The organism is Pseudomonas sp. FSL L8-0168, assembly GCF_037976155.1.
GTDB classification, from domain to species: Bacteria; Pseudomonadota; Gammaproteobacteria; order Pseudomonadales; family Pseudomonadaceae; genus Aquipseudomonas; species Aquipseudomonas paracarnis.
Genome location: NZ_CP150262.1, coordinates 5,657,918 through 5,714,751 on the forward strand (window position 1 = coordinate 5,657,918; position 56,834 = coordinate 5,714,751).

51 protein-coding genes and 2 tRNA genes (2 of these 53 running past the window's edge) are annotated in these 56,834 nt (G+C 59.9%); 20 read left to right on the forward strand and 33 right to left on the reverse strand.

Annotated features, from left to right (window positions below; all coding sequences use genetic code 11):
- Positions 1-350, reverse strand: partial view of an EAL domain-containing protein gene (locus MHH62_RS25950; RefSeq protein ID WP_103451982.1) — the 5' end (the start) only. 430 nt of this gene lie to the left of the window's left edge; the window shows 350 of its 780 coding nt (coding positions 1-350); it begins with the start codon at positions 348-350; its stop codon lies off the left edge, out of view.
- 116 nt (positions 351-466) lie between these two features.
- On the opposite strand from MHH62_RS25950, the gene MHH62_RS25955 reads away from it, so the two are divergent.
- The gene (locus MHH62_RS25955; RefSeq protein ID WP_003236026.1) at positions 467-874 is read left to right on the forward strand and encodes a S4 domain-containing protein; all 408 of its coding nucleotides are present in this window, start codon (positions 467-469) and stop codon (positions 872-874) included.
- A gap of 136 nt (positions 875-1,010) precedes the next feature.
- Here the strand turns inward: MHH62_RS25955 and MHH62_RS25960 are convergent, their stop codons facing one another.
- The gene (locus MHH62_RS25960; RefSeq protein WP_014716475.1) at positions 1,011-1,814 is read right to left on the reverse strand and encodes a phosphatase PAP2 family protein; all 804 of its coding nucleotides are present in this window, start codon (positions 1,812-1,814) and stop codon (positions 1,011-1,013) included.
- Between the two features lie 124 nt (positions 1,815-1,938).
- Between MHH62_RS25960 and hslO the strand changes: the two genes are divergently transcribed.
- Both hslO and MHH62_RS25970 read left to right on the forward strand, forming a co-directional pair.
- The gene (gene hslO / locus MHH62_RS25965; protein WP_020302421.1) at positions 1,939-2,841 is read left to right on the forward strand and encodes an Hsp33 family molecular chaperone HslO; all 903 of its coding nucleotides are present in this window, start codon (positions 1,939-1,941) and stop codon (positions 2,839-2,841) included.
- 179 nt (positions 2,842-3,020) lie between these two features.
- A complete protein-coding gene (locus MHH62_RS25970; RefSeq protein ID WP_005783824.1) occupies positions 3,021-4,562 on the forward strand; it encodes a phosphoenolpyruvate carboxykinase in 1,542 nt (513 codons plus the stop codon).
- Positions 4,563-4,621: 59 nt separating this feature from the next.
- Here MHH62_RS25970 and MHH62_RS25975 read toward each other — a convergent pair whose 3' ends face one another.
- The 4 genes from MHH62_RS25975 to MHH62_RS25990 all read right to left on the reverse strand — a co-directional run bounded on the left by MHH62_RS25975 (position 4,622) and on the right by MHH62_RS25990 (position 7,496).
- Positions 4,622-5,473, reverse strand: a complete 852-nt coding sequence (locus MHH62_RS25975; protein WP_019819862.1) for an EamA family transporter — start codon at positions 5,471-5,473, stop codon at positions 4,622-4,624.
- 172 nt (positions 5,474-5,645) lie between these two features.
- Positions 5,646-6,002, reverse strand: coding sequence for a DUF1493 family protein (locus MHH62_RS25980; protein WP_339232136.1), 357 nt, complete (start codon positions 6,000-6,002; stop codon positions 5,646-5,648).
- A 724-nt stretch (positions 6,003-6,726) separates the two neighbouring features.
- On the reverse strand, positions 6,727-7,326 hold the full coding sequence (locus MHH62_RS25985; protein WP_339232138.1) for a putative adenosine monophosphate-protein transferase Fic: 600 nt from the start codon (positions 7,324-7,326) through the stop codon (positions 6,727-6,729).
- Positions 7,326-7,496, reverse strand: a complete 171-nt coding sequence (locus tag MHH62_RS25990) for a YhfG family protein (protein WP_020302417.1) — start codon at positions 7,494-7,496, stop codon at positions 7,326-7,328. The genes MHH62_RS25985 and MHH62_RS25990 overlap by 1 nt, the downstream gene beginning before the upstream one ends.
- Positions 7,497-7,671: 175 nt before the next feature.
- On the opposite strand from MHH62_RS25990, the gene MHH62_RS25995 reads away from it, so the two are divergent.
- The 3 genes from MHH62_RS25995 (at position 7,672) to MHH62_RS26005 (ending at position 11,453) form a co-directional block, all read left to right on the forward strand.
- The gene (locus tag MHH62_RS25995; protein ID WP_339232139.1) at positions 7,672-8,847 is read left to right on the forward strand and encodes a tetratricopeptide repeat protein; all 1,176 of its coding nucleotides are present in this window, start codon (positions 7,672-7,674) and stop codon (positions 8,845-8,847) included.
- 224 nt (positions 8,848-9,071) lie between these two features.
- Positions 9,072-11,009, forward strand: a complete 1,938-nt coding sequence (locus MHH62_RS26000; protein WP_014716481.1) for a RecQ family ATP-dependent DNA helicase — start codon at positions 9,072-9,074, stop codon at positions 11,007-11,009.
- 12 nt (positions 11,010-11,021) lie between these two features.
- A complete protein-coding gene (locus MHH62_RS26005) occupies positions 11,022-11,453 on the forward strand; it encodes a thioesterase family protein (protein WP_032901795.1) in 432 nt (143 codons plus the stop codon).
- A gap of 147 nt (positions 11,454-11,600) precedes the next feature.
- On the opposite strand, the gene MHH62_RS26010 is transcribed toward MHH62_RS26005, so the two are convergent.
- From MHH62_RS26010 to fdhD, 3 genes are all read right to left on the reverse strand, one after another.
- Positions 11,601-12,083 (reverse strand): YMGG-like glycine zipper-containing protein, encoded by a 483-nt coding sequence (locus MHH62_RS26010; RefSeq protein ID WP_014716482.1) that lies wholly within the window; start codon positions 12,081-12,083, stop codon positions 11,601-11,603.
- A 349-nt stretch (positions 12,084-12,432) separates the two neighbouring features.
- The gene (locus tag MHH62_RS26015) at positions 12,433-14,781 is read right to left on the reverse strand and encodes an FdhF/YdeP family oxidoreductase (protein WP_014716483.1); all 2,349 of its coding nucleotides are present in this window, start codon (positions 14,779-14,781) and stop codon (positions 12,433-12,435) included.
- Entirely contained in the window at positions 14,778-15,617 is an 840-nt protein-coding gene (gene fdhD / locus MHH62_RS26020; RefSeq protein ID WP_003187702.1) for a formate dehydrogenase accessory sulfurtransferase FdhD, read from the reverse strand. The genes MHH62_RS26015 and fdhD overlap by 4 nt, the downstream gene beginning before the upstream one ends.
- Before the next feature lie 242 nt (positions 15,618-15,859).
- On the opposite strand from fdhD, the gene lysM reads away from it, so the two are divergent.
- Positions 15,860-16,300, forward strand: a complete 441-nt coding sequence (gene lysM / locus MHH62_RS26025) for a peptidoglycan-binding protein LysM (protein WP_003187704.1) — start codon at positions 15,860-15,862, stop codon at positions 16,298-16,300.
- Positions 16,301-16,347: 47 nt separating this feature from the next.
- On the opposite strand, the gene yrfG is transcribed toward lysM, so the two are convergent.
- Positions 16,348-17,010: a GMP/IMP nucleotidase gene (gene yrfG / locus MHH62_RS26030; protein ID WP_014716484.1), complete on the reverse strand. Its 663-nt coding sequence runs from the start codon at positions 17,008-17,010 to the stop codon at positions 16,348-16,350.
- Positions 17,011-17,097: 87 nt separating this feature from the next.
- Between yrfG and nudE the strand changes: the two genes are divergently transcribed.
- A complete protein-coding gene (gene nudE / locus MHH62_RS26035) occupies positions 17,098-17,664 on the forward strand; it encodes an ADP compounds hydrolase NudE (RefSeq protein ID WP_014716485.1) in 567 nt (188 codons plus the stop codon).
- On the forward strand, positions 17,661-18,497 hold the full coding sequence (gene cysQ / locus MHH62_RS26040; RefSeq protein ID WP_014716486.1) for a 3'(2'),5'-bisphosphate nucleotidase CysQ: 837 nt from the start codon (positions 17,661-17,663) through the stop codon (positions 18,495-18,497). The genes nudE and cysQ overlap by 4 nt, the downstream gene beginning before the upstream one ends.
- A 127-nt stretch (positions 18,498-18,624) precedes the next feature.
- Here cysQ and MHH62_RS26045 read toward each other — a convergent pair whose 3' ends face one another.
- Genes MHH62_RS26045 through rfbB form a run of 7 tightly spaced genes read right to left on the reverse strand, consistent with a single transcriptional unit; the run spans position 18,625 to position 25,706 of the window.
- The gene (locus MHH62_RS26045) at positions 18,625-19,080 is read right to left on the reverse strand and encodes a YiiD C-terminal domain-containing protein (RefSeq protein WP_103451983.1); all 456 of its coding nucleotides are present in this window, start codon (positions 19,078-19,080) and stop codon (positions 18,625-18,627) included.
- A 26-nt stretch (positions 19,081-19,106) separates the two neighbouring features.
- Positions 19,107-20,492 carry a sigma-54 dependent transcriptional regulator gene (locus tag MHH62_RS26050; RefSeq protein WP_020302411.1) on the reverse strand — a complete coding sequence of 462 codons (1,386 nt, stop codon included), beginning with the start codon at positions 20,490-20,492 and terminating at the stop codon, positions 19,107-19,109.
- The gene (locus MHH62_RS26055; RefSeq protein ID WP_032901796.1) at positions 20,489-22,297 is read right to left on the reverse strand and encodes an ATP-binding protein; all 1,809 of its coding nucleotides are present in this window, start codon (positions 22,295-22,297) and stop codon (positions 20,489-20,491) included. The genes MHH62_RS26050 and MHH62_RS26055 overlap by 4 nt, the downstream gene beginning before the upstream one ends.
- Positions 22,298-22,331: 34 nt before the next feature.
- Positions 22,332-23,213 carry a dTDP-4-dehydrorhamnose reductase gene (gene rfbD / locus MHH62_RS26060; RefSeq protein ID WP_014716490.1) on the reverse strand — a complete coding sequence of 294 codons (882 nt, stop codon included), beginning with the start codon at positions 23,211-23,213 and terminating at the stop codon, positions 22,332-22,334.
- Positions 23,210-23,755 (reverse strand): dTDP-4-dehydrorhamnose 3,5-epimerase, encoded by a 546-nt coding sequence (gene rfbC, locus MHH62_RS26065; RefSeq protein ID WP_103451978.1) that lies wholly within the window; start codon positions 23,753-23,755, stop codon positions 23,210-23,212. Before rfbC ends, rfbD begins: the two co-directional genes overlap by 4 nt.
- Positions 23,752-24,627, reverse strand: coding sequence for a glucose-1-phosphate thymidylyltransferase RfbA (gene rfbA, locus MHH62_RS26070; RefSeq protein ID WP_014716492.1), 876 nt, complete (start codon positions 24,625-24,627; stop codon positions 23,752-23,754). Before rfbA ends, rfbC begins: the two co-directional genes overlap by 4 nt.
- The gene (gene rfbB / locus MHH62_RS26075; RefSeq protein WP_020302409.1) at positions 24,624-25,706 is read right to left on the reverse strand and encodes a dTDP-glucose 4,6-dehydratase; all 1,083 of its coding nucleotides are present in this window, start codon (positions 25,704-25,706) and stop codon (positions 24,624-24,626) included. The genes rfbA and rfbB overlap by 4 nt, the downstream gene beginning before the upstream one ends.
- A 151-nt stretch (positions 25,707-25,857) precedes the next feature.
- Between rfbB and MHH62_RS26080 the strand changes: the two genes are divergently transcribed.
- The 3 genes from MHH62_RS26080 (at position 25,858) to MHH62_RS26090 (ending at position 30,446) form a co-directional block, all read left to right on the forward strand.
- Positions 25,858-28,767: an aminotransferase gene (locus MHH62_RS26080; RefSeq protein WP_336826717.1), complete on the forward strand. Its 2,910-nt coding sequence runs from the start codon at positions 25,858-25,860 to the stop codon at positions 28,765-28,767.
- Between the two features lie 121 nt (positions 28,768-28,888).
- Entirely contained in the window at positions 28,889-29,995 is a 1,107-nt protein-coding gene (gene aguA / locus MHH62_RS26085; RefSeq protein ID WP_060767901.1) for an agmatine deiminase, read from the forward strand.
- 235 nt (positions 29,996-30,230) lie between these two features.
- Positions 30,231-30,446 (forward strand): hypothetical protein, encoded by a 216-nt coding sequence (locus MHH62_RS26090; protein ID WP_014716496.1) that lies wholly within the window; start codon positions 30,231-30,233, stop codon positions 30,444-30,446.
- Between the two features lie 317 nt (positions 30,447-30,763).
- Here MHH62_RS26090 and MHH62_RS26095 read toward each other — a convergent pair whose 3' ends face one another.
- On the reverse strand, positions 30,764-32,839 hold the full coding sequence (locus tag MHH62_RS26095) for a TonB-dependent siderophore receptor (protein WP_339232141.1): 2,076 nt from the start codon (positions 32,837-32,839) through the stop codon (positions 30,764-30,766).
- Between the two features lie 408 nt (positions 32,840-33,247).
- Here MHH62_RS26095 and MHH62_RS26100 point away from each other — a divergent pair, with 408 nt between their 5' ends.
- Complete coding sequence (locus MHH62_RS26100; RefSeq protein WP_014716498.1) at positions 33,248-34,564, forward strand: OprD family porin; 1,317 nt, start codon at positions 33,248-33,250, stop codon at positions 34,562-34,564.
- Between the two features lie 80 nt (positions 34,565-34,644).
- On the opposite strand, the gene MHH62_RS26105 is transcribed toward MHH62_RS26100, so the two are convergent.
- From MHH62_RS26105 to MHH62_RS26145, 9 genes are all read right to left on the reverse strand, one after another.
- Positions 34,645-36,222 (reverse strand): M48 family metallopeptidase, encoded by a 1,578-nt coding sequence (locus tag MHH62_RS26105; RefSeq protein WP_032901798.1) that lies wholly within the window; start codon positions 36,220-36,222, stop codon positions 34,645-34,647.
- Between the two features lie 13 nt (positions 36,223-36,235).
- Positions 36,236-36,601: a hypothetical protein gene (locus MHH62_RS26110; RefSeq protein WP_014716500.1), complete on the reverse strand. Its 366-nt coding sequence runs from the start codon at positions 36,599-36,601 to the stop codon at positions 36,236-36,238.
- A 37-nt stretch (positions 36,602-36,638) separates the two neighbouring features.
- Positions 36,639-37,982: a CHASE2 domain-containing protein gene (locus MHH62_RS26115; RefSeq protein ID WP_191948809.1), complete on the reverse strand. Its 1,344-nt coding sequence runs from the start codon at positions 37,980-37,982 to the stop codon at positions 36,639-36,641.
- A 412-nt stretch (positions 37,983-38,394) separates the two neighbouring features.
- Positions 38,395-38,470 (reverse strand) — tRNA-Thr (locus MHH62_RS26120).
- Between the two features lie 501 nt (positions 38,471-38,971).
- A complete protein-coding gene (locus MHH62_RS26125; protein WP_339232142.1) occupies positions 38,972-40,159 on the reverse strand; it encodes a methyltransferase in 1,188 nt (395 codons plus the stop codon).
- Positions 40,140-40,829 carry an ABC transporter permease gene (locus MHH62_RS26130; protein WP_032803763.1) on the reverse strand — a complete coding sequence of 230 codons (690 nt, stop codon included), beginning with the start codon at positions 40,827-40,829 and terminating at the stop codon, positions 40,140-40,142. Before MHH62_RS26130 ends, MHH62_RS26125 begins: the two co-directional genes overlap by 20 nt.
- A gap of 38 nt (positions 40,830-40,867) precedes the next feature.
- Positions 40,868-41,563 carry an ABC transporter permease gene (locus MHH62_RS26135; RefSeq protein WP_005783890.1) on the reverse strand — a complete coding sequence of 232 codons (696 nt, stop codon included), beginning with the start codon at positions 41,561-41,563 and terminating at the stop codon, positions 40,868-40,870.
- Between the two features lie 74 nt (positions 41,564-41,637).
- Positions 41,638-42,390, reverse strand: coding sequence for an ABC transporter substrate-binding protein (locus MHH62_RS26140; protein WP_014716503.1), 753 nt, complete (start codon positions 42,388-42,390; stop codon positions 41,638-41,640).
- Positions 42,391-42,403: 13 nt separating this feature from the next.
- Positions 42,404-43,177, reverse strand: a complete 774-nt coding sequence (locus tag MHH62_RS26145) for an ABC transporter ATP-binding protein (protein ID WP_010213906.1) — start codon at positions 43,175-43,177, stop codon at positions 42,404-42,406.
- Positions 43,178-43,732: 555 nt separating this feature from the next.
- Between MHH62_RS26145 and gabP the strand changes: the two genes are divergently transcribed.
- The gene (gene gabP, locus MHH62_RS26150; RefSeq protein WP_020302403.1) at positions 43,733-45,124 is read left to right on the forward strand and encodes a GABA permease; all 1,392 of its coding nucleotides are present in this window, start codon (positions 43,733-43,735) and stop codon (positions 45,122-45,124) included.
- Positions 45,125-45,435: 311 nt separating this feature from the next.
- Here gabP and MHH62_RS26155 read toward each other — a convergent pair whose 3' ends face one another.
- Entirely contained in the window at positions 45,436-45,849 is a 414-nt protein-coding gene (locus MHH62_RS26155; RefSeq protein ID WP_014716505.1) for a hypothetical protein, read from the reverse strand.
- Positions 45,850-46,007: 158 nt separating this feature from the next.
- On the opposite strand from MHH62_RS26155, the gene MHH62_RS26160 reads away from it, so the two are divergent.
- Both MHH62_RS26160 and MHH62_RS26165 read left to right on the forward strand, forming a co-directional pair.
- The gene (locus MHH62_RS26160) at positions 46,008-46,973 is read left to right on the forward strand and encodes an arsenic resistance protein (protein WP_339232143.1); all 966 of its coding nucleotides are present in this window, start codon (positions 46,008-46,010) and stop codon (positions 46,971-46,973) included.
- Between the two features lie 87 nt (positions 46,974-47,060).
- Positions 47,061-48,668: a hypothetical protein gene (locus tag MHH62_RS26165; protein WP_339232144.1), complete on the forward strand. Its 1,608-nt coding sequence runs from the start codon at positions 47,061-47,063 to the stop codon at positions 48,666-48,668.
- Between the two features lie 36 nt (positions 48,669-48,704).
- On the opposite strand, the gene MHH62_RS26170 is transcribed toward MHH62_RS26165, so the two are convergent.
- The 5 genes from MHH62_RS26170 to MHH62_RS26190 form a co-directional block, all read right to left on the reverse strand.
- Complete coding sequence (locus MHH62_RS26170) at positions 48,705-49,376, reverse strand: hypothetical protein (protein WP_198833677.1); 672 nt, start codon at positions 49,374-49,376, stop codon at positions 48,705-48,707.
- 172 nt (positions 49,377-49,548) lie between these two features.
- Positions 49,549-49,624, reverse strand: a tRNA-Phe gene (locus MHH62_RS26175).
- Between the two features lie 103 nt (positions 49,625-49,727).
- Positions 49,728-50,000, reverse strand: coding sequence for an oxidative damage protection protein (locus tag MHH62_RS26180; RefSeq protein WP_014716509.1), 273 nt, complete (start codon positions 49,998-50,000; stop codon positions 49,728-49,730).
- Positions 49,997-51,064, reverse strand: a complete 1,068-nt coding sequence (gene mutY / locus MHH62_RS26185) for an A/G-specific adenine glycosylase (protein ID WP_020302399.1) — start codon at positions 51,062-51,064, stop codon at positions 49,997-49,999. Before mutY ends, MHH62_RS26180 begins: the two co-directional genes overlap by 4 nt.
- Positions 51,061-53,277, reverse strand: a complete 2,217-nt coding sequence (locus MHH62_RS26190; RefSeq protein WP_339232146.1) for an AsmA family protein — start codon at positions 53,275-53,277, stop codon at positions 51,061-51,063. The genes mutY and MHH62_RS26190 overlap by 4 nt, the downstream gene beginning before the upstream one ends.
- 326 nt (positions 53,278-53,603) lie before the next feature.
- On the opposite strand from MHH62_RS26190, the gene MHH62_RS26195 reads away from it, so the two are divergent.
- From MHH62_RS26195 to MHH62_RS26210, 4 genes are all read left to right on the forward strand, one after another.
- A complete protein-coding gene (locus MHH62_RS26195) occupies positions 53,604-55,265 on the forward strand; it encodes an OFA family MFS transporter (protein WP_032894033.1) in 1,662 nt (553 codons plus the stop codon).
- A 292-nt stretch (positions 55,266-55,557) separates the two neighbouring features.
- Entirely contained in the window at positions 55,558-56,154 is a 597-nt protein-coding gene (gene hisB / locus MHH62_RS26200) for an imidazoleglycerol-phosphate dehydratase HisB (protein WP_003187781.1), read from the forward strand.
- Positions 56,154-56,792, forward strand: coding sequence for an imidazole glycerol phosphate synthase subunit HisH (gene hisH / locus MHH62_RS26205; RefSeq protein WP_014716513.1), 639 nt, complete (start codon positions 56,154-56,156; stop codon positions 56,790-56,792). The genes hisB and hisH overlap by 1 nt, the downstream gene beginning before the upstream one ends.
- Positions 56,792-56,834, forward strand: partial view of a DUF2164 domain-containing protein gene (locus tag MHH62_RS26210; RefSeq protein ID WP_014716514.1) — the 5' end (the start) only. The gene runs 215 nt beyond the window's last position; the window shows 43 of its 258 coding nt (coding positions 1-43); its start codon is at positions 56,792-56,794; its stop codon lies off the right edge, out of view. Before hisH ends, MHH62_RS26210 begins: the two co-directional genes overlap by 1 nt.

A 56,834-nucleotide genomic window follows, 5' to 3' on the forward strand; every position in this document is an offset into this window, starting at 1 on the left:
GCGGCCTCCAGAGTGCTGCGGATACACAGTTCCGGGCGATATACCGCATTGGGCATGAAGTTGATGGAAAGGTGAGTCTGCATGCCCAGGGCCGCGGCACCGGCGATGGCCTTGGTCCGGCAACGCTGGTCGAAGCGGTAGCGATTGGTTGCGTTGACCTGAGCCAGCACCGACAGCGCGCCTTCTCCCAGGGGACCGCGCACCAAGGCTTCGTTGGCGAAGATCGAATGGTCACGCAGGTCTACGATAGGCTGGTAGGCGAACGCAAAATCGAACCCCAGAGGCTCGCTTTGCTGGCAACCCACGCACCGCTGGTTGGGCGAGGTGAGTGAAAGGGGAAAGTCGGTCACGGCGTATCCTCGCGAAAACAGGGTGCTACCTGGCGTATCTTAGGTGAGCCTTGGGGTTTATGCGTCGAAGGGTTTCAACGGTAAAGTTGCGACATTTTTCAGAGCGAGGAATTCAAGTGGCTCAAAAGCAGGAAGAGGAAGAGAAGGTCCGGCTGGACAAGTGGTTGTGGGCAGCGCGGTTCTATAAGACCCGCGCTCTGGCCAAGGCCGCTATCGAGAGCGGCAAGGTGCATCATCGCGGCGAGCGCTGCAAACCGGGCAAGGAGCCGCGCGTCGGCGACGAGTTTCAGATTCGTACAGGGTTTGATGAAAAAACCATCGTGGTGCAGGCACTTTCCATCGTACGCCGCGGCGCGCCTGAAGCGCAGGCACTGTATGCCGAGACCGAAGCCAGCATCGCCAAGCGCGAAAACGCTGCAGCCATGCGCAAAGCAGGTGCTTCAGGCCTGACCACTGACGGCAAACCGAGCAAGAAGCAGCGCCGCGATCTATTCAAATTTCGCGGCAGCGGCAATGACGATTGATTGCACGAGTCGCCCATGCACACTCGATCAAATGTGGGAGCGGGCTTGCCCGCGAATACGGTGGGTCAGGCACAGATGCATTGATTGACACCCCGCATTCGCGAGCAAGCCCGCTCCCACTTTTAGCCCTGGGGGGTTACGGAGTTGTGCGCATGACACTCAACCGCCCAATAACGGGCAACTTGCTCAGTAGCCCGAAAAGCGGCGCCGTCATCCGCAACAAAGCGCCCGACACCTTCGCCGCGAACGGCGTGTAATACCCCCAGCCCAACGCCAACAGCGCCAGCAGTACGCCACCGATGTAGTCGTCCTGTCCCCAGTGCGCGCCCGCGACCAGCCGCGGCATCATGAACAGCAGCGCCAGGCCCCAGATCACCAGCACCTGGCCGATGCGCCGGGCGAACACGTTCATGAACATCGCCCAGATCAATAGCACCGAAGCATGGTCGCCGGGGAAGCTCTGGCTCGAGCGGTCCTTCAATTCCCAGGTTTTCTCCAGCCCTGGGAAAAAGTCGCTCATTTGAATCGCGCCGCTGATGACCATCGACGGGCTACTGTGCTGCCAGCCCATGTGCGCCGCGAGTTTGGAGAACAGCATGCGGACAAACAGCAACAGCAGCAGAATGCCGAGGAAGCCAAAAAACGCCTGGCGCACCTGCACGGCCTTGAACACCCAGTCGCCGCGAATCAGCAGTGCCAGCAAAATCACGCCGACCACTGCATCAAACGGCCGCAGGCTGGCCACGGCCCATATATGCAACCAGGTCGAGTTCGTGGCCAATGGGCCATTGAGCAGATGAAACAGCCACTCGTCGAAAATCACACAGAGCATCTGGCCCGTGGGCCACAGCCAAAAACACAGCAGCCCGATAGCGAGTAGATTGCAAAGAGCCCATCGCCGGAGGTTCCAGTTGGCTTGGAACAAACCCGGATTGTTCATAAACTGTCCCTCATCGCTCTATTCAGCTCCTTGAATTCAGGAGAAGTCGCACCAAGATGGTGCTAAAGCGTTTAATTTTATAAACCTTGTAATCATTTTGTCATCACTTCAGATACCCAGACCTATGACTGATCTACCGGATACCGACTTCACCCAACGCTTCATCTTCGATGAGAGCGATGCCCGCGGCGAGATGGTTTCGTTGGAGCTCAGCTATGCCGAAGTCCTTGCCAAACACGCCTATCCGGAGCCGGTCGCGCAATTGCTCGGCGAGTTGATGGCCGCTGCGGCGCTGCTGGTGGGCACCATGAAGTTCGACGGTTTGCTGATCTTGCAGGCTCGTTCCGAAGGGCCAGTGCCCATGTTGATGATCGAGTGCTCGAGCGAGCGCGAGATCCGTGGTCTGGCCCGTTACGAGCCTGACCAGATTGCCGCAGATGCCACCTTGGCCGACCTGATGCCCAATGGCGTCCTGGCACTGACTGTCGACCCGACCGAGGGCCAGCGGTACCAGGGTATTGTCGACCTCGACGGTCAGACCCTGTCGGAATGCTTCACCAACTACTTCGTTATGTCCCAGCAAGTGGGCACCAAGTTCTGGCTTAACGCCGACGGCAAGCGCGCCCGTGGTTTGCTGGTGCAACAACTGCCGGCCGATCGCATCAAGGATGAGGATGATCGTGCCGAAAGCTGGCGGCATATCATCGCCTTGGCCGACACCTTGAAGGCCGAAGAACTGCTGGGCCTGGACAACGAAACCATCCTGCACCGCCTCTACCACGAAGAGGCCGTGCGCCTGTTCGACGCACAGGGCCTGCATTTTCGCTGCAGTTGCTCGCGCGAGCGTTCCGGTAACGCGCTGGTCAGCCTGGGCCTGGAAGATGCGCAAAACCTGGTGGTGGAACATGGCGGCCATATCGAGATCGACTGCCAGTTCTGCAACCAGCGCTACCTGTTCGATGCGGCTGATGTAGCGCAATTGTTCGCTGGAGCAGGCATCGACACCCCTTCCGACACCCGCCACTAAAACGTTTAAGCACAGGTAAATCACCTGACAAACGCCGGATTAGAGGTGTTCTGACGGGAGGGCCCTACTCTTTTTGGGCTTTTCTGGCATAATCCGGCCCACTTTTTTCGCGGTAGTAGTGCGCAACTTTCTACTACAAAACGTTTGGAGCACTCGGCCATAGGCCGACGGGGAACCTCATGACGCAAGCCAATAACGCCGTATACACCGATCTGAGTGTTGACGATCTGGTCAAAGAAGCCCTGCAGCGCGGTGAAGGCGTGCTTGCCGATACTGGCGCGCTGGTCGTAGAAACCGGTCACCGCACCGGTCGTTCGCCGGTTGACCGTTTCATCGTTGAAGAGCCTTCCACCCAGGACGCCATCGCCTGGGGCCCGATCAACCGCAAGTTCCCGGCCGACAAGTTCGATGCCCTGTGGGCTCGCGTCGAGGCGTTCAATAACGCGCAAGAGCATTTCGTTTCCCATGTTCACGTAGGGGCTGCAGAAGACCACTACCTGGCCGTGAAAATGACCACCCAGACTGCCTGGCAGAACCTGTTCGGTCGTTGCCTGTTCATCAACCCGGCCCAGTACAACCCGGCCGGTCGTGAAGAGTGGCAAGTGCTCAACGTGGCTAACTTCGAGTGCGTGCCAGAGCGTGACGGCACTAACTCCGACGGTTGCGTGATCCTCAACTTCGCCCAGAAAAAAGTACTGATTGCCGGCATGCGTTACGCCGGTGAAATGAAAAAAGCCATGTTCTCGGTGCAGAACTTCCTGCTGCCGGCTGCCGACGTGCTGCCGATGCACTGCGCCGCCAACATTGGCGAAGCAGGCGATGTGACCCTGTTCTTCGGCCTGTCCGGCACTGGCAAGACCACCCTGTCTGCCGACGAAAGCCGTTACCTGATCGGTGACGACGAGCACGGCTGGGGCGAAGGCGTGGTGTTCAACATCGAAGGCGGTTGCTATGCCAAGTGCATCGACTTGTCCGAGAAGAACGAGCCGGTTATCTGGAAAGCCATCAAGCATGGCGCGGTGCTGGAAAACGTCGTGATCGACGAGGCCAAGCACGCCGACTACGCCGATGTCAGCCTGACCCAGAACAGCCGTGCCGCCTACCCGCTGGAGCACGTTGCCAAGCGTTCCGAGAAGAACCTGGGCGGCGAGCCAAACGCGGTGATCTTCCTGACTTGCGACCTGACTGGCGTACTGCCGCCTGTGTCGATCCTCAGCGAAGAACAGGCGGCCTACCACTTCCTGTCCGGCTACACCGCTTTGGTGGGTTCGACCGAAATGGGTTCGGGCAGCGGCATCAAGTCGACCTTCTCCACCTGCTTCGGCGCGCCGTTCTTCCCACGTCCGGCTGGCGAATACGCAGAGCTTCTGATCAAGCGCATCCGTGGTTTCGGCTCCAAGGTCTACCTGGTCAACACCGGCTGGACCGGCGGCGGCTACGGCGTTGGTAAACGCTTCAACATCCCGACCACTCGCGGCGTGATTGCAGCGATCCAGAGCGGCGCGTTGATCGGTGCGCAAACCGAACACCTGGACACCATCAACCTCGACGTGCCATTGGCCGTACCGGGCGTTGAAACCGGCCTGTTGAACCCGCGCAACACCTGGGCTGACAAGGCTGCCTACGACGAAGCGGCGAAGGCGCTGGCGGGTCTGTTCATCGAGAACTTCAAGAAGTTTGAAGTGAGCGATGCGATCAAGGCGGCGGGTCCTAAGTTGTAAGATTCGTCGGTTGTAAAAAAGCCGCCTCTTAAGTAGGCGGCTTTTTTATGTGCGAACGATTAGTCGGCCATGTGCAGTACCACTGCACCGACCAGCACCAGTACGACGCCTGCCACCTGCACCGCTGACAACCGCTCCTTGAAAAATACAAACCCCAGGATCGCCGCGATCCCTCCAGAGAGTGTACTGATCACCGTCACCACCGACACCGAGCCGGCCATTGCGCCCCACGAAAACGCCGAGAAACCGCCGAGGTTCATCAAGCTCGCTCCGGTCAACGTCGCGCAGTTTTTCAGTGGCGGGATCTTCAGGCCATCCTTGATCTTCAGCACCATTACCACCAGCACGCACAGGCCTACCAGGTAACCCAGCCACAACATGGTGATTGGCCCCAGCGCTGGCAGTGTGTAGCGGCCTTGCAGCCAGAAACTGGTGCCGTACAAGGTTGCGGCGAACATGGCGTAGGCAATGGACAGGCGCGGGTTGTTGTGAGGCGTACCGTTGTCCTTGTGAACGCTGGACAGCACAACGCCGATCACGCACAGGGCGATGCAGCCCAGTTGTATCAGGCTGATGTGTTCACCGCTGGCCCAGGAGAGCAGGGTGGTCACCACTCCATAGGACGTCACCAGCGGCGCGACGATGGCTGCTTTGCCCAAGGCAAAGGCTTTGGACAGCGCAAGGGCGCCGGACACCGTCAGCAGAGCGGCGGCGACGCCCAGGAGCCAAACGCTTAACGGTGCATCAAGGGATTTGAAAAGGAAGGCCGGGAAAATGACCAGCAGGAAGGTCATGATCAAAAAACCGAGAGCTTGGCCGAAATACACCGCGCGTTTAACGCCAACGGCGCGGGCGTTGAGGCCCACCAGAAAGTCCGTGCCACCCCAGAGCAGAGCGGCCAGCAGGCCCATTGTCACGTCCATGTAAGGTCCTTGTTATTTATACGGCTCGTCAGATGAGCGCATATCCACTGTGGGAGCGGGCTTGCCCGCGAATGCAATGTATCAGTAACGCAAATATTGGCTGACACGCCGTATTCGCGAGCAAGCCCGCTCCCCCATTTTGTGCTCAGTGTTGCTCAGATCAGCTCAGGTTTTCCAGCGTCTGCGTGTCCCAGCGGTGGGTCTTGATCGCCAGGTAGAGCATGCCGATGGTCAACGGGATCGTGTCACCACGGCCTTTGGCGCGACGCTTCAGGAACACGTCGAACACCGGCGGCTGGAAGTAACGATAAGCGTCGTAGTCGCCCAGGTCGACACCAAAATCCTGCTCCAGCGCCTCCATGAATTGCTTGGCCTCAGCACCATCGCACCCGAGGTCGAAGTTCAGTGAGGTGTGCAAGCCAATGGTCTTGTGTTTTGGCAAGCCGATTTCTTCATGCAGCAATTGCAGGAGCTGCTGCATGACGGGACCTTCGGGGAAGTTGGGAGACAGGTTCATGGTGGGACCAATCATCAAAGGGTGAGTGTTGTTTACCCTGCAATAGATATTCGGGGTGCTCAGCAACCCGATGCCTGTCACAAAGGCGACTATCGGCAGACTTTCAAGCTGTGCCCCTATGATCCAAGACGTGGCATACAACAGAAGTATTGGACCGGTTATCAATAGGCAGAGCCCGAGCCATTTTCTGAGTAGGGGCAACCTTATTGTTCTATCAATTACAGCGGCCAGTATTAAGAAGAGCAGCAAATTGATCCACTGAATGTACTCGTTCATCGCACCAGCCACGCTGGCAATCCCGGTTTGCCAGTACCAAGGCGAATCATCGTGAAGGTGATGCCATAGTGGCTGATGTGTTGAGTCCTTTCGATGGTCACAAAATTATGCCGAGCGCGTTGGGAGAGGGGGCTAGTGTCGTCCAGGCAAAGGGCTTTTCTGTAGAGGGGCAAGACACTGTTTGAAGCAGTTTGGGAAACGGACGACGCGCCGTTTTTTGGTTTCTTACAATGCCTTCCTGCATTTATGACGTGATACCGATTTTGCTGGCTGAACCGAGCAAATGTGGGCGCCGGGTTTGCCCTAAGGCTTTTTGTAGGAGCGAGCTTGCTCCTACAGGTTTAGCTGCGGGGTGGCTGTTCGGTCGCTGAATTGGCAGCGACGAGCCGAACCTTAAAAGTGAGTTTTTTTTCGAGCCAAACAGATGGTTTAGGCGTTCGAAGTTCGATCAGGCACTGAGAGGCCTACCGATACACCGCTCAAAAATCGCTTCCAATCCCCGATAGTCACACGCCACCGCATCAATATTCGCGAGTATCCAGGCCGCATGTTTTACCAACCACCAATTCACCGAAAACCCCGCATTCACGATGATCTGTTCAAACAGGATCCGCTGCGCCCGTCCATTTCCCTCGCGGAAGGGATGAATGACATTCAGGTCGCCATAAGCTTCAGCTATTTGACGCACAAGGTCAGCCTGACTCGCACCGACATACCAATTGGCGTCTTGCATATGCCGGACGATTTTTGCCGCTTCCGGTGGAATACGCTCCGGGGTGCAAAACAGCGTGTCGCCTTTCTGGATGTTGACGCTGCGCAGTTCGCCGGCCCAGTCATAAATGTCACCGAACAGGATGCGGTGAATGTGTTGCAGGCGATCAAGGTCGTAGGGCGGCGGAAAGAGTGGAAGGTTGGCTACGGCGATTTCGGATAATTCCCGCTCGGCCTGGTGCAGGCGTTCTTCATCGAGCAAATCGAGGCGGTTGCGCAGAGTACTGCTACCGGGGTAGCAGTATGGGTCCTGGCCCACCCCGTATTTGTCGAGCATCAGCTAGAGGTGTTGCGGTACTTGGCAAGGACGGCTTCGCGTGTCGGCAGGGGTTTTTCGACGTCGGTCGGTTGGGTATCGAACCCTTCCAGGCGCAGGCTGGCCAAGTAATTGGAACGCCGGATCTTGTGATAGTGATCCTGTTTTTGCTCAAACGTCAGTTCGCTCATCGCTGCGTCCTCTTGGAAAGCAAGGCTTGATTGTAGCGCAATGCGTAGCTCGGTAGGCGGGATAAAACGCCCGTCACAACTTGTATAAAAAATCTGCCTGCGAGCTCAATTCAGCGTATGTTTCACCGCAAAATCTTGCAGGGCGATTCCGCCCACTACTTAAAGGGAGTTAAGCATGGGTTTGCTTCGTGTCGCCTCGGCGATATCTTTGTGTGCGGTGGCGTTTTCTGCCCAGGCCGAGCAGTTGCCGATTGAAGTGCTCAGCGCGGTGGTCAAGGACCAGAAAATCGCCGATGCCGAAGTGCTGCTGCAACGTAATGGCGCGCAGAACGTGGTGGGCCGTACCAACGCACAAGGCCAGGTAACGCTGACCAGCGAGGCGGCTGATGATGCCAGCAACCTGCTGATCATCAAGAAGCCTGGCTATTCCAACCTGGTGGTGAAGTGCCCGTGCAAAGGCATGACCTATGCCGTCAGCCCGGTGATGGAAAATCTCGACGGCCTGCGTGTGGTGTTGACCTGGGGCAAGGCTCCACGTGACCTCGACTCCCATATGATCTTCCCCGGCAATAACATCTTCTTCAACAATAAAAAGGGCACCGACGCCGAACTGGACGTGGATGACACCGACAGCTATGGCCCGGAAACCATCACCCTGCAGAAAAAGCATTACGGCGAAAGCTACGTCTATGCCGTGCACGACTATTCCAACAGCGGCTCTCCCACTTCCAGCGAATTGTCCAACAGTGAGGCCAAGGTGTTCGTGTACATGGGGCAATCCCTGGTACGCACTTACTATGTGCCGCAGAACCGCACGGGCAACCTGTGGACAGTGTTCCGCATGACCGGCAGTGGCGACTTCCAGGACATCAACACCTTCACCGGCGTGAGAGTTGGCGCCGAAGATGTACTCAACGAGGTCAAGCCTTTGCTGGACGACAGCGTGGCCGTCACCGCCGTGACAGTGAGCTCGTCGGTACAGGCCGATGCGAAGAAGCTGAACCTCAAGGGCGAAGCGGCCTACCAGGGCGGTAACCTGGACCAGGCCATCGACTTCTTCCGTCAAGCCATCGAGCTGGATAACAGCTTCGGCAAGGCTTACGGCAACCTTGGCCTGGCGTATCAGAAAGCCGGCAATACTGCGGAGTCGATCTGGGCCAACCGCAAGGCTATCGCCCTGGCGACCGGTACCAATGCCGCGACCGTGCGTGCCGGTGCCTACTACAACATTGCACGCATCTATGAAGCGGCCGGCCAGTTCCCGGATGCGTTGCGTCATTACCAGTTGGCCAAGGAGCAAAAGGCCAACCCGGTGTATGACACGGCGATCGAGCGGGTGCAGAACCGCTGATTCAGCTGTAGCTCGGTTGTGAAATGTGGGGGAGGGCTTGCCAGCTCCCACATTTGTATCTGCTGCTTCCTGTTACGTTCTCAGAAAAGTCCCACTTCGGCCCTGAGCCATCCCTCCCCCTGTGTATCATCCTGTCTCTTTTTTCCTTGCGACCTTTCTCGATTCGCTGGGATTCCCGGGCTATGTTTTTGAGCCAACTCAGCGGTCAATGGAGTGACAGCCTTATGCACGACACCCTCCAGCAGGTCTTTGGTTACCCACACTTTCGCTTGGGCCAGGAAGAGACGGTCAGCGCCGTGCTGGCTGGGCGATCTGCCGCCGCCATTTTCCCTACGGGCTCGGGCAAATCCTTGTGTTACCAGTTGTCGGCCGTGTTGCTGCCGCACCTGACGTTGGTGGTGTCGCCTTTGCTGGCGTTGATGCAGGACCAATTGGGTTTCCTGCAGCGCCATGGCATTTCGGCGGGCAGTATCGACTCGGCCCAGAGCCGTGATGAGGCCAATGATGTAATGGCCCGTGCGCGGTCGGGGGAGCTCAAAATTCTGATGATTTCCGTGGAGCGTTTGAAGAACGAGCGTTTCCGTAATTTCCTGAACAGCGTGCAGATCTCGTTGCTGGTGGTAGACGAGGCGCACTGTATCTCCGAATGGGGCCACAACTTCCGCCCGGATTATTTGAAGCTGCCGGACTACCAGCGCCAGTTCAACATCCCTCAGGCGCTGTTGCTGACGGCCACGGCCACGCCCAAGGTGATCGCTGACATGCAGGCCAAGTTCGCCATTGCTGCCGAAGATGTAGTGACCACGGGCTTCTATCGGCCCAACCTCAACCTGCTGGTGGAACCCGTCAGCGGCCATGACAAACGCCGCAGGCTGGTGGAGTGGATGAAAGCGCGGGCCAACCAGCCGAGTATCGTCTACGTCACCTTGCAGAAAACCGCCGAGCAGATTGCCGAGCATCTGAACCGCCACGGTATTCAGGCCGAGGCTTATCACGCGGGGCTGCCCCATGAAAAACGCGAAGGTATCCAGCAGCGTTTCATGGGCGGGCGTTCCAATTGCATTGTCGCAACTATCGCGTTTGGCATGGGCATCGACAAGAGTGACATCCGCAATGTCGTGCACTTCGACCTGCCCAAGTCCATCGAGAACTACAGCCAGGAAATCGGCCGCGCAGGGCGTGACGGGCAGCCGTCGGATTGCCTGGTGTTGGCCAACCGCGACAGCCTCAATGTGCTGGAAAACTTCGTGTACGGTGATACGCCGGAGCAGGACGGCATTTTTCGCGTATTGGAGGAGTTGCAGTCCGCGCGTAGTGAAGGGCAGTGGGAGTTCCTGCTCAGGTCGCTGTCGGACCACAGCAATATTCGCGAGCTGCCGCTCAAGACGCTCCTGGTGCAGTTGGAGCTCAAGGGCGTGATCGCGCCGCGCTATGCGTTTTATGCGGAATACCGTTTCAAATACCTGATCGAACCCGAAGCCTTGCTGGCGCGTTTTTCCGGCGAGCGGCAGCAGTTTGTCGCGGCGATCATCCAGGTGTGCAAGCGCGCTAAAACGTGGGCGACGGTCGATTTCGATGCGCTTTATCAACAGCACAATGCCGAGCGTAGCCGGGTGGTGAAGGCACTGGATTATTTTCAGGAGCAGGGCCTGATCGAGCTCGAAAGCAAGCAGATGACTGAGGTCTACAGTTTGCTCGACACCCATTTCGACCCGCACGCGTTAAGCGCCGAGTTATACACAGGCTTCAAGCAGCATGAGGTGACGGAGGTCGCGCGGATTCACGCCATGCTCGACCTGTTCGCCACCGACCACTGCCTGGGGCAGCGTCTGGCGCACTACTTTGGTGATGATAATGCACCCCAGCGTTGCGGGCATTGTTCGGTATGCCACGGCCAGGTCGCCCATCTGCCGGCGCCGCCGAGCCTGCCGCCGCTTGTGGATAAAAACTTCATGGGGCTGTGCGGTGATTTTATCCACAGGCATCATGAGCACACGGGGCACTTGCCGAATGCGGAGCGTTTGACGCGTTTCCTTGGCGGTATCAGCGTACCGTTGTTTACCAAGTTGAAGGCGCGGGGCATTCCCGGTTTTGCTGCGCTGGAAGACTACCCCTACGCCGAGGTGCGCGACTGGGCCCATGCTCAATTGGATCAACTTTGATGAGACTTGCCGATGCCTGACTCAACGCCTGTGCGCGACGACTACCGCCACTTCCAACCGATCACCACGCGTTGGCACGACAACGATGCCTACGGCCATGTGAATAACGTCACCTACTACAGCTTCTTCGACACAGCCGTTAATACCTACCTGATCGAACAGGGCGGGCTGGATATTCATGACGGTGAGGTGGTGGGGTTTGTGGTGAGTTCGGCCTGCGATTACTTCGCCTCGATCGTTTTTCCCGAGCGCATTGAAATCGGCCTGCGGGTAGGCAAGCTGGGCAATAGTTCGGTGCAGTATGAGCTGGCAGTATTCAAGGCGGGCGAGCAGGAGGCGTGTGCGGCGGGGCGCTTTGTCCATGTGTTTGTGGACCGAGCCTCGAACCAGCCAGTGCCGATTCCGGGAATGTTGCGCGAAGCGATGCAGCGGCTGCTGGTTTGACGCACCTATAAGCAAAGCATCCCAAATGTAGGAGCCGGGCTTGCCCGCGATGGCGCAGTATCAGGCAGTACGTCTAAAACCTGATTCACTGCTATCGCGGGCAAGCCCGGCTCCCACATCGGATGTGTTCGTCAGAGCGCGGGTTTATCAGTCGCGATAACGATGCTTGTTCTTGCGATGCCCATAGGCATGGCCGCGACCTGGGTGGCCATCGCGGTAGTAGCGACGATCGTCACGGTCGCGATCGCGGTAATGGCGGTTGTCGCGATCACTTTCGTTACCCATGTAGTTGCCTAGCGCGCCGCCCGCGCCACCGCCGGCCGCGGAGCCGATCAGTGCGCCGGTGCTGCCGCCGACGCTGCGGCCCACGACGTTACCGCCGGCTGCGCCCAATGCGCCACCAATGGCGGCTTCGCCACGGCTGCGTTTGTCGGCGCCGACTGCACTACCGCCTGCGCCGCCGAGGGCCGCGCCGATGGTCGAACCGGTGTTGCCGCCCAGCTGCTGGCCGACAACGGAACCTAGAACCCCACCCAATGCGCCGCCTACACCGGCTTCGGTGGTGCCGCCTGCCATGGCTGCGCCACTGACCAGGCCAAGGGACAACAAGAGAATCGAGGAGAACTTCATTCAGGGAAACCTCAAGGGATGACGGCGCGATCCTGAGGTTGTATCGAGGCGCTGACAATCGAAATCCGACCGGCGGCAGAGGTTGTATACAATTTGCTAAGTTACTGTTTTGTATGGGGAACTTAAGTCGTTTTTACGGGTCTTTAGCTACTTCGGAACGGCCGCTTTTATGCAAAAGCGGCCTTTTTTTGTGCCTGCCGAATGTGTGGTGCTTGTGCTGGCCTCTTCGCGGGCAAGCCCGCTCCCACATCAGATCGGTCCACACAGTCTCAATGGTGAACCCATCCCAGTGTGGGAGCGGGCTTGCCCGCGAAAGCGTTAGTTCAAGCAACACATATCTCGGATCGAGTCAGGCCGAGCGCGCCATGATCAACCCACTGTCACTCGCCGCTTCCAAGCGAATCGCAACAAACTTGGACGTTGGCGTATGGCTACCGTCGCCAGTGCTTTCCAACGGCACCAACGGGTTCACTTCGGGGTAGTAAGCCGCCGCCTGCCCCGCCGGAATATCAAATGCCAGCAACGTAAAGCCCTTCACGCGGCGCTCACGACCGTCTTCCCACAGCGACACGATGTCTGCCTTCTGCCCCGGCTTGAAGCCCAGGCGGATGATGTCGGCTTCGTTGACGAACAGCACGTCACGTTGGCCTTTGACCCCGCGATAACGGTCGTCCAGGCCGTAGATGGTGGTGTTGTACTGATCATGGGAGCGCATTGACTGCATGATCAGGTCCGGCACTCGGCCCGTGGCGTGGGTGCGCTCATGGATCAGGTCTTTGGGCAAGATGTTGGGGCGGAAGTTGGCGCGACCTGAGGGGGTGTTCCAGCGGCGTGCGCCGGCGGAGTTGCCCAGATAGAAGCCGCCTGGATGTTTGATCTTTTCGTTGAAGTCCTTGAAGCCTGGGATGGTGTCGGCGATCAGGTCGCGGATGCGCCCGTAGTCGGCCACTAGCCAGTTCCAATCCACGGGCTTGCTGCCCAGGGTGGCGGCAGCAATGCCCGCCAGGATCGCCGGCTCGGACTTCATCAGTTTCGACAGCGGTTGCAGTTGGCCGTTGGAGCCGTGGACCATGCTGAACGAGTCTTCCACCGTCACCGCTTGCGGGCCGTCGGCCTGGATGTCTATGTCGGTGCGGCCCAGGCACGGCAAGATCAACGCATCTTTACCGTGCATCAGGTGGCTGCGGTTGAGCTTGGTGCTGATCTGCACGGTCAGGTCGCAATTTCGCAGCGCTTCAAAGGTGCGCGTGCTGTCTGGCGTGGCTTGGGCAAAGTTGCCGCCCAGGCCGATAAAGACTTTGGAGCGGCCTTCAAGCATGGCGTGAATTGCTTCCACCACGTTATGGCCATTGTCGCGCGGCACCTGGAACTGGAAACGACGCTCCAGCGCGTCCAGAAACGCCACCGGTGGGCGTTCGTTGATGCCCATGGTGCGGTCGCCCTGTACGTTACTGTGGCCACGCACCGGGCACAGCCCGGCACCTGGGCGGCCGATATTGCCGCGCAGCAGCATCAGGTTGGCGATTTCCTGGATAGTCGGCACCGAGTGGCGGTGCTGGGTAATCCCCATCGCCCAGCACATGATTACATTCTTGCCTTTGGCGTACATGCGTGCCGCTTGCTCGATCTCCACCAGGGTCAGGCCGGACTGCTCGACGATCTCCTCCCACGAGGTGTCGTCGATCTGACCCAGGTATTCCAGGACGTTGGCAGTGTGCTCGTTGAGGAAGTCGTGGTCGAACACCGCTTCCTTGCCTTCGGCCAGGGCTTGGCGTTCCCACAGCAGCAGGAACTTGGCCATGCCACGCAAGATAGCCATATCGCCACCCAGCGCCGGGCGGAAGTAGGCGGTGTTGGTCGGCTTGTCGCCGTTGGTGAGCATTTCCAGCGGATGTTGCGGGTGCTGGAAGCGCTCCAGGCCGCGCTCTTTCAGCGGGTTGATACACACCACCTGAGCGCCGCGTTTCACCGCTTCGCGTAGCGGCTCGAGCATGCGTGGGTGGTTGGTGCCGGGGTTCTGGCCCCAGACGAAAATGGCATCGGCATGTTCGAAGTCATCAAAGGTCACAGTGCCTTTGCCCACGCCGACACTCTGCGCCAGGGCTACGCCGCTGGCTTCGTGGCACATGTTCGAGCAGTCCGGGAAGTTGTTGGTGCCAAAGGCGCGTACGAACAACTGGTACAGGTAGGCGGCTTCGTTGCTGGCGCGGCCCGAGGTGTAGAACTCGGCCATGTTCGGGCTGGGCAGCGCGTTGAGGTGCTTGCCGATCAGGTCGAACGCGGCATCCCAACTGATGGGCAGGTAGCGATCGGTCTCGGCGTCATAGCGCATTGGCTCCGTCAGGCGGCCCTGGTACTCCAGCCAGTAGTCGCTTTGCTCCAGCAACGCCGTGACGCTGTGCTTGGCGAAGAAGGCCGCATCGACGCGGCGCTTGGTGGCTTCCCAGTTGACCGCCTTGGCGCCGTTTTCGCAGAACTTGACCATGCCGCTTTCCGGCGAGTCGCCCCAGGCGCAGCCCGGGCAGTCGAAGCCGCCGTTCTGATTGGTCTTGAGCATCATGCGCAGGTTTTTCAGGGCGTTGTCACTGGTCAGCCAGGCTTGCGCCACACTGATCAGAGCGCCCCAGCCACCGGCTGGGCCTTTATAGGGCTTGTAGCGTGGGGTTGGGGTCTGGTCGGCTTGGTGGTGAAGGCTCATGGCTGGTGCTCCATCGCAGGGCTATAGACCCGTGGCGCGCTTTTTTGCGGCAGGTGGATGAGGTTGAGGTTGTGCCGGCGCGCCCATTGCAAGGCCAGGCCGGTAGGCGACGACAGGCTGACCAGGGTCTGGATGCCCGCGCGCAAGACTTTCTGAATCAATTCGAGGCTGCAGCGGCTGGTAACAATCGCCAGGCCGCCGTCGGTCGGAATCTTTTGGCGGATCAACGCACCAATCAACTTATCCAGGGCGTTATGCCGGCCGATGTCTTCGCGACCCATCAGCAATTCACCCTGGCTGTTCATAAATACCGCCGCATGCACGGCGCCGCTGTGCTGGCCCAGGGGTTGGAATGCGCTGATACGCTGGCGCAGGCCGTCGAGCCACTGCGCCGGCGGCAAGGGCGCGCCGGGCAGTACCTGAAGGTCGGGCAATGCTTGTTCTACCGCTTCCACGCCACATAGACCGCAGCCGCTGGTGCCTGCCAATTGGCGGCGTTGCTGCTTGAGGTTCCAGAACGCACGGCTGGAAACCTGTACCTGAGCGTACTGGGCTGCGCCTGAACCGCTGATTTTCAGGTCATAAATGTCGTTAACGTCGGTGATAATGCCGCTGCCGAGGCTGAAACCTACAATGAAGTCTTCCAGGTCCGTAGGCGTCACCAGCATCACCGCCTGGCTGATATCGTTGTAGGCAATCGCCAACGCCACTTCTTCGGCCAGCGCAGTGCTGGCGACTTCCGTGTGTTCAAGATTGCAATAGTGATAGCTCTGGCTAGCGACGGGCGCGGTCGATTCGAGAGCGGGCGCCGCGCAGTGAGGGCGCTTGGCGTTCATGGGGCAGTACCACCGGCGGATTGATCAGTGTTTAGACTAGGCGCGACAAAGGGTCACGTCTAATCGCCAGTATTGATCTATTGATAGAGGGCGTCGATCAAGGTTCACCGGCGTTTGCGTCGGGCTTATTCCAGGCAGGGGTGAGTTGGATACTTTTGAGTCTTTAGCCAGTCTGGAACCCAAGTCGGCAGGACTGGTCTAGTCTTGGGCATCTGGAAATTAAATCCCAAGGAGAGCGCACCATGAGTATTTTTAGCTTTATCAAAGAAGCCGGCGAAAAGATTGTCGACCTGTTGACGCCGGGTAATGCGAACGCGAGTGAGCAGTTGAAGGAGCATGTGAGCAAGGTGGGCCTGGGTAATCCAAACGTGCAGACCACGGTGGATGGCGACAAGGTCACGGTGACCGGTGAAGTGGCCACGCAGGAAGAGAAAGAGAAGATCCTGTTGGCGCTGGGTAACATTGCCGGCGTGGCAAGTGTGGATGACCAGATCACTGTTACTGGCCCTGCGGTTACCGCTGCTCGCTTCGTCGTAGTGAAAAAGGGCGATACCCTCAGCGCGATTTCCCTGGCGGTGTACGGTAATGCCAACCAGTACAACAAGATTTTCGAGGCTAACAAGCCGCTGCTGTCGCACCCGGACAAGATCTACCCCGGCCAGACACTGCGCATCCCTGAGTAATACGCAGGGCAAAATGTGGGAAGGGGCGTGCTCCCTCCCACACTTGATCAAAGTCCGGCAATGAGATCTCGATAATCCCCCACTGCTAAAAATTCTGCGGTGTCCTTTGGTCCTTTCTTGCTATCAGGCTCTTTCACTGCCAGCAAATGACCGACCCCGAAATCCCGGGCGCTGCGCAGGATCGGCAAAGTGTCATCTATAAACAGGCTACGGGCCGGGTCAAAGTGGATATCCGCTTGCAAGGCTTGCCAGAATTGCGGGTTTTCCTTGGGAAAACCGTAGTCGTGAGAGCTGATCAATCGCTCGAAATACGGCGCCAGTTCAATGCGTTCCAACTTCAATGACAGCGAATCACGATGAGCGTTGGTGATCATGATCACGCGCTTGCCGGCCTGTTTGATCGCCGCCAGGAACGTATCGGCATCCGGACGCAGGGCGATCAGGTGGGCGGTTTCCAGCTTGAGTTCGCGCACCGGGATCTTGAGCTCGGCGCTCCAGAAATCCAGGCAATACCATTGCAACTGTCCGGCGTTACGCTCAAACAGCGGTTGCAGCTCCATCTCCGCCATGGCCTGGCTCACACCGTGCAGTTCGGCGTAGCGCTGGGGCAGGTGCTCCATCCAGAAGTGGTTATCGTAATGCAGGTCGAGCAGGGTGCCGTCCATGTCCAGCAGGACGGTGTCGATGGCGTGCCAGGGCAGAGAGGGCATGGTGGGGTCTCATGTAAGTAAAAATATCCGACACAGACAATCGGAAAAGCCACGGTATAGTAACCCGATCACGCCAAGGAGCCGTTTATGCGCCAGAAACCCACTGTCCTCGCCCGCGAAATAGTCGCCAGTAGCCGTTTGTTCCGCGTGGAGGAAGTGCAATTGCGCTTTTCCAATGGCGTTGAGCGGACCTATGAGCGTCTTGTCGGGCGTGGCACGGGCTATGGCGCCGTGATGATTGTGGCGATGATCGATGAAGATCATGCAGTGCTGGTGGAAGAATACTGCGGCGGCACTGACGAATATGAATTGTCGTTGCCCAAAGGCCTGATCGAGCCCGGCGAAGACGTGCTTGCAGCGGCAGACCGCGAACTCAAGGAAGAGGCCGGCTACGGTGCACGGCAGTTGGAGCACATCACCGAGCTGTCATTGTCGCCCGGCTATATGAGCCAGAAGATCCAGGTGGTGTTGGCTACCGATCTCTACGAAGAGCGTCTTGAAGGTGATGAGCCCGAACCAATGCGGGTAGACCGGGTCAACCTGCGTGAGCTGTCGGCGTTGGCGCAAAACGAGCAATTCAGCGAAGGTCGCGCCCTGGCGGCGCTGTATCTGGTGAGAGACCTGTTGACCCAGCGTGGAGCGTTCACCGCATGAGCGAACTGTTTTTAGGCCACCCGTTTATCGCCCCGGTCATTGAACTGGCGCGCCAGGCGGGTGAAGCCATCCTGCCGTACTGGCGTGCCGAGGTAGCCGTGACGTCCAAGGCGGATGATTCTCCCGTGACGGCTGCTGACCTGGCTGCCCACCATCTCATCCTCGCAGGCCTCACCGCGCTGGACCCAAGCATTCCAGTACTGTCTGAAGAGGACGCCGATATCGATCAGAGCGTGCGTGCCGGCTGGCAGCGTTGGTGGTTGGTGGACCCTCTGGATGGCACCAAGGAATTCATTTCTGGCAGTGAAGAGTTCACCGTCAATATTGCATTGATCGAACAGGGCCGCGTGGTGTTCGGCGTGGTGTCGATACCGACCACTGGCCGTTGCTACTTCGGCGGCGCGGGCCTGGGGGCTTGGCGTTCGGACGTCAATGCCGCGCCCAAGCAGATTCAAGTGCGCCAGGCCAGGGCTGCGGGCGAAGCCTTTACCGTGGTGGCCAGCCGTCGTCATACCAGCCCTGAGCAGGAGCGTCTGTTAGATGGTTTGAGCGAGGGCTTGGGCGAGTTGAAACTGGCGAATATCGGCAGCTCGTTGAAGTTTTGCTTATTAGCCGAGGGCAGTGCCGATTGTTATCCGCGCTTGGCGCCGACCTCGCAGTGGGATACCGCAGCGGCCCAGGGTGTATTGGAAGGGGCGGGGGGCGAAGTGCTGGAGTTGGATGGCAAGCCGTTCAGCTACCCGGCGCGGGAGTCGCTGCTGAACCCGTTCTTTCTGGCATTGCCAGCCAAGGCCGCCTGGCGTGATCGGCTGCTGACCCTGGCCAGATCTTAAGATCACTGCAGAGCAAAATGTGGGAGCGGGCTTGCCCGCGATGGCGGAGTGTCAGTCGTACAGGTATTGGCTGATCCACCGCTATCGCAGGCAAGCCAGCTCCCACATTTGTTTTATGTAATGGCTGCTAGCGGTGCAAGACGTACTGGCCGGTAAAGACGACGGCACGCGCTGCACTGCCTTCATTCACAATCCACGTCTGCAGCGCCAACCGCGCCCGCCCATAGCGCTGATAGGTCGCCACAAAGCGCTTCCAAGTCTTTTCATCCGGCGCCGCGCAAACGGCTGTCGCGTTCTGGGTCACCGGCAGCGGGTAGCTGATCTGCCCTTCCTGAATCACGATGTGCCCGTCTTCAATCCCGGCTTCACGCAGCTTCAGGTGCAGCCAACCCCAACCCGCCAGCACGGCGCCGCAGTAGAGGCTGCCGCCAAACATGGTGCTCTTGTGGTTGATATTGGCTTGCAGGGGCAGGTGCAGTTGCAGCTGGTCCTGTTGCCAGTCGAGCACCCTGAGGCCCATTTCCCGGGTGAGTGGGATGTCATGGTGAAGGATGGATTCCAGGTAACGGCTATCGCGGCTCATGGCGGCCTCTTCGTAGGTGGACGATGTCATTCGTCATCGGCGCTCTGGCTGGCACTGTCGGCGAAGTTCAGGCCGTGTTTGCGCAGTTTGTCGTGCAAGGTTTTGCGCGGCACGCCCAGGGCTTCGGCGAGGCTGCGCACGGAGCTGTGGGGGCGGGTCAGTTCGGCGGCGATCAGGCTTTTTTCGAACTGTTCGACTTGCTCGCTCAGGCCTCCGGGCGTGGAGGTCAGCACGCCGGCGGCGGGATGGTCCTGGGCGTTATCCAGGGCCAACTCCAGGCCGAGGGCGAAACGCTCCGCGGCGTTTTGCAGTTCCCGCACATTGCCCGGCCAGCTGTGGCGCAGCAACAGCGCGCGCTGGCCCGGTTGCAGTTCGTGCAAGGGCAGGCCGTGGCGGCTGCTGGCCTCGTCGGCGAAGTGCTGGAACAGCATCAGCGCATCTTCACCCCGTTCCCGTAGCGGGGGAATGCGCAGCGGCGCCACATTGAGGCGGTAATACAAGTCGGCACGGAAACGCCCCTGATCGGCGGCCTGGCGCAGGTCTTCCTTGGTGGCGGCGATAATGCGGATATCCAGCGGGATCAGCTGATTGCCACCCAGGCGCTCCACGACGCGCTCCTGTAAAAGGCGCAGCAACTTGACCTGTACATCCAGGCTCATGCTTTCGATTTCATCGAGGAACAGCGTGCCGCCATTAGCGAACTCGAACTTGCCGATACGGCGCTTTTGCGCGCCGGTAAACGCGCCCGGTTCATGGCCGAATAGTTCGCTTTCCACGACCGATTCCGCCAGTGCTCCGGCGTTAATCGCCACAAACGGGCCGCTGCGTCGGCTTGAGAGGTCGTGCAGGGCGCGGGCGACGACCTCCTTGCCAGCGCCGGTTTCGCCGAGGATCAGCACATCGGCCTTGGTCGCGGCCAGTGCACCGATTTGCTCGCGCAGGCGCAACATCTGTGGCGAGTGCCCTACCAGGCGCGTACTGAGTTGCTGGCGGTCGCTGAGAGCCAGGCGCAGGCTGCGGTTGTCCAGTACCAGCCGGCGCAGGGCCAGGGCGCGGCGCACGCTGTCGAGCAGCGCGTCGCTGGCGAAGGGCTTTTCCAGGAAGTCATAGGCACCAGCACGCATGGCCTGCACCGCCAGCGGTACGTCGCCGTGGCCGGTGATCAGCAGCACCGGCAGGTCGGGGTCCTGGCCGTGCAGTTCGGCCAACAATTCCAGGCCGTCCATGCCGGGCATGCGGATGTCGCTGACCACCACGCCCGGCCAGTCTCGGGACAGACGTGCGGTGAGCCCGTTGGCTTCTCCCAGGGGCAGGACGTTCAGGCCGGCCAGGTCCAGGGTCTGGCACAGGGCCTGACGCAGGTGTGGATCGTCGTCGATCAATACCACCTGAATCGAGTTGTCGATACTCATACACTGCGGTCCTCGGACGGTTGCAGACTGACGCCCGGCGAGCCGGCACGTAATTTCAAGGTTAACAGCGCGCCGCCTTCCTTGTGGTTGGCGAACAACAGTTCGCCGCCAAAGGCGCGCATCAGCGTGTCGCAGATCGCCAGGCCCAGGCCCAGGCCCTGAGTGCGCGTCTTGGTGGTGTAAAACGGCTCGCTGGCGCGGCCCAGGGCTTCCATGCAAAAGCCCGGGCCGTTGTCGCGAATATACAAGTTGACGCCATGGGGCGTGGTTTCGGCACTCAGCCAGAGTTTGCGTGGCGGGCCTTTTTCGGTGAGGGCGTCCAAGGCATTGGCCAGCAGGTTCCCCAGCACCTGGCGCAGGCGGGTTTCACCAGCCTGCACCCACAGGGTTGCCTCTGGCAGGTCGCGGATCAACTCCACCTCCATCGAACGCCGACGCTTGGCCAGCAATGCCAGGGCGTCGTCCAGCGCCGGTTGCAAAGCCACGCTCTCCGGCGCATGCCGGTCGCGACGGGCGAAGGCGCGTAGGTGGGCGATAATCGAAGCCATGCGCCCGGTCAATTCGCTGATCAGCTTGAGGTTGCCACGGGCATCGTTGGTGCGCTCATGGTCGAGCAGGATTTCGGCGTTTTCGGCATAGCTGCGAATCGCCGCCAGTGGCTGATTCAGTTCATGGCTGATACTCGCCGACATGGTGCCCAGCGCCGACAGTTTACCGGCCTGGACCAAGTCGTCCTGAGCGCGCACCAGTTCTTGCTGGGCGTGTTCGCGCTCCAGCACTTCCTGCTTCAGGCGCCGGTTCAGGCCCTCCAGGTCACTGGTACGCTCGGCCACGCGCATTTCCAACTCGCGGCGGGCCTTGGCTTCGAAGGCGATGCGTTCCAGGTAGTGCCGGCGGCGCTGCATCAGCAACCCCAGCAACAGCATCAGCACCAACAACGTGGCGCCGCCCACGGCAACGACCGTGCGCACCGGGCGGTTGATCAGCGAGCGCGGCGCGAGGATTTCCACGTTCCAGCCGGTCTCTGCGATGGCTGTGGATTGGCGCAGCCAAGCGCTGCTGCTGAGGCTCAGTGGCTGCGGGTCGCGGGTGGGGTAGGGCTGGATAGCAATGATGGCCTGGCGTTCTTCGGCGGTCAGTGGCCGCGTGGCGCGGAATCGCCATTGCGGGCGCGAAGTGAGGATCACCACGCCGTTGTGGTCGGTGACCAACAGTTGTTCGGGGGTATTGCCCCACAGGCTTTCGGTGTGGTCCAGGTCGACCTTCACCACCAGCACCCCGATGATAGTATCGCCGTCACGTACCGCTGCTGCGAAGAAGTAGCCGCGCTTGGCCGAGGTGGTGCCCAGGCCGAAGAACCGGCCGAGGCGCCCGGCCATGGCTTCGCTGAAATACGGACGGAAGGAAAAGTTGCGCCCGACAAAGCTGTCTTGTTTGTCCCAGTTGGACGCGGCGAGGGTCTTGCCGGTGGTGTCCATCAGATACATCACCTCTACCCCGGCCTGGGCGGCGACATCCTTGAGCAACTGGTTGGCGCTGACCAGGTGGGTGCTGACATGAGGAGCGTCCAATGCAGTACGCAGGGCCGGTAAGTCACCGAGGATCTGCGGCAGTATTTCGTAGCGGTGCAGGGTGCCCAGCAAGTTGGCGACGTAGAGGTCGAGGGTCTGGCGATTTTGCCCGGCCAGTTCGCTGCGGTAATAGCGCTCGGCCAAATGCTCCAGCGGCCACAACAGCGGTGCCAGGCACAGAGCCAGCAGGGCTAGGCTGCGCCAGCGGGGTCTTCGCGCAAGGGGTGGGGTCATGGAAGTCGCGCCTGTGAGTACAGGCGCATTATGCCTAGTGCTGCTGTGCAAGACACTCGTGCAATGCGTCTTGCCATTGTGGCTGGCTGACGTGCCATTGCTGTTGCAGGCGCGTGCAGTCCAGGCGCGAGTTCAGCGGGCGCTTGGCGGGGGTCGGGTAGGCGCTGGAAGGAATCGGTTCCAGCTCGGCGCAGGCCTTTCCTTCGGCGCGCAGTTGCTCGCCAATCGCCGCGGCAAAACCGAACCACGAGGTTTCACCCTGGGCAGTGAGGTGGTAAACACCCCAATCCCCTGCCTTACCGGCCTGCCACTGCTCGATCAGCACGCGGGTGCTGTTGGCGATAGTCCCGGCCCAGGTCGGCGCACCGATCTGGTCGGCAACGATGCGCATCTGCGCTTTTTCCTGCAGCAGGCGTTGCATGGTCAGCAGGAAATTCTTGCCATGGCCCGAATAGACCCAGCTGGTACGCAAGATCAGGTACTGGCCGCCAACAGCCGCAATCGCCTGCTCACCCGCCAGCTTGCTCTGGCCGTAGACACCCAATGGGTTCGGCGTGTCGCTTTCGGTGTACGGGGCAGGTTTGGTGCCGTCGAACACGTAGTCGGTCGAGTAGTGAATCAGCGGGATGCCCAACGCCTTGGCCTCTTCGGCGAGGATGCGGGGGGCGATGGCATTGATGGCGAACGCAGCGTCCGGCTCGCTCTCGGCCAGATCGACGGCGGTGTGGGCCGCCGCGTTGATGATCAGGCCGGGGCGATGGGCGCGCACTTGTTGGCGGATAAGGTCTGCGTTTGCCAGGTCAAGCTGGTCGCGGCCCAGGACGATGAGTTCGCCCAGGTCCTGGAGCCGCTGTTGCAGCTCCTGGGAGACTTGGCCGTGTTGGCCGGTGATGAGGATTTTTAGGGAGGCTGTCACGGGAACAGGTCCGCGTCTTTCAGGTTTTTACCGTTTTGATCCTTGGCAGACAAGGTGGGTGGGCCCGCCAACTGCCAATCAATGCTCAGTTCAGGATCGTCCCAGCGAATGCACCGCTCCGCAGACGGTGTGTAGTAATCCGTGGTCTTGTAGAGGAATTCTGCGTATTCGCTGAGTACTACAAAACCGTGGGCGAAGCCCGGTGGAATCCACAGCTGGCGGTTATTTTCGGCCGATAGGCGCACGCTGGCCCATTTGCCGAAATGTGGTGAGCTGCGGCGGATATCCACCGCAACGTCCAGTACCTCTCCGGCGGTCACACGCACCAATTTTCCTTGGGCGTGTTCTACCTGATAGTGAAGGCCTCTCAGCACGCCCTTTTGCGAGCGCGAGTGGTTGTCCTGCACAAACTGCAGTTCCAGACCGCTGGCCTGAGCAAAATCCCGGGCGTTGAAACTTTCATAGAAAAAGCCACGTTCATCGCCAAAAACCTTGGGCTCGATGATCAATACACCGGGCAGTTCAGTGGCGTTCACATTCATTTAGGATTCCCAGCGAGAGAGTACAAGTACTGACCATAGCCGGTCTTGCCAAAGTACTTGGCACGTTCCAGCAGATAGTCACGATCGATCCAGCCGTTTTCGTAGGCGATTTCTTCCAGGCAGGCCACTTTCAAGCCCTGGCGGTGCTCGATGGTCTGAACGTAGGTCGAGGCTTCCAACAGGCTGTCATGGGTGCCGGTGTCGAGCCAGGCGAAACCACGACCGAAGCGTTCAACGTGCAGATCGCCACGCTGGAGGTAGGCATTGTTGACGTCGGTGATCTCCAACTCGCCGCGTGGCGACGGCTTGACCGCCTTGGCGATCTTGATCACGTCGTTGTCGTAAAAGTACAGGCCGGTCACGGCGTAGTGGGACTTAGGCTTAGCCGGTTTTTCTTCGATGGACAGGGCGCGGCCTTCACTATCGAAGTCAATTACACCGAAACGCTCAGGGTCTTTGACCCAGTAACCGAACACGGTAGCGCCTGAGGGGCGTTCCGCCGCAGTGCGCAGCTGCTCGCCGAAATGCTGGCCGTGGAAGATATTGTCCCCCAGGATCAAGCACACAGGGTCATCGCCAATGAACTCTTCGCCGATGATAAACGCCTGGGCCAAGCCATCCGGCGAAGGCTGCTCCGCGTAGGTGAAGCGCACGCCGAATTGGCTGCCATCGCCCAGCAGGTTCTGGTATTGGGGCAAGTCCACTGGTGTGGAGATCACCAGGATGTCCTTGATTCCCGCCAGCATCAGTACCGAGATCGGGTAGTAGATCATCGGCTTGTCATATACCGGCAACAACTGTTTGGACACGCCCAGGGTAATGGGATGCAAACGGGTGCCGGAACCGCCGGCCAATACAATTCCCTTCATCATGCGATCAAATCCTTCACGTCAGTATTGCCCAGTCGTTCACCTTGATAACTGCCGTCCTGGACCCTGCGGCACCATTCCAGGTTATCGAGGTACCACTGCACGGTTTTGCGCAGGCCGGTCTCGAAGGTTTCTTCCGGGACCCAGCCCAGTTCGCGTTCGATTTTGCTGGCGTCAATGGCATAGCGTTGGTCGTGGCCTGGGCGATCCTTGACGAAGGTGATCAGGTCAGTGAATTTCTCCACGCCGGCTGGGCGTTGCGGCGCCAGTTCTTCCAGCAGGGCGCAGATGCCGCGTACCACGTCGATGTTCTTCTGTTCGTTGTGGCCGCCAATATTGTAGGTTTCGCCCACAACCCCAGTGGTGACCACTGTGAGCAGCGCACGGGCGTGATCCTCGACGAACAGCCAGTCACGCACCTGCAGACCATCGCCATACACCGGCAGTGGCTTGCCCGCCAGGGCATTGAGAATCACCAGCGGGATCAATTTTTCGGGGAAGTGGAACGGCCCGTAATTGTTCGAGCAGTTGGTCAACAGCACCGGCAGGCCATAGGTGCGCTGCCAGGCGCGTACCAGGTGGTCGGACGCCGCCTTGCTCGCGGAATAAGGCGAGCTGGGGGCGTAAGGCGTGGTTTCGGTGAAGAGGTCGTCCACGCCATGCAGGTCGCCATACACCTCATCAGTGGAGATGTGGTGGAAACGGAACGCGCTTTTTGCCGGCTCTGCCAGCTTCTGCCAATAGGCGCGCGTGGCTTCCAGCAGGCTGTAGGTGCCGACGATGTTGGTCTGGATAAAATCCGACGGACCGTCAATGGAGCGGTCGACATGGGACTCGGCCGCCAGGTGCATGATCGCATCGGGTTGGAAGCGTGCGAGCACGGCGCTGACGGTGGCCTGGTCGATGATATCGGCCTGGACAAACTCATAGCGGCTGTTGGACGCGATGCTGGTCAGCGACTCGAGGTTGCCGGCGTAAGTCAGCTTGTCCAGGTTGAGCACTTCATGCTCAGTGTGTTGAATCAAGTGCCGGATCAGGGCCGAGCCAATAAATCCGGCACCGCCGGTGATGAGAATGCGCATGTCGAGGGCCTTTTCCTTAGACGGACACTGGGCGAAAGTAGCATAGCTTGAGTTGTGAATCGGGCTGGCGCAAGCACCGTGAGCAGAAGGGGTTGATTAACGCCACAGAACAATGGCGATATAGACGCCTGAAAAAACAAAGGTCGTCACAATGTCGTTAGCCACGTTGACCCACCGTGCCAGCTTGCCTTGCCCACAAGTAACCCTCGAGCAGGCAGCACACCTGCTCGAGCGACATTATGGAATGACGGGCAAATTACGCTCATTGGGCAGTCAACAAGACCTCAACTATAGAGTTGACAGCACTCGGGGCCGCTTTGTTCTGAAGATCTGCCGAGGTGACTACGCCGCGCTTGAACTCCAGGCCCAGCATGCGGCCCTCAACAGCCTGGGCACGCATCCCGGCCTGCGCGTGCCCAAGGTCATCCCGACCGTGGAGGGCGAGGATCTACTGACGGTCAACGTCGATGGCCAAACCCTGCACCTGCGGCTATTGGGCTACATCGACGGCCAGCCCCTGACGCATTTACCCCACCTGAGCCGCACCGTGATCGAAGGCTTTGGTGAGCTGTGCGGGCAGATGAGCCTCGCGCTGGCAGATTTCGAGCACCCTGGCCTTGCGCGCACCCTGCAATGGGACCCGCGCCACGCGCAGGCATTGATCGCCCACCTGCTGGCAACCTTGCCCGACCTGCCGCAGCGTGCTGCTTTGGAGCAGGTGGCCAGGCAGGTCGAGGCGCATGTCCAGCCGTTGGCGGCACACCTGCCGTGGCAAGCGGTGCACATGGATATCACCGATGACAATGTGGTGTGGCAGCGTGATGTCCAGCGGCACTGGCGTATACAAGGCGTGATCGATTTTGGCGATCTGGTGCGTACCTGGCGAGTTGCCGACCTGTCGGTGACCTGCGCGGCGCTGTTGCACCATGCCGACGGTGATCCGTTTGCCGTCTTGCCGGCGATCCAGGCCTGCCACGCGGTCACGCCGTTGCAGCGCGAAGAGTTGGAGGTGTTGTGGCCGTTGATCGTCGCCCGCGCGGCAGTGTTGGTGCTCAGCAGTGAGCAGCAGCAATGCCTGGACCCGGATAACGTTTATCTAAAGAAAAACGCCGAACACGAGTGGGAAATCTTCCATATCGCCACGTCGGTGCCCTTTGAACTCATGCAAGCAGCGATTCTGTGCAGCGTCGGTGAAACATTACCGCCCGTCGCCAACCAAGACTTCGCGCCTTTATTGCCAGGCTTGGTGGGGCGCGAGTTCGCGCTGATCGACCTGGGCGTACTCAGCCCGCATTTCGAGGCTGGCAATTGGGAAACTCCCGGCATCGATCGGCGCTTGCTGGATCAAGCGGCGACGGTGCATGGGCTGGCGGCCAGTCGTTATGGGCAATACCGCTTGTCGCGCACCCGCCCCGACAGTGCGCTAGAGCCCGAGACATTACCCCTGCATGTCGAACTGCACCTGCCTCACGGCACGGTTCTGGAAGCACCCTTTGCGGGAACGCTGCGCGAAGGTGCCGACGGCTTGCTGTGCTTGCACGACAGTGAGCTGAGCCTGCGCCTGTGGGGCGTGCGCACGTCACTCAAGCCCGGCGCAACGCTGGTCAAAGGGCAGGTGCTGGGCGAGGTGCAGGCGCCGTTGACTGTGCAGTTATGCCGCGCCGACCTTGAGCCGCCGCTGTTCTGCACACCTTCCCGGGCGTTGGCGTGGCAGGCGTTGTGCCCGTCACCCTCGGCGCTGTTGGGCCTGGCCTGTGATGCTGAGCCGGAACTGGACCCGCAGGCCCTGCTGGCCCGGCGGGATGCCAGCTTTGCCCGCTCCCAGAAGCACTACTACGCCGACCCACCGCGTATCGAGCGCGGCTGGCGTAACCACCTGATCGATATGCAGGGCCGATCCTACCTCGACATGCTCAACAACGTGGCCGTGCTGGGCCATGGCCACCCGCGCATGGCTGAGGTGGCGGCTCGGCAATGGTCGTTGCTCAACACCAACTCGCGCTTCCACTATGCGGCAATTGCCGAGTTCTCCGAGCGCCTGCTGGCGTTGGCGCCACAGGGCATGGACCGGGTGTTCCTGGTCAACAGCGGCACGGAGGCCAATGACCTGGCGATTCGTTTGGCCTGGGCCTACAGCGGCGGGCGCGACATGCTCAGCGTGCTGGAGGCCTACCACGGCTGGTCGGTGGCGGCGGATGCCGTGTCCACCTCGATTGCCGATAACCCCCAGGCCTTGAGCAGCCGCCCGGATTGGGTACACCCGGTGACCGCGCCCAATACTTACCGCGGTGAATTCCGCGGGCCGGACAGCGCGCCGGACTATGTACGAAGTGTTGAGCATAACCTGGCGAAAATCGCCGCGAGCCAGCGTCAATTGGCCGGGTTTATCTGTGAACCGGTGTACGGCAACGCCGGTGGCATCTCCCTGCCAGCGGGTTACCTGCAACAGGTGTATGGCTTGGTGCGTGCCCAGGGGGGCGTGTGCATCGCCGATGAAGTGCAGGTGGGTTACGGCCGCATGGGGCATTTCTTCTGGGGGTTTGAACAGCAGGGTGTGGTGCCTGACATCATTACCATGGCCAAGGGCATGGGCAACGGCCAGCCGTTGGGCGCAGTGATTACCCGCCGAGAGATTGCCGAGGCGCTGGAGGCCGAGGGTTACTTCTTCTCGTCATCGGGAGGCAGCCCGGTCAGTTGCCGGATCGGCATGGCAGTGCTGGACGTGATGGAAGAGGAAAAGCTGTGGGAAAACGCCCAAGTGGTAGGCGGGCATTTCAAGGCACGACTGGAGGAATTGATTGATCGCCATCCACTCGTCGGGGCCGTGCACGGTTCGGGCTTCTATCTGGGCCTTGAACTGGTGCGTGATCGCCACACCCTGGAACCTGCGACGGCAGAAACCGCCTTGTTGTGTGATCGCCTGCGGGAGCTGGGGATTTTCATGCAACCTACCGGTGATTATCTGAATATCCTCAAAATCAAGCCGCCGATGGTGACGTCCAGGCGCAGCGTGGACTTCTTTGTGGACATGCTGTCCAAAGTGCTGGATGAACAACTGTGATTTATCGATTGTTATCGGCTATTTTTTGCAGACCCGAGCACCTATCATGTTTTTAGTCTGTTAAAGCCGATTTTTATCCATTATAAAGTTGCCCTTCACCCCATTCGGAGCCCTGATCGCCATGACCACCTTGCACAGCACACCTCGCGCCGATGGCTTTCATATGCCTGCCGAATGGGCGCCCCAGACCCAGACCTGGATGATCTGGCCCGAGCGCCCAGACAACTGGCGCCTGGGCGGTAAGCCAGCGCAGGCGGCCCATGTGGCGGTGGCCAAGGCTATCGCACGTTTTGAGCCGGTGACCGTCGCGGTCTCCGCCAGCCAGTACGAAAACGCCCGTGCCCGCCTGGACGTACCCAATATCCGCCTGGTGGAAATGTCCAATGACGACGCGTGGGTTCGCGACACCGGCCCGACTTTCGTGATCAACGGCAGTGGTGAAGTACGGGGTGTGAACTGGGACTTCAACGCCTGGGGTGGTTTTGACGGCGGCCTGTATTCCCCGTGGAACCGCGATTCCCAAGTGGGAGGCAAGATCCTCGAGATGGAGCGCGCACCGCGTTACCGCACTGAAGGCTTCGTGCTTGAAGGCGGTTCGATTCATGTCGACGGCGAAGGCACCCTGATCACCACCGAAGAATGCCTGTTGAACCGCAACCGCAACCCACACCTTGATCGTGCGGCTATTGAGGCGGTGCTCAGCGATAACCTGGCTGTGGATAAGATCATCTGGTTGCCGGATGGCCTGTTCAACGACGAAACCGACGGCCATGTGGATAACTTCTGCTGCTACGTGCGCCCGGGCGAAGTGTTGCTGGCCTGGACCGATGACCCGCAAGACCCGAACTACCCACGCTGCCACGCAGCCATGGACGTGCTGCAAAGCAGCACCGATGCCCAGGGCCGCTCGTTCATCGTGCATAAAATGCCGATCCCGGGTCCGCTGTATGCCACTGAGGAGGAATGCGCCGGGGTAGACCTGGTTGAGGGCAGCCAGGAGCGTAATCCGACCGTGCGGTTGGCCGGTTCCTATGTCAACTTCCTGATCGTCAACGGCGGCATCATCGCGCCGAGCTTCGATGATCCGATGGACGACCAGGCCAAGCAGATCCTGCAGAACCTTTTCCCACAGCATGAAGTGGTGATGGTGCCGGGCCGCGAACTGTTACTGGGTGGGGGCAATATCCATTGCCTGACCCAACAGCAGCCAGCTCCGCAGCGAAAGTGAGTGCAGTTGTAACAGCGCCTTGATGGCGCACGAGCACCGCGCGTTTGCAGTGTTCCCCGCAAGCCCGCGACCCAGCCCGGTCGCGGGCTTTTTCATGCCTGCATGCCGGTGAACAGGGCACATTGGCATAGCTCTTGTATCGCTGTGGTTACAGTGGCCCAAGGGGGATGACCGCGTAGTTCTGTCACAAACCTTGAGTAAGTTAGCCGCTCACGCAGCAGGAGAGAGCGCTGAAATGAATGCCGATGTCCACCTGATGAACACGCGTACGTTCCACCCTTTGCGGGTCGACGGTGACGCCATCCATGCGTTGGCCCTTTGGTTGAAGGCGAACGGCTCGCGACAGGCCAGACAAGCGTCTGACTTGCGCAGTGTGATGAGTGAGCGCTACCCGTTGGGGTTGTTCACGGAGGATGAAGTGCAGGCGTTGTGCGAGGTAATGAGCAACTAAAGAACACCTGAAACCAACTGTGGGAGTTGGCTTGCCTGCGATAGCGGTGGTTCAGTTAAACATCCAGTGACTGGCACACCGCTTTCGCGGGCAAGCCCGCTCCCACAGGGATCTGCGCCAGGCGCTGATGTTGTGGGCACTACCTAACCAGTGTGGGAGCTGGCTTGCCTGCGATGGCGGTGGTTCAGTTAAACATCCAGTGACTGGCACACCGCTTTCGCGGGCAAGCCCGCTCCCACAGGGATCTGCGCCAGGCGCTGATGTTGTGGGCAATGCCTAACCAGTGTGGGGGCTGGCTTTGTTTCACATGAGGCGTGTCAGAAGCTGTAGGTACCGGTGACCACCAGGCTTCGCGGCTCCCCCGGTTGAATCTGCGCCGCACTGGTCGCCGAGGCGTAGTAGTTTTTGTCGGCAATATTGTTCAGCGCCGCCCTCACGTCCCACTCTTTCTGACGGAACCCGGCCAGCGCGTCCCAGCGGCCATAACCCGGCAACACCACGGTGTTGAGGTTGTCGGCATATCGATCACCCACCAGGGTCAAACCGGTTTCCGCGTACCAGCCCATCTGCGGTTTCCAGGTGATGAACAGGCTGGCGTTGCGCTTGGCCACGTCGCTGATTCGTTTGCCTTCAAAGCCATTGTTGTCCTTCTCGACCTTGGCGTTCTGCAGGCCTACGCCGCCGCGCACATACCAGTTGTCGACGATCTTGCCGGTGGCGGTCAGCTCCACGCCGCGTGAGCGTTGCTCGCCAGTGAGCAGCGTAATGGTGCGGTCCAGCGGGTCGCTGGTGCGGCGGTTGTAGAGTTCCAGTTCGTACACGGCCAGGGTGGTGCTCAGGCGTTCGTCGAACCAGTCGCTCTTCACGCCGATTTCCTTTTGCTTGGTCAGCTCCGGGCTCAGGTCGTTGGCGTTGCCGGTGGCGTTCGGCGTGATGCCGATCAGGCCGCCGCCGGCTGGTGTGAAGGTCTTGCTCCACGAAGCATAGAACGAGTGGTGTTCCAGGGGCGTCCACACCAGGCCGACCCGCGGGCTGGTGCTGTGGCTTTGCACGTTCTGTTGGATGTCGAGCAGCTTGTTGGTGGTGTCCACTTCGAAACGGTCATAACGCAGCCCGCCCAGCAGTTGCCACTGGTCATTCAGGCGCAGTTGGTCCTGTATGTAGAGGGCGCGGCTTTCGACTTCGGTGTGGTTGTTACTCGACAGTCGCATGCTCCCGGTGTGGCTCAGGCGGCGATTGGGTTGGTTGAGGTCCAGGCTCGGCACTGTCTTGCCATCGCGAGCGGAGTACAGCTTCGGATCACGGCGCTGGCTGCCCAGCTCAATACCGGTGAGCAGGCGGTGCTCCAGGCCAAAGGTGTCGAAACCGCCTTCCAGTTCCAGGTTGTTGAACACGTTGCGGGTGGTCAGGTCCTGCTGCCAGTGTTGGCGGGTGACGCTGTTGGTTTTCGGGTCATAGCCGGTCTGGTAGGTATTGTCGAAATCACTGTCGAGCTTGAACACGCCGAGGGTGTGGCGCAGTTGCCAGTCGGCGTTGAGCTCGTAGGCGAGTTTGGAACGCAGGGACTGGGATTTATCGTCGATGTAATCGCCGTGATCAAAGTAAGTGGTGCTGCGGCTCACATCCGCCGGGCGCCCGTTGACGCCCGGAATGCCACGGTCTGGGGTGCGGTTGTAACGGCTGTATTCGTATTGCACCAGCCAGTTCAGCTCTGGAGTGAGCTGCCAGCTCATTGACGGCGCGAACAACTGGCGGTTGCCGCTGACGCCATCGCGAAAGCTGTTGTTATCCTGGTTGCCCATGTTCAGGCGCAGGCTGATGTTGTCGATGGGGTCGGTGCTCAGGTCGGCATACAGGCTGCGCAAATCGTTGCTGCCGCCTTGGGCTTCGATGCTGGATTTTTGCCCTGGGGTTGGCATTTTGCTCACCCGGTTGACGATGCCGCCCTGGCCGCCTCGCCCGTAAAGCACCGCAGCCGGCCCCTTGAGTACTTCGATACGCTCGATGTTATGCAGGTCGCGCACGTACTGGCTGTCGTCGCGAATGCCATCCAGATAGAAGTCATTGCTGGCGTCGAAACCACGTATGCGCAGGCTGTCGAAGCGTGTATCGGCGCCGCTGCTGACGTTGGGGATACCGCTCAACGCCTGGCCCAGCTCGTTGGTGCCATAGGAGCGCAGGCTTTCGGTTTTGACTGAGTCGATCGCCTGGGGCACATAGCGAACAGCCGTCGCGGTGCGTGTGGCGGTGCTGGTCTCCTTGACCCGTGGGTCGTCTTCGTCTGCTTCCACACTGATCGAGGTTTCAGGCAAGACCGTGGCCGCACCGGCAAAACCGGCAGACAGCAGAACAGAGAGCCCAAGGGAGAGGGGCGTCAGGCGAGGGGCAGGCATGGGAGCGTATCCAAATGACGTGGCAGGAAAATTGTGCGCGAATGGTAATGCTTTGCATTTGCGCGTGTTATCTATTCCCTAACGTCCGCTCTGTCGGATTTGTTACTTAATGTGTTTCGAGGGGGATTCAAGGCGCTTTTCAGGCTTTCATCCCTGCGCCTCCGCTCGCCGCTTAGACGAATATCGCCTAAATACAGACGATTCACGAAATTGACACATAGTTCAACGCCCGCATAGGATTGCGCCCAACGCCTGTGGCTAACCGCCATGACTAATCCAAATAAAAAAAGGCCCGCGGCAGTTCAGTCGTCCGCGGGCCTTCTTTTTGCTGGCAAGGTCGACACCAGAAAAGCAACAGGAGCCTGGTGTCACAGCGCGTACTCAACCCGTAATAAGGAATATAAGAATATGTTGAAGCAACGGATGAGTCTGATCGCTCTGGGGATTTTGAGCGCATCGACAGCAATGGCAAACGACCAGGAGCAATCCAAGGGTTTCGTTGAAGACAGCCACCTGAACATCGCAGCACGTAACGCCTACATCAGCCGTGACTACAAAAACGGCAAGCAGGACAAAGCTGAATGGGGCCAAGGCTTCATCGGCAAGTTCGAGTCCGGCTTCACCCAAGGCACCGTGGGTGTGGGTGTGGATGTGATTGGCCAATACGCTATCCGCCTGGACGGTGGTAAAGGTCGCGCTGGCGCCGGCGGTATCGACTTCTTCAAGCAGGGCAACGGCACTCTTGATGACAACGGCAAGCCAAACCCAGGCTCGGCACCGCACGACCTGGCCAAAGGCGGCGCTGCCGTTAAGTTCCGCGTTTCCAACACTGTACTCAAGTACGGTGATCAGTTCCCGGCTGTGCCTGTGCTGCAGTACGACAACTCTCGCCTGTTGTCGGAAACCTACACCGGTACTTCGATCGTCTCTAAAGAAATCGCCGGTCTGCAATTGGACGCGGGTCATTTCACTAAAGAAGCGCGCAAGAGCATGGAAGGCACCGACAGCGGCCGCCTGAAAAGCATCGACTATATCGGTGGTAGCTACAAATTCACCGAGAGCCTGTCGGCTGCCCTTTACGCCTCCGACATGCAGGACGTGTTGAAGAAGCAATACGTCAACGTCAACTACGTGCTGGCCTTGCCGCAGCAGCAGTCGCTGACGTTTGACTTCAATGGCTACAAGACCAAGCTGGATCGCAGCTTCGCCTTGGAAAACCAAAAAGACGCTGACGCGCGCGACAACAAAATCTGGAGCCTGGGCGCCACGTGGGCCGTTGGCCCGCACAGCTTCACCATCGCTCACCAGCGCAGCACCGGTGACACTGGCTACCTGTACGGCGGCTACCGCAACGCCGGCGGTATCGGCGACGGCGGCAATACCATCTTGCTGGCCAACTCCTACTGGTCCGACTTCAACGGCAAGGACGAGCGCTCCTGGCAAGCAGGTTACGGCATCGACTTCGCCACCTTCGGCGTACCGGGCCTGACCTACAACATTGCCTACGTGCGCGGTACCAACATCGACGACGGTACCAACCGTGGCGATGGTACCGAGCGTGAAATCTGGAACCAGTTCAAGTACGTGGTACAGAGCGGCCCAGCCAAAGACCTGAGCCTGCGTGCTCGTGCCTCGTGGTTGCGCGTTTCCAACAACGCCAGCGAGTACAACGTAGGCGGTAACGAAATCCGTCTGTTCGCCGACTACCCGATCAACGTTTTCTAATTGATCGAATGTCGTGCCTGATGCCAGGCCATAAAAAACCCCGACTGGTTCGGGGTTTTTTTATGCCTGGAGGCTGCTACCTAGGCCTTGGCTGGCGCGAGTTTCTTGCAGTTTTCCTTGCGTGTCGGGTACTGCTCGCACTTGCGCAACACCGTTTGCACCTGCTGCGCATTCTGCAGTTGCTGGTTGGCCAGCAGCTTTTCGGTAATAAACAGTTCCTCCGAGCCCAGGTTGCGTTCTGCCTTATCGATCATCGCCAGTGCCGATTGCCCGTCACCGCGTTTGAGGTGGTAGCTGATCATCAAGTCATAGGTGGAAGGCCCGGCCAGGGACCAGTCCTTGATCGCCTGCAACTCTTTCACCGCTTCGCTGTTTTTGCCTTGGGCCAGGCGCACAGTATAGGCAGTGCGCCGAATGCTCGGCTGGTCTTTTACCGGCGAAGCCAGGGCCTTGCGGATGAAAGCGTCAGCGTCTGGCACCTTGTTTTTCTCCAGGGCATCAATCGCGAAGTACGCGTCTTTATAGCCCTGCAAAGCCTTCGCGACCTGGGGCGTGCTCTTCATTTTCGCCCAGCTTTGCGGGTTGACCCGGGCGCGGCGTTCCTGGCGATATTCGCGTTGCAAGTACTGGCGCAGCTCGGTGTCGCGGTCCATGGCCGACATATGTGAGCGGTTGAAATATTGGCTGGTCGCGGTGAGGCCGGTGGTCAAGCCATCCTTGACCAGCACGTCCAGCTCTTTGGTGAACTGGTTGAGATTGAACTGCTGCAGCGAATCCTGCATGGCATTCTTGCGCGCGGTGAGGAACCCCGTGAGCAAGGGTTTCTGCTTGCCTTGGAAGTCGTTGAGGCGTTCCAGGCTATGGGTGGCGGCTCGCGGCGCGTAACCGGCGCGGATCATCAAGTCGGTGCCCAGCAAGTCGGCCTGGTCTTCCTGGCTGCGGCCCCAGGCGGTGCTCCATACCTGATCGGAAAAGGTATTGGCCAGGGCGGTGTACAGCACGGTATTACCGATGGTCTTCTGGGTGCCGGCCGGGTCTTTACTGAACAGTTTCATCGTACCGGAGCTGCGGTCCACGCCCGTATCGGCAGCCATGGTGGCCAAGGCGACCGTGGAGGCCACGGTGGTGAACATGTCTTTCTGCTGCTGGAAAGCGGCCATGCGGTCATGGTGATGCAGCAATACGTGGCTCATTTCATGGCCAAGCATCGCGGCGATTTCATCTTCACTGGCGACGTTGTCCAGCATGCCCAGCGGCACGAACAGATTGCCGTAAGGGTCTGCCGACGGCCCGAAGCCATAGCTGTCGGTGATCTTCACCTGCAGCGGCGGCAACTCCCCCGGCCAGCCTTTGGACAAGCGCGTGACAATGCCCTGCAGGTAGGCTTGCAGCATGGGGATATCCACCAGGTTCTGCTGGCGCGCTTCAGCGGCCGGCACCGCACGCCCGTCGTAGCTCAGGCGCTGTTTGCTCTGACGTTGTGGGTCGAGCTTGTAATACTGGCGTACGTCGCTGTTGTCCACGTAGTGGCCCTGAACCCGGGACTGGGTCGAGGGCCCCACCAGGTTCAGAAATGCCTGGTCTGCGCCTTTCAAGGTGGCGCAACCACTGAGCACCGAACTGGCCAACAGGCTGGCTGCTACTAGATATCCCTTCACCGCAACGCTCCTTTTATTGATTGCAGCCGGCACCAAAACCGATGGTGGAGTTGTTGCGGCTGTCCTTGGCCTGGCTTTTGGTCAGGCCCTGGCAGGGCAGGTCCACGACGTTCAGCGGTGGCTCGATGCGCAGGTCCATGGTGTCCAGCCACACCTTCTGGCCTGCCAGTTCTACCTGCACCAGGTCCAGCGCCTGGTTGTACTGCAACACCGGCAGGGGCTGGGTGGGCGCGTCCTTTTTCGCCAGCTCACGTTGTTGCTTGCCCTGCTCGTCCAGCACGGTCACCGGGTCGGCGAGGAACGCCTTGATACTGTGGGTTTCTGCCCAGGCGCCCTGGGTGAAGAGGGCGGCGAGCAAGACGATGAGGCTTCTGTTCATCCTTGGTTTCCTTGAGTCAGATAGCAGAGCGGCGCACTCAGCGATCGCGGTCGAAGAAGGCTTCGATCCGCTCGCTGAACAGCACCAACGACAGCAACACAATGCCCAGCACGTTGACCGGGGTGATGTCATTGAGGCTCAGCAACACACTGACCCCCGCCAACATCGACATCACCAACAGCCACGACGGGCATGGCGAGGCAAAAAACCAGATTTCCTGGCGACGCCACCGGCTCCAGGGGCGATGGCCCGCCAGGCGACGTGCGTGCAGCGCCTTGAGCACGGCGATCAACGCCAGCAGCCCGAGCTCCAGCAGGTCCAGCCAATTGAACGGCAGGTGGGGGAAATTGGCCGGTTCATGGTCGTAGTCCATGCCCGTATTGATCAGGTTGTCCAGCGCCATGGCGTGCAGGTAAACGCCGGGGAGTTGGCCGTGCACCGGCGACTCCACCAAGTCCCCTGTCGAGGCGATATTGGCGCCCACCAACACCAGGCGGTCGCGCAGCAATTCGGCGACCAGTGCCTGGTCGTCGGGGTCGCTGACCTCCAGGTCACTGGCCGACAACGTCAGCGTATAAGGGCAGCGCGCCTGGGCCGAGTCATCGAGTTTCCAGAACACCGCCTGGAAGAACTGCGCCACCCCATCCAGCAAAAAATGCCGTGCCGGCGCGCAGTGGCGGATATCGGCAATACGCGCCTGCTCGGGTGCCAGCTTCAGCCCCCATTGCACCGCGATGGGCTGGCGCTGAGCAGCGGTTTGCGCATCCACCGGCGGCGGCTTGCAGTGCTGCGTGGCGCAGAACACCCGGTACAGCGACATGGCAGGGGTTTCCAACAACCCTGCCTGTGTCTTCATCGCCAGTGGATATTTGTCATCCACGCCTTCCCACACCACCAGGGCCGGCTGGCTCACCTGCATAAACGGCGCCAGCGTATTCGCCTGGCCCGCCTCTGCGCGCATCAACCCCGTATTGGCCAGCCACAGCGGGATGCCTTGGCGCTGATAACGCTCAAACACATTCGCCAGCAACTGACTGCCCCGCGCAGGGTCACCGAACGAGTGGTCGTGGCTATAAAGCAAATCCACAAACACCGCCTGGGGCTTGTACGCCAGCAACCGCTTGAACAACTTACTCTGCTCGCCATACGGCATGGGCCACGAACTGTTATTGCGCATCAGGTAGGCATCATCGATCAACACCACCGCCACCCGCTGCTGCCCAAGGCTCGGGTAGTGACTGGCGAACATGCGATTGAGCCACTGCGCCGACGCCTTGTCGCTGGAACTGGCCAGGCCGAAAGGATCAAGAATCGCCAGCAACACGATGATGACCGCCAGCCAATAGCGGCGGTATTTGAATAGCGGGGGTTTGGACAACATCCATGTCTCGATAAAAACGCAAGCAAGGCGGGGTTTTTAACGGAGTGGGGAGGGGGTGTCAATTGGAAAAGTGGCTAAGTGCCATATCGCGATGGGCGCATGGATCGTCATTCGTAAAAAAGCCCGGGCGTGTCCAGGCCGGGGTTTTATTCCGTGGGCTTCGGGCGGCCAGCCTAGGCACCACATCACTTCGCTATTGCTCAACGTTCCTGGGCTATTCAATCATCACCTCCCTCATCTCCTGGAAATAGGAGTGCGAAAAGGCAGTCTTTGTATTTGCCACCCTGGTAGTCGGTTGATTTGTCGATCTCACCGCGATGAGGCTTGCGCTGCGGGATGGCAAGGTGTGGACAGGATGTGGACATGCGGAAACAACAAAGCCCCCACATTTCTGTGGAGGCTTTGTTTTGTATGGTGCCGGCACCAGGAGTCGAACCCGGGACCTACTGATTACAAGTCAGTTGCTCTACCAACTGAGCTATACCGGCGTGTTAGGGCGACGATTATAGCGATTGGAAAGGTTCTGTAAACCCCTGAATTCTGACTATTTTTGCAAAGTCGGAGGTTTCTCGCGATTAGGGCGTTTTCCCCGTGTCTTCACAGGTTGAAGAGCGCGTGCAAAGTACGGGTCCAACTCCATGCAGTAGACGAGATCGATAGGGTTCAAGCATCCCTTGGACAGACCCCCTCGTAACCTGATGCACAACGGGCTTTACCCCTTGCCAAACGCGCCAAACAGCCCGCACAAAGAGCCCGTTATGCGTCTGGCGCCAGATGCTTATGCACAATCGGTTGGTAACGGTTGTCCCGAAACAGCCATTTTGTGCAGCAGTTCTCAACACGCTGCAACTGCCTGTTTTGTGTGCATTTTATTTTGTGAACAAAAAATAACCAGGCCGGCTTTGGGTGTGAAGTGCCTATATCTAGGGCCTCTGCAAACTATTCATCAACAGAGTTATCCACAAGGCGCTTGTAGGATTTTTTGCCCTTTATTCGCGCTCGGCCAGCACCATCAGGTTGCGAGGGGTCAACGATGGTTCGCAGAAGCTGCCGACCTCGACGTTGTAGCCCTGTTCCACCATGAACAGTGCTCGGTCCAATACCAACCACAGTTCCAATGGGCGTCGAAACAAGCCTCTCACTAACTCAAGGTTGCGCACTTCGGCCAGGCGCTGCCAGCCGTGGGCTTCCAGGGCCTGCCAGTCCTGAACACCTGTGGATAAGCCCTTGAGGCTCGCCAGTTCCTGGCAGTAGTCGGCAAAGGATTTATCCAGCCAACTGGCGGGCAGGGAAGGTGTTGGCAGGTAGTCGTCGCAGCCGCGCACTTGCCGCTGTAGTTGGTCAAAGCCCAGGCGCCTGGCCATGGAGGTGTCTCGTTGTTGGCGTACACGGTTGCCGGCGGTGACGGTTTCGCTCAGGGGCAGGCCCAGGTCATCAATCGACAGTTGCAGCAGTGAGGCGCGCCCGGCGGCCGAGACGGCCTGATAACGGTCGGCGGTGATGCGGTTGTAGCAGCAGGGCGCCAGGGCCAGTTGTTTGCAGCCTGCGGCGCTGGCCAGTTGCAGCAGGCGCACATGCAGGTCGCCGCAGGCATGCAGGGCGACCGGTGTGTGTTCGGGCTGGATCGCGACATCCGCCATGACGTCTTGGAGGTGATGGGTTGCGTGGAGGTCGTGGCGATCACTCAAGGCTTGGCCGGAGGCGATGAGGGCGGGGTCGTGTTCCAGGCAGGTCAGCTGTTGGCCGGGTTGCAGCAGGCGGCGGCCTAGATGGCCTTTGCCGGCGCACCAGTCCAGCCAGTGGGCAGGCGTTTGGGCAAAAGTCAGCGCGGCGCCGAAGGCTTCGATCTGTTGCCATTTGCGCCCGGGCACGTCGACATTCAGGCGATGGCGAGCGGGCTCAAGGGTGTGCGTGGGTAACTTATCCACAGCGCCGAGGCGCAGCGCGCGAGCGGCCAGCTGTGGAAACGGTGCGGGCGCGGGCAGGTCGTGGGGTTGGTTATGACTGGCTTCAGCTTCGGCCAGCGAGCGCTGACGCAACCACCGGGATAATTCCGGATGCTCGGTTTCCCAGGGCAACTGCAACTGGGTAAAGGGCCGTGGTCGCCACAGCCCTTGGTGCTCGATCAGGAATGCATCCAGTGCCTGGAAGCGTGCCTCAACGTCCTTGGCACGCATCGACGCGCAGCCATTTTTCCAGCAGTTTGAAGCCGCGCACCAGCACGTAGGCCATCAGCAGGTAGAACAACCCCGCAGCGAAGAAAATCTCCACCGGCAGGTAAGTGCGCGCAATGATGGTGCGCGCCATGCCGGTCAGTTCCAGCAGGGTCACGGTGCTGGCCAGGGCGCTGGCCTTGAGCATCAGGATCACTTCGTTGCTGTAGGCCGGCAGGCCAATACGCGAGGCGCGTGGCAGAATGATGTAGAACAGCGTCTTGGGCTTGGACATGCCCAGGGCCCGCGCCGCTTCGATTTCTCCCGGCGGGATGGCCTGGATCGCACCGCGCAGGATCTCGGCGATATAGGCGGCGGTGTGCAGGGTCATAGTGGCGGTGGCGCACCAGAACGGGTCGCGCAGGTACGGCCACATGAAGCTGTTGCGCACGGCGTCGAACTGCGCCAGGCCGTAATACACCAGGAACAACTGCACCAGCAGCGGCGTGCCACGGAAGAAGAAAATGTAGCCGTAAGGCAGGGCGCTCACGTACCAGCGGCGCGAAGAGCGGGCGATGCCCAGAGGGATCGCCAGCAGCAGACCGGCGATCACGGCGATTGCCACCAGCTCCAGGGTCAAGGTTGCGCCCTGGGCCAACTTCGGCAGCCACTTGATGATCACGGCCCAGTTCAGGCCCAGGTCAAAGTGCGATAGCCAGCTGTAGTCGCCGCTCATTGGGTGCTCCTTGCAAAGCCGCGGGCGGCGCGTTTTTCCAGGAAGTGCATGCTGGTCATCGCCAGTACGGTCAGGCCCAGGTACATGAACGCCGCGACCATGAAGAAGGTGAAGGGTTGCTTGGTCACGGTCACGCCGATCTGCGCGTGGCGCATGATTTCTTCCAGGCCGATCACCGACACCAGCGCGGTGTCTTTCATCAGGATCATGAACAGGTTACCCAGGCCCGGCAGGGCGATACGCCACATTTGCGGCATGATCAGCCGGGTGAAAATCCGAAACTTCGACAGCCCCAACGCCACACCGGCTTCGCGGTGGCCCTTGGGAATGGCGAGGATCGCGCCGCGGAACACTTCCGTTGCGTAGGCGCCGAAGCACAGGCCCAGGGCGATGACGCCGGCGGCGAAGGCGCTCAGGGACAAGTCTGGATTGCCGAAGAACTCACCCAGGGCACGCATCAGATTGACGGTGCCGAAGTAAATCAGCAGCACCCACAGTAATTCGGGAATACCGCGAACGATGGTCGAATACGCACCGCCCAGCCATTGCAGCGGCTTGTACGGCGAAGTCTTGGCCAAGGCGCCGGCAAGGCCGAGCACCAGCCCCAGGCACAGGGCCGTGAGCGCCAGTTTGACGGTCATCAGCGCGCCGGCGGCGAGCGCCGGGCCGAATCCGTAGAGATCGAAATTCATGGTGTTTTCATATCGCGGCAGGCATTGCTAAAAGCCAGCGCGCTCGCAGGAGCGCGCCGGGCAGGCCGTTCAGATCATTCGATGCTGAACGGGAAGTACTTGTCGTTGATCTTTTTGTAGGTGCCGTCTGCCTTGATCTCTGCCAGGGCTTTGTTCAGGCGCTCGCGCAGCGGGTCGCCCTTGCGTACGGCGATACCGATCTTGTCGCTTTCTACCACCGGGTCGCCTTTGAATTCATAGGCCGAGCCGTCTTTGCTCTTGAGCCATTCGTACTGCACGTACTTGTCAGCCAGGATGCCGTCGAGGCGACCGGAGGTCAGGTCGAGGTAGGCGTTTTCCTGTGTGTCGTAGAGCTTGGCTTCGGTGTCCGGCAGCTTGTCTTCCAGGTAGGTACCGGCCAGCGTTGCGCGCTGTGCACCGATCACCTTGCCTTTGAGGTAAGTGGCGTCGGTCTTGAAATCCGCAGTGGCTTTGGGCGCAATGAACTGCAGCTTGTTGGAATAGTACGGGTCGGTGAAGTCCACCGCCTGCTTGCGCTCGTCGGTGATCGACAGCGAGGACACCAGGAAGTCGAACTTCTTGGCGTTCAGGGCCGGGATGATGCCGTCCCAGTCGGACACATACACTTCGCACTTTTCGACTTTCATCTTGGCGCACAGGGCGTCGCCGATGTCCTTGTCGAAGCCGACAACGTTACCGCTGGCGTCTTTATTGTTGAACGGCGGGTAGGCCGCTTCGATCCCCATTTTCAAGGTTTCTGCCATGGCCGTGGCGCTGAACGCCATCGAGACGGCCGCGGCCAGAAGGAATTTCTTATAGGTCTGCATGCATGTTGCTCCGTTAGCGGTTGCTGGACATGAATTGTTTGCAGCGCGCCGAAAGCGGGTTTTCAAACACCTGCTGTGGCGATCCTTGCTCTTCGACCAGGCCCTGGTGCAAAAACACCACTTCGCTGGATACCTGACGGGCGAAACCCATTTCGTGGGTGACCAGCAGCATGGTGCGGCCTTCTTCGGCCAGTGCGCGGATCACATTAAGTACTTCCTGAACCATTTCCGGGTCAAGCGCCGACGTCGGCTCATCGAACAGGATGACTTTAGGTTGCATCGCCAGGGTGCGGGCAATCGCCGCCCGCTGTTGCTGGCCGCCGGAGAGTTGCGCAGGGTAAGCGTGGCGCTTGTCGGCAATACCGACCTTGGCCAGCAGGGCCTCGGCCACTTCTATGGCTTCTGCCTTGCTTTGGCCGAGCACGCGACGAGGGGCCTCGATGATGTTGTCGAGGATGCTCATGTGCGGCCACAGGTTAAAGTTTTGAAACACAAACCCGATTTCGCTGCGCAGGCGGTTGATCTGCTTGCCGTCGGCGGCCATCAGTTCGCCGTTTTTCGCGGCCTTGAGCTTGAGTTCTTCGCCGGCCACCAGGATCTGGCCCTGGTGCGGGTTTTCCAGCAGGTTGATGCAGCGCAGGAAGGTGGACTTGCCGGAACCGGAGGAACCCAGGATCGAGATCACATCGCCGTCGCGAGCGGTCAGCGAGATACCCTTGAGTACCTCAAGCTCACCATAGCGTTTGTGCAAGTTGCGGATTTCAAGCGCGGGCGTGGCCTCGGCCATGTGCGGTCCTCATTGTGTTCGTTGCGATCTTCGCTGTTGGGCCGCCTTCCTGGCGAGGCGCCAAGCTAGCATAGCGTTTGGATGACAGCCAACAGCGCTGCGGACGGTTAACCGATGGTCTGCGGCAGGGTGTCGCATCGGCGCAGTAGCGTGTCGCGCCATCAACAACCTACAGACGTTTGAACCGGAAAGATCCACAGGCTTCGCGTAAAAAAGGGCGCGATGGTGCCAGCTTTGGCCGGGTGTTGGAAGGGTTAACCGGGCAAACGGTCCATATCAGCCCGTTTATGGGGCGTCACGTACTTTTTGTGTGTGTTTTTGGTGCGTCGGATTGGCTGGAAGGTGAGTCGCACGGTAACGCTATAGCGGAATGCCATGATTCTCAATGACTTGCGAGTGCTGACGAATTGTCCTACAGCCCGCGTCAACTGCGGCTCTGTTACATTTTGGCGCAAATCTTGCGTAAAAAATAAAGAACGCCCTGTTGGATTCTTTTCACGAGAAAGGCTGCAGGCCGGGCGAACCGTTTTCGCAATTCCTCGCAAAGGTGTGTCAATGAGTAGTACGCAAAGCTCCAATGACCTCGAACAGGGGCTCAAACCGCGGCACGTCACCATGCTGTCGATTGCCGGCGTCATCGGCGCCGGTTTGTTTGTCGGCTCCGGCCATGCGATCGCTGCTGCCGGCCCGGCTGTACTGTTGGCCTATGCAGCCGCCGGTACACTGGTGGTCTTGGTAATGCGCATGCTGGCCGAGATGGCCGTTGCGTCACCCGATACCGGTTCGTTCTCTACCTATGCCGACCGGGCAATCGGCCACTGGGCCGGTTTCACCATTGGCTGGCTCTACTGGTGGTTCTGGGTGCTGGTGATTCCGTTGGAGGCCAACGCAGCGGCGACCATCCTGCACGCCTGGTTCCCCGACGTGGCGATTTGGGCGTTTACCCTAATCATTACGTTGTTGCTGACTGCAACCAACCTGTTCAGTGTGAAGAACTACGGTGAGTTCGAGTTCTGGTTTGCGCTGATCAAGGTCGTGGCGATCGTCGGCTTTGTGATCCTCGGCCTGGCCGCGATCTTCGGCTTCTTGCCCACCAGCCAGGTCAGCGGTGTTTCGCACTTGTTCGATACCCAAGGGTTCATGCCCAACGGCATGGGCGCGGTGTTGGCGGCGATCCTGACCACCATGTTCTCGTTCATGGGCACTGAGATTGTCACCATTGCTGCCGCCGAATCGAAGAACCCTGGCCAGCAAATCACCAAGGCCACCAATTCGGTGATCTGGCGGATTGGTTTGTTCTACCTGTTGTCGATCTTCATCGTGGTCTCCCTGGTGCCTTGGAACGATCCGACCTTGGCTGCCGTAGGTTCCTACCAGACTGTGCTGGAACGCATGGGCATTCCGAACGCCAAGCTGATTGTCGACCTGGTGGTGCTGGTTGCCGTGACCAGTTGCCTCAACTCGGCGCTGTACACCGCGTCGCGCATGCTGTTCTCCCTGGGCCGTCGCGGTGACGCACCGGCCGTGGCCAAGCGTACCAACAAGAGCGGCACGCCTTACTGGGCAGTGTTGCTGTCTACCGGCGCTGCGTTCCTGGCGGTATTTGCCAACTACGTCGCCCCGGCGGCCGTGTTCGAATTCCTGCTGGCCAGCTCCGGCGCCATTGCGTTGCTGGTGTACTTGGTGATTGCCGTGTCGCAACTGCGCATGCGTCAGAAGCGTGCGGCGGCGGGCGAGAAGATCGTGTTCAAGATGTGGTTGTTTCCTGGCCTGACGTACGCGGTGATGGTGTTTATCGTCGGTACGTTGACCATCATGCTGTTCCAGGAAGCGCACCGGGTCGAGATCATCGCCACCGGGATTCTGAGCTTGCTGGTGGTGTTGGCGGGGTTGGTGGTGGCGAGCCGTCGCAAGGCTCAAAGAGTGGGGGCTGCGGCGCTTAACTGACGAGAGACGGTGGTAGCGCACCGCGCAACAATGTGGGAGCCGGGCTTGCCCGCGATGACGGACTGCCAATCGATGTATTCGTCGCCTGACACACCGCCATCGCGGGCAAGCCCTAATGCCAGTCAGTTAAGACAGAATCGGTAACTGTGGCGAGGGAGCTTGCTCCCGCTGGGGCGCGAAGCGGCCCCAAAAATGGGACTGCTACGCAGTCCAGCGGGAGCAAGCTCCCTCGCCACAAGTCACTGGTTGTCTGCTCGAGCTCTTAACTGACTGGCATTAGGGCAAGCCCGCTCCCACATTTTTATTTTGCGTCAGTCGGGGGCGTTGGCCAGCGCCTGGGACGCCGCCACGTAGTCGGCCTGGAACTGCGGCGACTCAATCCACGCCAATGCGGCGGCTTCATCATCGCTGTCCGTCGCCCACTGCCGATACTCGATCAGCGCCGCCAGGATAAAGTCGGTCGCTTCCTCTTCGCCTTCCTGCTCCAGCACCAACGCCAGCAACGGGTGCGCCAGGAACACCGCACACAGCGCCTGCTGGCTGATCTCGCCGGCGGTACGCATTTCGACGAACAGTTCAGTCAAATCCACCGACTCAAGGTCGATGCGGCTGTCGTCGCCAGCAAAAGCATCCGGCTTGTGCGCCACGGCGCGCTGGGTGCGGTTTTGCTTGGCCTTGGCTTTTGCCCGGTGGGCGCGTTTTTGCTGCTTGTTTGGCGAGGCCATGGGCTTAACGTCCTTGGGGTCTGGGTTTAGAGGGTGTATTGAAGCGCAGGTTGGGGTAAATCCCAAGGGTTTCTCGGCCGGCGATGATTGCTGTAGTGCTCGACCTTATCTGCGCGGGTACTTAGGCTGACAGTCTATGGATCCACCAGAGCCCGCCCATGACCCGTGACACCCTGGAACACCATCAGGTCCCGATCTACTTCGTTGCCGTCTTTGCGGCCGTCACGTTTGGCCTGCTCTGGCCCTTGTCGGCGCAGGGCCTCAGCCTTTGGGTGACCCCTGCCATCGCCGTGCTGATGTATGCGATGTTTTTGCAGATCCCCTTTCTTGAGCTGCGCCAAGGCTTGGGCAACAAGCGCTTCATGGGGGCCTTGCTGCTGGCCAATTTCATCCTGGTGCCTTTGCTGGTGTGGGGGTTGACCCGCGGCCTGGTGGAATGCCCGGCGTTGCTGGTGGGCGCTCTGCTGGTGTTGCTGACGCCCTGTATCGACTACGTGGTGGTGTTTACCCATATCGGCAAGGGCGATTCGCGTTCGATGCTGGCGGCAACCCCGCTGTTGCTGTTGCTGCAACTGCTACTGTTGCCGGTATACCTGGGGCTGATGTTGGGCGAGCAATCCAGCGTGGTGGTAGCAGCGGGGCCATTTGTAGAGGCGTTCGTGGAGCTGATTGTGGTGCCGATGCTTCTGGCGGTCCTCACCAGCGCGCTTGCGCGGCGTTCGAGCGCTATCGGTCTTTGGAGCAGCGCCTGGGCGTGGTTGCCGGTGCCGGCGATGGCGCTGGTGTTGTTTGTCGTGCTCGCTTCGCACATCACTGCGGTGGTGCGAGATATCAACTTGTTGTTGCCGGTCATTCCAATCTACGTGGCCTTTGTATTGTTGGCGCCGTTGCTGGGCATTGGGGCTGCGCGGCTGTTCGCACTGCCAGCGGTGACGGCGCGGGCGGTGACGTTCAGTGCGTCGACCCGTAACTCGCTGGTGGTTTTGCCATTGGCGCTGGCCCTGCCGGAGGATGTGCGCGGTTTGGCCGCAACGGTGGTGATCCTGCAGACCCTGATCGAGCTGGTTGCCGAGTTGGCCTACGTTCGCCTGATCCCGGCAGTGGTGTGGCCCACCAGTCGGTAACCACGTAAATGTTCAGGTCTGTTCAGGCGCCATTCAGGGGCGCGTTCGGCACCATACGCCAGCGCTTCCCACCTGACAGGTCAACCGATGGATCACCGCAACCGTTTTCGCCTGGAGTCACTGGGTATTTTCCTGGTCGCTCTCTTGTTGTTCACAGTAGGTATCTGGGATCAGCAGCCCCAGGGTTTTGACGGGCGTTGGGCGCTGTTCCTGCAGGAAATGTATCGCCATGGTGCGAGTCTTTTCCCCACCACCTACGGCCAGCCCTATGCGGATTACCCCGGCACCGCGACCTTCTTCAGTTACCTATTCGCCCGATTGTTTGATGCGCCGAACCACTTGGCGAATGTGCTGCCCACGGCGCTCGCGTCGGCGGGGGTGATCGCGCTGATGTATCGCCTGCTGGCAACCTACAGCCGTGCCTGGTCGCTGCTGACGGTGCTGCTCACGCTGCTCACCGCCCAGTTACTCGAAAAGTCGCGCTCGGTGTGCCTGGATCAGATGGTCGCGTTGTTATGCGTGGGCAGTTTCTATCTGCTGCACACCGGCGAACGCCTCGGGTCACGGCTGAGGCAACTGGCGGTGTTCCCGCTGTTCATCCTGGGTTTTGCCATACGTGGGCCGCTGGGGTTGATTGAAGTCTGCGGGGTGGTGTGTGTGTATTGGGCGTTGGGCAAACCGGGGGTGCGTGTCCGGCAGATCCTGATCCACGGCGTTGTCGGTCTGGTGTTGCTCGCCGCGTGCTGGTGGTTACTGATGAAGCTTGCGCGGTTCAGTGGTGGCAATGCGTTTGCCGATGAAGTCTTCAAGATGCAAGTCGGTGGGCGTCTGGATGAGTCGGGTGAGCCGTTTTACTTTTACTTCCAACTGAGCTTGTACCGCTACTTCCCGGTGGTACCGCTGGCGTTTGCAACCCTGTTTGCGTTGCGCCATCGCTGGCCCGAGCGTTGGGGCAATGAGCACCTGCAATTGCTGGTGCGGTTCGGGGGCTGCGGCTTGATGATTCTGCTCGGCCTGTCGGTACCGCACTTCAAGCGCGCTTATTACATTCTGCCGATGGTGCCGATGTTTGCGGCTGTCGCTGCCTATGGACTGCTGCATGCGCAAGGCTGGCTGGTGGGCGTGCGTCGTGGCTACGAATGGCTGGTCGCGGCGCTGCCGGCGTTGTGCGTGGTTGTGTTGCTTGTGTGTCGACACGCCTGGCACAAGCAGGGCTACTGGCCGGAGATTTCCTTGCCGTTGATGATCGGCGTGCTGGTGGTGCTGCAAGCCGCAGCGTTGATTGCCTGGCAGCGAGCATGGCGGTTGGTGTGGCTCAGTCTGATCGCCCTGGCGGCGCAATGGCTGTTGCTGGTGACGGTGATAGAGCCGGCCAAGGACCTGCAATTCGATACTCGGCGGTTTGTCAGCCAGGTGGAGGCGTTGCGCCAGGCGCAGCCGGGCCCTTTGGTATTTGTCGACCTGGCACGGGATACCTGGGCGGTGCGCTACATGATGAACCTGGATCACGATGAACAGCCGCTGTTTGTCGGGCGACACGAGCTTGAGAAATTGGCGGCGCTGCCCCGGCCCTCGTGGGTGATCGTGTCGCGCAAGGAGACCGCGCTGTTGAAGGGGTCGCCGGTGGAGCACTTGGCGCTGAGCTATCAAGGGCGCTTGAATGACAACCCGCTGATGGTGTTTTTGCTCAAGTAAGGAGGCCCTTGAGCCAAGGGCCTGCCGAGCAGATGATTATTTACAACGGAAGCTTTCAGGCATCGTGACCGTGTAATTGCGCTGCACGCGGTCCTGGAAATTCAGATTCTGCAAACCCTGCTGTACCAGGAAGGCTTCTACCTTGGCGGCTTGGCAATCGTCGTTATAGGACGACGCCCGTAGCAGGTAGACCGCGCGCCTGCTCACTTCATCACGAGCGGTGACCCGGAAGATGGTGAGCGTGGTGTAGCCGGTGCGCTCCGAGGTCCCTACCGGGCCGTAGGAGGTGTTCGGGGTGCTGGTGCAGGTCAGTTGGTCGGTCTTTTTCTTGTTCTTCTTGCATTGGGTGGTGGTGCTGTTTGCCACTTGCCCGTATTCGGTGGCGGTGTAGCGATACGTCACCTGCTTGCTGTCGACATCCAGGGTAACGGTCATTTTGATCGGCGCGTGGTTCTTGGGCAGCGTGGTGTCGGTGAAGACATTGCGAAAGCCCTGGTCCTGCATGGCGCGGACCATGTCACGCAAGTAGTAGCGGGCGTTGAGCGAGTTTTCATCACTGCCGCCAGTGGAGGTCACCAGCACGGTTGCCTGTCGGTCGAAGTGATAGTCGGGATCAGGCGTCGCGTTGATCGCTACGTCCAGCTGCGTGGCACACCCACTGAGCAGGGCGGCCAGTATGAATAGGGTGCAAAGCAAGAAGCGGGTCATGAAAAAACCTTACAACTGAGATTTGGGTAAAGGCTGAACGATTGAGTCCAGCCAAAAATAACCCTCAATCGTCTTGCTGCGACATCGTGTCCGTAAATGCGTGAGTCGCATTAAATCGCAGGCAATAAAAAACCCCAAGGAACACATTGTTCCTTGGGGTTTCTCGGTATTTTGGTGCCCAGAGACGGAATCGAACCGCCGACACGGGGATTTTCAATCCCCTGCTCTACCGACTGAGCTATCTGGGCAACGGGGCGCATTAAACGGGTTTTTCAGGGGGTCGTCAAGCAAGTTTTCAAAAAATATTTAATTATTACCGTCGCTTACGTGCCGACCCCGGTTTTTGATCAATTATTGAGCAGGTGGGACGTAGCCTTCGGCCTGGGCGTATTCCTCGCCGGAAAAGAACTTGTCCATTTCGCCCTGCAGGTATTTGCGGTCTTCGGCGTTCATCATGTTCAGGCGTTTTTCGTTAATCAGCAGGGTCTGGTGTTTTTGCCAGTCGGCCCACGCCTGGGCGGAAACGTTATCGTAGATGTCCTGGCCTTTGGCACCCGGAAAAGGGGCACGTTCCAGGGCTGGCAGTTCTTCTTTGTACTTACGGCACATAACGGTGCGGGTCATGACGAAACTCCTGCGTTCAATACGTCGGCCGCGCGCTTGAGCAATGTTTTTACCGGGGCGGCAAGGCCCAGGCGCGGCGGGGTGGCGAGGTTATACCAGAGCCAGTCGGCCTCGGCCACGTGATGGGCGGTTTCCTCGACCTGGACCAGCCAGGGTTCGATGGCCAACTGGAAGTGGCTGAAGGTGTGGATCAGCCCCGGCAGTTCCTGATGCTTGCCCAGCGCGAGTGCATGCTGGTTGGCCAGGTGGTCAAGGTCGCCCAGGTCATCCAGCTCCGGCAAGCTCCACAAGCCGCCCCACAAGCCCGTAGACGGGCGACGGTAAAGCAGGATCGCGCCCTCGGCGTTCGCCAGCATGGGCATCAGCGTGCGCTTTTGCGGAATGGTCTTGCGCGGCTTGGGGATCGGGTAGCGCGTCTCCAGGCCGAGCATGTGGGCTTCGCAGCCTTTTTCCAGCGGGCACAACAAGCAACTGGGTTTGCTGCGGGTGCAGAGCGTGGCGCCCATGTCCATCATTGCCTGGGTGTAGGCGTTGACGCGGGTATGGGGTGTAAAGCGCTCTGCGGTGGCCCACAGCTGCTTGGCCACCTTGGGCTCGCCAGGGTAACCCTCTTGCGCGGTAAAGCGCGCCAGCACGCGTTTGACGTTGCCGTCGAGGATCGGCGCGCGCAGGCCCATACTCAGGCTGGCAATCGCGCCAGCGGTGGACAGGCCGATGCCCGGCAGCTCGGTGAGCTTTTCGACGTCGCGGGGAAACTCACCGCCGTATTCGGCGACAACGATCTTGGCGGTTTTTTGCAGGTTACGCGCCCGGGTGTAGTAGCCCAGGCCCGTCCACAGGTGCAGCACTTCGTCTTCCGGCGCGGCGGCCAGGGCTTCGACCGTGGGCAGAGACGCCATGAAACGGTCGAAATAATTGAGCACGGTGCTCACCTGGGTCTGTTGCAGCATGATCTCCGACACCCACACCCGATACGGCGTGATGCCCTGTTGCCAGGGCAGGTCGTGGCGGCCGTGGCGGTCGTACCAGTCCAGCACCGCCTGTGAAAACTGCTCGTTTTTCATCGGTTGAACAGGCCTTTCAATGCGTCTTTGAGCTTGGGATTAACCTTGTCGAGTTTCTCTTCCAGCTTCTCGTTCAGGCGATTGCCGGCCGCCTTGAGGGCGACCTGGCCCAGGCCGTCCTTGTCCAGGCGGCAGGCTTTGGCGCCCAGCTCCAGCGGGCCACGGCAGCGCAGCGGTACCTCTATGCCCTGGAAGTTGGCGCCGACCTGGCAGGCTGGGTCCGGCACGTCGCGCTTGTCGCCTTCAACGATGATGCCGACGCGGTAGTCCATACCCAGCACACGTAAATCCACATCACCGTTGCCGTTGAGCGTCAGGCCAGGAATGCGCACTTTCAGGTCGGGGTTGCTGGCCACGCCGTTACGGAACGTGAGGTTGCCGCGCAGTTCCTGGAAGGGCGTGTCCTTGCCGCCTGGCGTGGTGCTCAGGGTCTTGCGGTTGAGCAGGGCGATGCCGGTACACAGTTGCTGCTCAATGTTGGCATTGAGCAGCACACCGTTGTTGATCACGAGGCTGGCGGTGCCGTTGAGGCTGTCGATCAGGGCCTTCTGGCTGTTGCCGCGGCCGCTGAGGTTGCTGTCGAGGGTGAGCTGGCCTTTGACCGGCGGAGTTTTCCCTTGGGCCTGCAGGATGCGTTCAACAGGTACCTGCTTGATGTGGCTTTGCAGGGCCAGCACTGGCGTGTCCTGGCGCACGTCGAGTGTGCCGTTGGCCTGGAACGTGCCGTTGTAGAGGCCGCCGCTAAGGGTGTCGAGCTTGAGTTGCCCGTCAATGCCGGAGGCTTTAAGCACCGCATTTTGAATGGGCAATTGGCTAAGGGTCAGCTCGCCAAAGGCCAGGTCTGCATTTACGTCCAGGCTGCGCAGGCGCGTCAGCGGCAGCAGTTTGTCATTGCTCCAGGCACCTTTGGTCGGCGCCTCGGGCAATGGCGTGTTGCCGCCTGCCGCCATGGCGCCGGCCTCGCTGCTCTGTACTTCGGCCTGGCGTGCAGCGGTTGCACCTTTGGCGGCTTCGGATTTGGCCGGCAGGTAATTGTCGGCATTGAAGGTATCGCCCTTGAGCTGCACACGCAGGGACTGCTTGGCGAAATCATCCACGGCGACGCGGCCGGTGAAGGTGCTGCCATCGAGCTTCAGGTTCAGGTCTTCCAGGGCGACGCTGGTGGGCGTGCCCTTGAGGCGGCTCACCAGCTCGACCTTGCTCAGGCTACCTGGGGCCATGGCTGGCAGTGGGTGGCCGATGCTCTCAAGAAACTTGGCCAGGTCAAACTGGGCAACCGATAGGGCGCCGCTGATTTGCGGGGTTTTGTCCAGGTCATTGGCCTTCAGTTCGCCCAAGGCGCGCAATTGGTTGGCCGCCAGTTTCAGGTTGGTCCATTCGGCGACGTTGGCCGCCAGGTCCACCAGCAGTTGGCCCTGGGTAGAGAAGCTCACGGTCTTGCCTTGCAGCGGCTCGCCGGTGGCTTCACCGCTAAAGCGCATGTCTTCGAACTGGTAGCGCTTGAGGGCACGCTGGATGCGCAAGTTGCCGTTCAGCTCGGTCTTGACGCGCATCAGTGGCTGGTTGCTGCCCAGGAATGCGGTGAGTTTGAGCGGAATGCTGGCGCCTTCGTGGATGGCCCCGGCGCTCAACTGGATGCTCTCGGCACTCAATTGCTTGCCGGTTTGTTCATCGGTGTATTCAACACGAGCGTTGTTGATGGTCAGGCTGTCGATGTCCAGGCGGATCGGCTGTGGCGGTTTTTCCGGCTTGGTTTCGGCCACCGGCTCGACCGGCGCGGGAGCGGGAGTGTCCGTGGTTTCATCAGGCAGGTTCTTGCCGATGTCTTCCCAGTTGCCGTGGCCTTGCTTGTCGCGGTTCAGGCGCAGGTTCAGGCCCTCGACACGCACATCGCTCATCTGCACTTCGCGGCGCAGCAGCGGCAGTACGCGTACCGACAGGCCGAGCATCTGCAAATCGGCGAAAGGTTGAGTCGGTGCGGTCAGGGTCGCGACGCTGGCTTCGTGAAGCTCCAGGCCCAGCCAGGGGAACAGGCTCCAGCCGATATCGCCATTGAGCGTCAGCTCGATGTGGGCCTTGTCGCGGGCTATCTGGCGAATTTCTTCTTTGTAGTCGTTGGGATCGAAAAGGTGGGTCAGGGCAAAGCCGAGCGCCACAATGATCAGCAACAGCCCGAGAAGTACCAGACCCAGGATTTTGCCGAACGCTTTCATGGGCGAGTCCTTGTATGTCGATTTCAAAATGTAGCCGCAGAGTATAACGCCCGAAGGCCGGCGTCAGTTCACGGATCGTTACATTGTATCCACCGGCGTGGAAATGGGATTTTGACGTCAGAAAAATACAGACAATCCAAAAAAGGTAGTGGCAGTTTGATTTTTCTGTCATCCACTGGTGCTAATCTCTGCACGTTCGTCCGCCTTCTGCGACTTAAGGTCGCGCCTAAAAGGAAGTTTCACTCAACAAAACGGCCACGCTTTGCGTGCAAGGCCGAGGGAGAGAGCGCCCGACGGACGCATACCAATAACTGGGGGAAACACCAATGAGCACTAGCACTGTGGCCGGCACTGACGCCGCACAGCCTGCGTTCCTGTCCAAGGAGCGCATCATCGCCAAGCCGGGCTTCAACCGCTGGCTGGTTCCACCGGCCGCCCTGGCCATCCACCTGTGCATCGGCATGGCCTACGGCTTCTCGGTGTTCTGGCTGCCGTTGTCCAAGGCGCTGGGTATCACTGCGCCGGTGGCTTGCGCACCGGACATGGGCTTTATCGCTCAAGTCTTTTCGTCTCAATGCGACTGGCCCATCTCCATGCTGGGCTGGATCTACACCCTGTTCTTCATCTTCCTGGGCTGCTCCGCAGCGATCTGGGGCGGCTGGCTGGAACACGCCGGGCCGCGCAAGGCCGGGGTTGTCTCGGCGCTGTGCTGGTGTGGTGGCCTGCTGATCTCGGCCCTGGGTATCTATACCCACCAGATCTGGCTGATGTGGATCGGCTCCGGGGTCATTGGCGGCATTGGCCTGGGCCTGGGCTATATCTCGCCCGTTTCGACCTTGATCAAGTGGTTCCCGGACAAGCGCGGCATGGCGACCGGCATGGCGATCATGGGCTTCGGCGGCGGCGCGATGGTGGGTGCGCCCCTGGCTGCGGCACTGATGGGCCATTTCTCTTCGCCCACCAGCGTGGGCGTATGGCAGAGCTTTGTGGTCATGGCGGCGATTTATTTCGTGTTCATGATCGGTGGCGCCCTGCTGTATCGCGTACCGCCGACCGGCTGGAAGCCTGAGGGCTGGACCGCGCCGGCGAAAAAAGCCAGCAATGCGATGATCACTCACCGTCACGTGCATGTGAATGTGGCGTGGAAAACCCCGCAGTTCCGCCTGGTATGGCTGGTGCTGTGCCTGAACGTGTCTGCCGGTATCGGCATCTTGGGCATGGCCTCGCCGCTGCTGCAGGAAGTGTTCGGCGGCAAGTTGTTGGGTGTTGATGTGCCATTTGGCCAATTGGATGCGGGCCAGTTGGCCTCCATTGCAGCCATTGCCGCTGGTTTTACCGGCCTGTTGAGCCTGTTCAACATCGGTGGCCGGTTCTTCTGGGCCTCGTTCTCTGACTACCTGGGGCGTAAAAATACCTACTTCGTGTTCTTCGCCCTGGGCTTTGCCCTGTACGCGCTGATCCCGAACCTGGGGCATCTGGGCAACGTGGCGCTGTTTGTGGCGGCGTTCTGCATCATCCTGTCGATGTACGGCGGTGGTTTTGCCACGGTTCCGGCCTACCTGGCCGACCTGTTCGGCACCCAGATGGTTGGCGCGATCCACGGTCGCCTGTTGACCGCCTGGGCCGCTGCGGGCGTGTTGGGCCCGGTGCTGGTGAACTACCTGCGTGAATACCAGTTGAGCATCGGCGTTGAACGCGCCGCGGCCTACGACATCACCTTGTACATCCTCGCCGGCTTGCTGGTGCTGGGCTTCATCTGCAACCTGCTGGTGCGCCCGGTGGCCGATAAGTACTTCATGACTGATGCAGAACTTGCCGCCGAACAGGCGCTGGGCCATGACAAAGGTGCCGATGCCACCACCGTGCTGGAGTGGAAGGCCTCCGCCGCCAGCAAGCCGCTGGCGATTGCCGCGTGGCTGGTAGTGGGTATTCCGCTGGCGTGGGGTGTGTGGGTGACCCTGCAGAAGACGGCGGTACTGTTCCACTGACACCGCAATAAGGGTGGGCCCGGCTCCTGTGGGGCCGGGCTAATGTGGGAGCTGGCTTGCCTGCGATACAGGCACCTCGGTGTACCAGTTGCCTCGCAGTGATGCTATCGCAGGCAAGCCAGCTCCCACAAAAGCCAGCTCCCACATAAGCCCATGCTCACATGTATGCACATGTCTATCCCCGACATTCCTCGCTCCAACTCGTCAGTCTTATCCCCTTCGTTGTTTCTGTTTAGCGCCTGCGCCCCTATAATGGCTGCCTTTTTCGCCCAATGATTTTGCGGAGCTGGTGATGGCCGAACGTAAGGCATCTGTCGAGCGCGACACTCTGGAAACCCAGATCAAAGCCTCGATCAACCTGGATGGCACCGGAAAGGCCCGATTCGATATCGGTGTACCTTTTCTTGAGCACATGCTGGACCAGATCGCCCGTCACGGGCTGATCGACCTGGATATCGTCGGCAAAGGCGACCTGCATATCGACGACCACCACATGGTGGAAGACGTGGGCATCACCCTCGGCCAGGCGTTTGCCAAGGCCATCGGCGACAAAAAAGGCATCCGTCGCTACGGCCATGCCTATGTCCCGTTGGATGAAGCGCTGTCCCGGGTGGTCATCGACTTCTCCGGGCGTCCGGGTTTGCAGATGCACGTGCCTTACACCCGCGCGAACGTGGGCCGTGGCTTTGACGTTGACCTGTTCCAGGAATTCTTCCAGGGCTTTGTCAACCACGCACTGGTCAGCCTGCACATCGACAACCTGCGCGGCACCAACACCCACCACCAGATCGAAACCGTGTTCAAGGCTTTCGGCCGCGCGTTGCGCATGGCTGTGGAAGTCGATGAGCGCATGGGCGGGCAAATGCCGTCGACCAAGGGCGTTCTGTAATGCAGACGGTCGCGGTTATCGATTACGGCATGGGTAACCTGCACTCGGTGGCCAAGGCCCTTGAGCATGTAGGTGCCGGCAAGGTGCTGATCACCAGCGATGCCAACGTGATTCGCGAAGCCGACCGCGTGGTGTTCCCCGGCGTTGGCGCGATTCGCGATTGCATGGCCGAGATCCGCCGCCTGGGCTTTGACAGCCTGGTGCGCGAAGTCAGCCAGGACCGCCCCTTCCTCGGTATCTGCGTGGGCATGCAGGCTTTGCTCGACAGCAGTGAAGAGAACGGCGGTGTCGACTGCATCGGGGTGTTTCCGGGCCAGGTGAAGTTCTTCGGCAAAGACCTGCATGAAGAGGGCGAGCACCTCAAAGTCCCGCACATGGGCTGGAACGAAGTGCGCCGCACCGTCGACCACCCGCTGTGGCACGACATTCCGGACATGGCGCGTTTCTACTTCGTGCACAGCTACTACATCGCCGCCGGTAACCCGCGCCAGGTGGTGGGTGGCGGGCATTACGGCGTCGATTTTGCCGCCGCGCTGGCCGATGGTTCGCGCTTTGCCGTGCAGTTCCACCCGGAGAAGAGCCATACCCATGGCCTGCAATTGCTGCAGAACTTCGCCGCTTGGGATGGTCGCTGGTAATGGCCAAGAAACCGAAGCCGCCGATCTTGAACCTCACGCCCG

Coding starts and splice junctions, on each gene's coding strand:
- MHH62_RS25960 (WP_014716475.1), bottom strand. CDS start 1,814: ATGAACAATCCGGGTTTGTTCCAAGCCAACTGGAACCTCCGGCGATGG.
- hslO (WP_020302421.1), top strand. CDS start 1,939: ATGACTGATCTACCGGATACCGACTTCACCCAACGCTTCATCTTCGAT.
- MHH62_RS25970 (WP_005783824.1), top strand. CDS start 3,021: ATGACGCAAGCCAATAACGCCGTATACACCGATCTGAGTGTTGACGAT.
- MHH62_RS25975 (WP_019819862.1), bottom strand. CDS start 5,473: ATGGGCCTGCTGGCCGCTCTGCTCTGGGGTGGCACGGACTTTCTGGTG.
- MHH62_RS25980 (WP_339232136.1), bottom strand. CDS start 6,002: ATGAACCTGTCTCCCAACTTCCCCGAAGGTCCCGTCATGCAGCAGCTC.
- MHH62_RS25985 (WP_339232138.1), bottom strand. CDS start 7,326: ATGCTCGACAAATACGGGGTGGGCCAGGACCCATACTGCTACCCCGGT.
- MHH62_RS25990 (WP_020302417.1), bottom strand. CDS start 7,496: ATGAGCGAACTGACGTTTGAGCAAAAACAGGATCACTATCACAAGATC.
- MHH62_RS25995 (WP_339232139.1), top strand. CDS start 7,672: ATGGGTTTGCTTCGTGTCGCCTCGGCGATATCTTTGTGTGCGGTGGCG.
- MHH62_RS26000 (WP_014716481.1), top strand. CDS start 9,072: ATGCACGACACCCTCCAGCAGGTCTTTGGTTACCCACACTTTCGCTTG.
- MHH62_RS26005 (WP_032901795.1), top strand. CDS start 11,022: ATGCCTGACTCAACGCCTGTGCGCGACGACTACCGCCACTTCCAACCG.
- MHH62_RS26010 (WP_014716482.1), bottom strand. CDS start 12,083: ATGAAGTTCTCCTCGATTCTCTTGTTGTCCCTTGGCCTGGTCAGTGGC.
- MHH62_RS26015 (WP_014716483.1), bottom strand. CDS start 14,781: ATGAGCCTTCACCACCAAGCCGACCAGACCCCAACCCCACGCTACAAG.
- fdhD (WP_003187702.1), bottom strand. CDS start 15,617: ATGAACGCCAAGCGCCCTCACTGCGCGGCGCCCGCTCTCGAATCGACC.
- lysM (WP_003187704.1), top strand. CDS start 15,860: ATGAGTATTTTTAGCTTTATCAAAGAAGCCGGCGAAAAGATTGTCGAC.
- yrfG (WP_014716484.1), bottom strand. CDS start 17,010: ATGCCCTCTCTGCCCTGGCACGCCATCGACACCGTCCTGCTGGACATG.
- nudE (WP_014716485.1), top strand. CDS start 17,098: ATGCGCCAGAAACCCACTGTCCTCGCCCGCGAAATAGTCGCCAGTAGC.
- cysQ (WP_014716486.1), top strand. CDS start 17,661: ATGAGCGAACTGTTTTTAGGCCACCCGTTTATCGCCCCGGTCATTGAA.
- MHH62_RS26045 (WP_103451983.1), bottom strand. CDS start 19,080: ATGAGCCGCGATAGCCGTTACCTGGAATCCATCCTTCACCATGACATC.
- MHH62_RS26050 (WP_020302411.1), bottom strand. CDS start 20,492: ATGAGTATCGACAACTCGATTCAGGTGGTATTGATCGACGACGATCCA.
- MHH62_RS26055 (WP_032901796.1), bottom strand. CDS start 22,297: ATGACCCCACCCCTTGCGCGAAGACCCCGCTGGCGCAGCCTAGCCCTG.
- rfbC (WP_103451978.1), bottom strand. CDS start 23,755: ATGAATGTGAACGCCACTGAACTGCCCGGTGTATTGATCATCGAGCCC.
- rfbA (WP_014716492.1), bottom strand. CDS start 24,627: ATGATGAAGGGAATTGTATTGGCCGGCGGTTCCGGCACCCGTTTGCAT.
- rfbB (WP_020302409.1), bottom strand. CDS start 25,706: ATGCGCATTCTCATCACCGGCGGTGCCGGATTTATTGGCTCGGCCCTG.
- MHH62_RS26080 (WP_336826717.1), top strand. CDS start 25,858: ATGTCGTTAGCCACGTTGACCCACCGTGCCAGCTTGCCTTGCCCACAA.
- aguA (WP_060767901.1), top strand. CDS start 28,889: ATGACCACCTTGCACAGCACACCTCGCGCCGATGGCTTTCATATGCCT.
- MHH62_RS26090 (WP_014716496.1), top strand. CDS start 30,231: ATGAATGCCGATGTCCACCTGATGAACACGCGTACGTTCCACCCTTTG.
- MHH62_RS26095 (WP_339232141.1), bottom strand. CDS start 32,839: ATGCCTGCCCCTCGCCTGACGCCCCTCTCCCTTGGGCTCTCTGTTCTG.
- MHH62_RS26100 (WP_014716498.1), top strand. CDS start 33,248: ATGTTGAAGCAACGGATGAGTCTGATCGCTCTGGGGATTTTGAGCGCA.
- MHH62_RS26110 (WP_014716500.1), bottom strand. CDS start 36,601: ATGAACAGAAGCCTCATCGTCTTGCTCGCCGCCCTCTTCACCCAGGGC.
- MHH62_RS26115 (WP_191948809.1), bottom strand. CDS start 37,982: ATGTTGTCCAAACCCCCGCTATTCAAATACCGCCGCTATTGGCTGGCG.
- MHH62_RS26125 (WP_339232142.1), bottom strand. CDS start 40,159: ATGCGTGCCAAGGACGTTGAGGCACGCTTCCAGGCACTGGATGCATTC.
- MHH62_RS26135 (WP_005783890.1), bottom strand. CDS start 41,563: ATGAATTTCGATCTCTACGGATTCGGCCCGGCGCTCGCCGCCGGCGCG.
- MHH62_RS26140 (WP_014716503.1), bottom strand. CDS start 42,390: ATGCAGACCTATAAGAAATTCCTTCTGGCCGCGGCCGTCTCGATGGCG.
- MHH62_RS26145 (WP_010213906.1), bottom strand. CDS start 43,177: ATGGCCGAGGCCACGCCCGCGCTTGAAATCCGCAACTTGCACAAACGC.
- gabP (WP_020302403.1), top strand. CDS start 43,733: ATGAGTAGTACGCAAAGCTCCAATGACCTCGAACAGGGGCTCAAACCG.
- MHH62_RS26155 (WP_014716505.1), bottom strand. CDS start 45,849: ATGGCCTCGCCAAACAAGCAGCAAAAACGCGCCCACCGGGCAAAAGCC.
- MHH62_RS26160 (WP_339232143.1), top strand. CDS start 46,008: ATGACCCGTGACACCCTGGAACACCATCAGGTCCCGATCTACTTCGTT.
- MHH62_RS26165 (WP_339232144.1), top strand. CDS start 47,061: ATGGATCACCGCAACCGTTTTCGCCTGGAGTCACTGGGTATTTTCCTG.
- MHH62_RS26170 (WP_198833677.1), bottom strand. CDS start 49,376: ATGACCCGCTTCTTGCTTTGCACCCTATTCATACTGGCCGCCCTGCTC.
- MHH62_RS26180 (WP_014716509.1), bottom strand. CDS start 50,000: ATGACCCGCACCGTTATGTGCCGTAAGTACAAAGAAGAACTGCCAGCC.
- mutY (WP_020302399.1), bottom strand. CDS start 51,064: ATGAAAAACGAGCAGTTTTCACAGGCGGTGCTGGACTGGTACGACCGC.
- MHH62_RS26190 (WP_339232146.1), bottom strand. CDS start 53,277: ATGAAAGCGTTCGGCAAAATCCTGGGTCTGGTACTTCTCGGGCTGTTG.
- MHH62_RS26195 (WP_032894033.1), top strand. CDS start 53,604: ATGAGCACTAGCACTGTGGCCGGCACTGACGCCGCACAGCCTGCGTTC.
- hisB (WP_003187781.1), top strand. CDS start 55,558: ATGGCCGAACGTAAGGCATCTGTCGAGCGCGACACTCTGGAAACCCAG.
- hisH (WP_014716513.1), top strand. CDS start 56,154: ATGCAGACGGTCGCGGTTATCGATTACGGCATGGGTAACCTGCACTCG.